We start from the raw sequence: 57671 nt of genomic DNA on the forward strand, positions 1-57671 counted from the left end.
GACAAGAACGCCGAAGTGCCGGACGCGCTGCTGGGGCTTGGCTTCGGCTTTGCCGAGGTCGGCACCGTCACGCCGCTGCCGCAACCCGGCAACCCGAAGCCGCGCATCTTCCGGCTGACGGCGGACGAGGCGGTGATCAACCAGCTGGGCTTCAACAATGAAGGCCACGCGGCGGCCGAAAAACGGCTTGCCGCGCGCAAGGGGCGACCGGGGATCGTCGGCGTCAACATCGGCGCCAACAAGGACAGCGCCGACCGCATCGCCGACTACGAGCGCGGCGTCGCCCGCTTCGCGCAACATGCCTCCTATCTGACGGTCAACATCTCCTCGCCCAACACGCCAAGCCTTCGCAACATGCAGGCGCGCGAGCAGCTCGGCGAATTGCTGTCGCGGGTGATGGCCGCGCGGGCGGCCGCGTCGGCGCAGCCGCCGGTTTTCCTCAAGATCGCGCCGGATCTCGTCGAGGCGGAACTCGAAGACATCGCCGCCGAGGTCGCCGAGAAGAAAATCGACGGCGTCATCGTCTCCAACACGACGCTGGCGCGGACCGGGTTGCGGAGCGCGACCGCGGCCGGTGAAGCCGGCGGCCTTTCGGGCAAGCCGCTGTTCGGGCGTTCCACCGCTGTGCTGGCCCGCATGCGCAAGCTGCTCGGACCCGACATGGCCATTATCGGTGTCGGCGGCGTCGATTCCACCGAGGCCGCTTTGGAAAAGATCCGCGCCGGCGCCGACCTCGTCCAGCTCTACACCGGCATGATCTATGCCGGCCCGGCGCTGCCGGGGCGCATCGTTGCCGGCATGGCGCGCTTTGCGGAGAGGGAACACCTCAAATCCATCGGCGAGCTGCGCGACACCGGCTGCGCAAGCTGGTCCGAACGACTTTGAGAGTTCCCACCAATCAGGAGGACAAACGATGGCCGAAATTCTGGACTCCGTCGTGGACTCGATCGGTGGAACGCCATTGGTCCGGCTCGACAGGCTGACGGCGCAGGCGGGCGTCGACGGCGCAATCCTCGCAAAGCTGGAATATCTCAATCCGGGCTTTTCCAAGAAGGACCGTGCGGCACTTGGAATAATCGAGGAGGCCGAGAGATCCGGCGCCATCAAGCCGGGTCAAACGGTGGTCGAGCTTACCTCCGGAAACATGGGCACGGGGCTCGCCATCATTTGCGCCGTCAGGGGTTACCCCTTCGTCGCGGTGATGTCGAAGGGCAACTCCGAAGAGCGTGCACGCATGATGACGGCGCTCGGCGCGGAAGTCATCCTCGTGGACCAGTTGCCGGGGTCGGTGCCGGGGCAGGTCTCGGGTGGCGATCTGGCGCTCGTCGAGCAGGCCGCCAAAGCGGTTGCGGCGGAACGTGGCGCGTACCGCGCCGACCAGTTCCATCGCGACGGGAACTGGCTTGCGCATTATCACGGAACCGGGCCGGAAATCTGGGACGCCAGCCATGGCGCCGTCGATGCATTCGTCGACTTCATCGGCTCGGGCGGCACATATGCCGGGGTGGCAAGGGCGCTGAAGGAACGCAACCCTCTGATCAAGTGCTTCATCGTCGAGCCCGAGGGGGCCGCGGCCGCCGCGGGCGAGACGGTCACCCAGCCCGAGCACCCCATTCAAGGCGGCGGCTACGCCATGCCGGACCTGGCATTCCTGAACAACGCGCCCGTCGATGGTTATCTTCAGATTTCCGGCGATGAAGCACGCGAGGCCACGCGCCTGCTCGCGCGCAGCGAAGGTATCTTTGGCGGCTTCTCCTCGGGAGCGAATGTGGCCGCCGCGCTGCGTCTCCTGCGCGGCGATCAATCAGGCAAGACGATCGCTGTCGTGATTTGCGATTCCGGCCTGAAGTACCTCTCGACCGATCTCTGGGGCTGAGAACGCCGGCGCCCAGCCGAAGCTGAACAATCGGCCCTAAAATGCCGTGCGCACCCTGAGCCTCAGCACCGCAAGCAAACTCGCTCCCCGCACCAGCAGGAAGACATGCAGCGACGCCCAGAGCCCGTTGTTGCCGAAGGCCGGCGCCAGGGTGATGAGCGCGGCGCTGAAGACGAGGAACGACAACAGCATCATGTTGCGCATGTCGCGCGACCAGGTAGCGCCGATGAAGACGCCGTCCATCTGGAAGGCCAGCACGCCACTCAGCGCCGTGAAGGCCGCCCAGGGCAGATAGGTGTCGGCGACCGCGCGGACTTCTGGAGACGTCGTCACCAGTGCAACCAGACTGGTGCCGGCGGTCAACAGGATGAGCGTGGCGATGCCGGCAAGACAAAAACCCCAGATCAGCGTCAGCCGGACGGCCTGCCGGAACGGGGCAGGCGCATGCGCGCCGATGGCGCGACCGGCCAGTTGCTCCGCGGCGGTGGCGAAACCATCGAGGAAATAGCCGGCGATGAGGAAGAAGTTCATCAGCACGGCGTTGGCGGCGAGCGTCACGGTGCCGAATTGCGCGCCCTGCCTGGTGAACAGCGCGAAGGCGGCAAGCAGCGAGAAGGAGCGGATCATGATGTCGCGGTTGAGCGACAGCATGCGCCGGTAGGCCGGGAGGTCGAGGATGCGGCGGCGTGACGGCCGCTCCAGCTTGCGGAAACGGTTGAGCACGATGGCAAGGCCAAGCAGCATGGCCAGGAATTCGCCGGTGACGGTCGCCCAGGCGACGCCGGCAACGCCCCAGCCAAGCTCGAGGCCGAGCAGGAAGCAGAGCGCGATGTTGATGCCGTTGAGCACGGCCTGCAGCATCAGCCCGAGCCCGCCCTCGCCGCGCCCCAGCACGTAGCCCAGTATGGCGTAGTTGATGAGCGAGAAAGGCGCTGCCAGCAGCCTGATGCGAATATAGACCGACATCGCCGCGCTGACGCGCGGCTCGGCGCCCATGAACCATTGGCCGGCGACCGCAAAGAGCGGCGCAAGGGCGGCAAGTATGACGCCCGCTACGACCGCGATCAGCACGGCGCGCCACAGCACCGCCTGTTCCTCCAGCGGATCGCCGCGCCCGAAGGCCTGGGCGACGAGGCCGGTGGTGCCGGAGCGCAGGAAGTTGAACGTGGTGAAGACGACGTCGAAGACCAGCGATCCCGCCGCCAGGCCGCCAAGCAAGGCCGCGTCGCCGAACTGGCCGACCACCGCCGTGTCGACGATGCCGAGCAGAGGCGTCGTCAGATAGGCAAGCGTCATCGGCACGGCGATCGCCAGCACCGAGCGGTTGGTGACGGCGAAGGATCTGGCGCTGGCTTGGGTTGCGTCCATTGCTGCCTGGCTGATTGCGGCTTGATCGAGAACCCGATGTGCCTCAGTTTGCCGGCGCCACGCAACCACCATCCGCCGAACTGCCAACCGAATTTTCTGCTGGTCTTACGCATTCCGGACGGAAAACGTTTCACACTTTTCCTGGAATGCTCAGAGCTGGCGCAGGCCTCCCGATCCATGCCGCTGCAGATCGTCCATCACCCTGACTATGACGCCGGCTTCGCCGTCAACCACCGCTTTCCGATGAGCAAATATCCGCTTTTGATGGAGGCCTTGCATATGCGCGGGCTGGCCGCACCGGGCGCGCTCTCGATGCCGGAACCGGCGCCGGCCGCACGGCTGAAGCTCGCGCACGCGGCCGAGTATGTCGACCAGGTAATCGCCTGCCAGGTGCCCGAGACAATAGAGCGCGAGATCGGCTTTCCGGTCGGTCCGCGCGTGTCGCTGAGGGCGCAGCTTGCCACCGCGGGCACGGTGCTGGCCGCCAGGCTGGCGCTGAGACACGGCATCGCCTGCAACGCGGCCGGCGGCAGCCATCATGCCAGGCGCGCGCAAGGCGCCGGCTTCTGCACCTTCAACGATGTCGCCGTCGCCTCGCTGGCGCTGCTGGCCGAAGGCGCCGTCGAAAATGTGCTGGTTGTCGACCTCGACGTGCATCAAGGCGACGGCACCGCCGACATCCTGAAGGACGAGCCTCGCGCCTTCACCTTTTCCATGCATGGCGAGCGCAATTACCCTGTGCGCAAGATCGCCTCAGACCTCGACGTCGCCTTGCCGGACGGCACCGGCGACGGCGCTTATCTCGAGCGGCTCGCCGCCATCCTGCCGGACCTATCCCGGCAAAGGCGCTGGGACCTCGTCTTCTACAATGCCGGCGTGGATGTCCATGCCGAGGACAGGCTGGGCCGGCTGGCACTAAGCGACGGTGGCCTCAGCGCTCGCGAAGACATGGTCATCGGCCATTTCCGTGAACAGGGCGTGCCGTTTTGCGGCGTCATCGGCGGCGGCTACTCGACCGACGTACCGGCGCTGGCCGCACGGCACGCCATCCTGTTCGAGGTCGCCTCCCGATATGCGTGATGCTACGCCCAGCTATTTCCTGTAGCTGGCGATCCTGAGCAGGATGAACACCGGCACCACGATCGCCGCGCCGAGCAGGATATAGCCCAGGAAGCGGTCGATGGCGTGGAAGCCGAGATTCCACAGATCGACGAAGAACTGGCGGATGCCATAGAAGACGTCCATCGGCGACCAGCCGAAGGCATGCATGACGAGGCCGACGAGGAACGAGACCACCAGCAGCTTCAGGAACACCCTGAGCGGCGTGTCGCCAAGAAAGCGCGTCAGTGCGGACAAGGCCATTCTCCGGTTCGAGCCGCCCGATTCGGCAGCGTGGCCCAGAAATACGCATTCGCTTGTCCGCCATCAAGCGGCGCTGCTGGAGGTCAAGGGGGTGCCTTCATTGGCAGCACTGCTTTGCCGATTGCTTGCAGCCCGGGCCTCATGTTAACGAGGTGGCCGACGCGGGTATGATGTAATGGTAGCTTGTCAGCTTCCCAAGCTGAACGCGCGGGTTCGATTCCCGCTACCCGCTCCACCTTGCGGCGCAAGGATTTGAGTCAGACCTCACCAAGGGACCAAATTGCGCGACCAATTCGGATCGCCTGCCGGGGATCGCGGGGCGCAATTGCATTGGGTCGACCCTCAGGCCGAGCAGTTTGCGCGAGGGTGAATTCGGCTGTTTGTAAGCGAACGTTTGGGCCTTGCACACCCATGCAAGACCCAGTCAACGATTCACCCGGTAGGCCCCGGGGCAGGTAGTTGCTATCGGCCTAGAGCCGGAAGCCGATCCAGACGCGGCGGCGCCAGCAGCGGACATGTCGCCGGCCATAGCGCCAGTAGCGGCGGCAGACCCTTCTCCAAACGCGGCGCCGGCGGCGGCGGTAGTACCGGTCACGGTAATACCGACGGCGGTAATACTGAGCTGGCTGCAGCAGATCGGCCTGGTCATCCTCCTCGTAGATGGCCGGATCCGGCTTGTCCAATTCATCGAGAATCCCGTTGCCTTTGGGGATGCCGGCAACCGCCTTGGCTGGTCCGGCCAGGCTTGCAAGCGCTGCCGCCCCCGCAACCCCAAGCATTCCAGTCAGAAACAACCGACGTTCCATCGAAACCTCCCGAGCTGTTGAGCATCGGCAGCCTTCCCTCACCCGCAACGGGCTCCAGCGAGCGGCCGATCGGTTTGAACGCACAAGTAGCATTCTCGTTCCATTACCCCACTTCGCGCAGGATGAAGTCGTGCAGCATTTTGGCGGCGGGCGAGAGCACGCGATTCTTGACCGTGATCAGGCTGTAGGGCCGGACCTCGATGTCGAACTCGGTCTGCACGACATCGATGGCGCCGGCCAGCCCGTCGCCGCCCTGGATGAACTTGGCGACCTGAATCGAGACCGGCGCGATGGCGTCGGACTGTGCCACCATCACCAAGGTGAGCAACAGCGAAGAGGTGTTGAGGATGCGGTCGGGCAGCGGAATGTCGCGGTTCAAGAAGTTGCTTTCCATGGCCTGGCGAAGCGGCGAGCCGCCGGACTGGAACACCCAGTCATAGCCCGCCGTCTCCTCCAGCCGCACCATCCGGCCGCTCGCCAAGGGGTGGCCGCGGCGCACGATGAGGCAGGCCTTCTCGACGCCGATGACGCGCGATTCGAAGAGCCGCGGATTGAGGTCGTCGGGAATGCGGGCGATTATGAAGTCGTGACGCGACGCGATCAGCTCGCGGGCAAGCACGTTCGAGGTCTCGACCTGCATGGTGATCTCGATGCGCGGATAGATGCGGCGGATCTCACGGATCGCCGGCACGGCCAATTCGATCGCCGGCGCCGTCACCGCGCCGAGGAAGACCGAGCCGCCCTTGCCGGCCTTGAGCTCGGAAATCTCTCGGTCGGCCTCCCGCATCTCGAGCAAAATGGAGCGGGCACGGCGGGCGAGCGCCTGGCCAAAAGGGGTCAGCGTCACGCCGCGCGGCAGCCGTTCGCACAACTTCACGTCGAGCACCGCCTCCATCTCGGCGATCATGCGCGAGGCGGCCGGCTGGGAGATGTTCATGACCTGGGCGGCGGCGCTCACCCGTCCGTGATCGTCCAGGGCGGTGATCATGCGCATATGGCGAAGACTGAGGCCGCTGCGCAGCAGCGTCTCGCCATCTCCCGGCAACTTCTCGTAACTCCCTGAAATCGCATCGGGATCGCGCAATGCCGCCATGATTTTCGGTCTCTTGTCCGGGTTCTATCAGCTCCTTAAGCTATATCAGTTTCGATATAGCAACCAGCAAAGATCGCATTTGACAGTTATGTCAAAGGGACCCACCCTTCGTGCGTTCCGAGGCGCAACGGTCGGCAACGAGCAAATTCGTATCGATTTAAACTGCGCCGCGGGGCCGATTGGGAGGATACCGGAGATCGATAAAGCCGACAGTGGCGCGCCAGCGCACCTGTTCGGTTGCGCGGCCCGCGAAGCCCCGAGGTGTCGCGTCCATCAACCAGGGAGAGTAATCGTGAAGATCATCAAGACGCTGGCCGCCGTCGCGGCCCTTGGCATCGCCGCCATGACCTATTCGGCGCATGCCGCCGACAAGGGTCTCGTGGGCGTGCTGATGCCGACCAAGACCTCGCAGCGCTGGATCAACGACGGCGACGCCGTCAAGTCCCAGCTCGAAGCGCTCGGCTACACCGTCGACCTGCAGTATGCGCAGGACGATATCCCGAACCAGCTCAGCCAGCTGGAAAACGAAATCACCAAGGGCCCGAAGGCGCTGATCATCGCTTCGATCGACGGCACCACCATGGCCGACGCGCTGCAGAAGGCCAATGACGCAGGCGTCGTCGTCGTCGCCTACGACCGCCTGATCAAGAAGACGGGCAATGTCGACTACTACACCACCTTCGACAATTTCGGCGTCGGCGTCATCCAGGCGAACTCGCTGGTCAAGGGCCTCAAGGAACGTTTCCCGAACACCAAGCCGTGGAACGTCGAGCTGTTCGGCGGCTCGCCGGACGACAACAACGCCTTCTTCTTCTACAACGGCGCCATGTCGGTCCTGCAGCCGCTGATCGATGACGGCTCGATCAAGATCAAGTCCGGCCAGACGGGCATGGACAAGGTCGGCACGCTGCGCTGGCTCGCCGCTACCGCCCAGGCGCGCATGGACAACCTGCTTTCGGCCAACTATTCGGACGGCAGCCGCGTCGATGGCGTTCTGTCGCCCTATGACGGCCTGTCGCGCGGCATCACCGCCTCGCTGCGCGCCGTCGGCTACGGCACGGAAGCGCAGCCCTGGCCGATCGTGACCGGCCAGGACGCCGAAACCGCCTCTGTCAAGCTGATCATCTCGGGCGAGCAGTATTCGACCGTGTTCAAGGACACCCGCGAACTGGCCAAGGCCACCGTGCAGCTGGTCGACAAGGTGCTCTCCGGCGGCAAGCCGGACGGCCTCGACGAAAAGACCTACAACAACGACGTCAAGGTCGTTCCGTCGATCCTGTTGACGCCGCATGAGGTCGACAAGTCGAACTATCAGGCGCAGGTCGTCGACTCCGGCTACATCAAGGCCGACGAGCTGAAGTAATCCAGCCTCGAAGGGAGGGGTCCTGCGCAACGCAGGGCCCCTTTTCGTTCAGAGCCGACCCCGGTATTGTTTTTGCAGGCTTCTGCAGCGTCACGCGCCGATCCGCAACGCGAAGCCGCCGCAGTATGTTGATTTTGCGCACAGGCCTTTCCACGATCGATGCCGATTGGGAGCCGTGCGCCAGGGAGCAGATCCTGATGGCCTCGACGATTTTGGAGATGCGCGACATCACCAAGACGTTTCCCGGCGTGAAGGCGTTGTCGAACGTCAATCTCAGCGTCGAGGAAGGTGAGATCCACGCCATCGTCGGCGAGAACGGCGCCGGCAAGTCGACGCTGATGAAGGTGCTGTCGGGCGTCTATCCGTCCGGCACCTATGACGGCCAGATCATCTTCCGCGGCCAGGAATGCAATTTCAAAGGCATTCACGACAGCGAGCATATCGGCATCGTCATCATCCACCAGGAGCTTGCCCTGGTGCCGATGCTGTCGATCGCGGAAAACATCTTCCTCGGCAACGAGCACGCCAGCTACGGCGTCATCGACTGGGACGCCAACGAGACGCGCACCAGCGCCCTGCTCAAGAAGGTCGGCCTCAAGGAAGACCCCAAGACGCTGATCACCAACATCGGCGTCGGCAAGCAGCAGCTGGTCGAGATCGCCAAGGCGCTGAGCAAGGAAGTGAAGCTTCTGATCCTCGACGAGCCGACGGCGTCGCTCAGCGAAAAGGACAGCCAGGCGCTGCTCGACCTCCTGCTCGAGTTCAAGCGCCAGGGCATGACCTCGATCCTGATCTCGCACAAGCTCAACGAGGTGAATCGCGTCGCCGACAAGGTGACGGTGATCCGCGACGGGCGCACCATCGAGACCCTGCCGAGGAAGGACATCTCGGAAGACCGCATCATCACCTCGATGGTCGGCCGCTCGCTCGACGACCGCTACCCGCCGCGCGAGCCGAAGATCGGCGAGGTCATCTTCGAGGTCAAGGACTGGTCGGTCTACCACCCGATCCATGCCGAGCGGCAGGTGATCAAGAACATCAATATCAATGTGCGCAAGGGCGAGGTTGTCGGCATCGCCGGGCTGATGGGCGCCGGCCGTACCGAATTCGCTATGAGCCTGTTCGGCCGCACCTACGGTCGGCGCATCAGCGGCGAGGTGCTGCTCAGGGGCAAGCCGCTCGATCTTTCGACAGTGAGCAAGGCGGTGGAGAACCGCATCGCCTATGTCACCGAGGACCGCAAGACCTACGGCCTCAACCTCATCGACCACATCAAGCACAATGTGACTTTGGCCAATCTGGGCGGCGTTTCGAGCCGCGGCGTCATCGACGACATGCGCGAGATGAGCGTCGCCAACGACTATCGCAAGAAGACCAATATCCGCGCCTCCAGCGTCTACCAGCTCACCGGCAACCTTTCGGGCGGCAACCAGCAGAAGGTGGTGCTGTCCAAATGGCTGTTCGCCGATCCGGAGGTTTTGATCATGGACGAGCCGACCCGCGGCATTGACGTCGGCGCGAAGTACGAAATCTATACGATCATCGCGCGCCTCGCCGCCGAGGGCAAAGCGATCATCGTCATCTCGTCGGAAATGCCTGAACTGCTCGGCATCTCCGACCGCATCTATGTCATGAATGAAGGGCGTATCGTCGGCGAAATGGCGGCAAGCGACGCAAGCCAGGAAAAAATCATGCGCGCCATCGTTCGCGGAGAAGGAAAAGCATCATGAGCACAGACAGCGCTCCCGCGCCGCAAAGCGGCGTCGCCGAGGACGTCAAGCAGGGACAGCGCATCGCCGTCTCGGCGCTGACGACGAATCTGCGCGAATACGGCCTGATCATCGCGCTGATCGTCATCATGCTGTTCTTCCAGTACACGACGTCGGGAACGCTGTTCAAACCGGTCAACCTCAGCAATCTGGTGCAGCAGAACTCGTTCATCATCGTGATGGCGCTCGGCATGCTCCTGGTCATCGTCGCCGGCTATATCGACCTCAGCGTGGGATCGGTCGCCGGTTTCATCGGCGCGCTCGCCGCGATGATGATGGTGATCTGGCCGCTCGGGATATTCTCGAATCCGCTGGTGGTTTCGATCATCTGCCTGATCGTCGGCGGCCTCATCGGCGCCGCGCAAGGCTACTGGATCGCCTATCACCGGATACCGAGCTTCATCGTGACATTGGCGGGCATGCTGATCTTCCGCGGCATCTGCCAAGCGCTGCTCGGCGGCGGCTCTTCGGTCGGCCCGCTTCCGCCCGACTTCAAGGCGCTGAGCTCCGGCTTCATCCCGGACGTCATCGGCCCGCTGATGCTGATCCCGCCGACGGTGAATGCCGCCGGCAAGACCATCGTCGGCAGCGGCTTGACGCTGCACATGACGACGATCGTGCTGGGTCTGGTCGCGGTGCTCGCCTACGCCTATTTCGGCTTCAGGACGCGGCGCAAGCGCGAGCGGCATGGCTATGAGGCGGAGCCTTTCCCGCTGTTCGTCGTCAAGACGCTGGTCGGCAGCGCGCTGGCGCTGTTCCTGGTCTTCCAGTTCGCGAGCTACAGGGGCCTGCCGGTCGTGCTCCTGGTGATGGGCGTGCTGATCTCGCTGTTCGTCTTCGTCACCAAGCGCATGACCATCGGCCGCCGCATCTACGCCATGGGCGGCAACGCCAAGGCCGCGCAGCTTTCGGGCATCAACACCGAGAGGCTGACGCTGCTGGTCTTCATCAACATGGGCGTGCTTTCGGCGCTGGGCGGCCTGATCATCGCGGCGCGCCTCGGCCAGGCCGTGCCGGCAGCGGGTCTCGGCAGCGAGCTCGACGTCATCGCGGCCGTCTTCATCGGCGGCGCCTCGGCGATGGGCGGCGTCGGACAGGTGATCGGCGCCGTGGTCGGCGGCTTCATCATGGGCGTGATGAACAACGGCATGTCGATCATGGGCGTCAATGTCGACTGGCAACAGGTGGTCAAGGGCCTGGTGCTGCTCGGCGCCGTGATCTTCGACGTCTACAACAAGAACAAGGCCTGAAGGCCGGAAGCGGATTTAAGGAGGCATACGGGTTTCAGATCGCGAAGCTGCCGGCAACCCGTCGGCGCCGAGAGTCCAGCAAGGACCCAGGCTCGCGAACGCAATCCGGACGAAGCGTTTCAACCGTGGCGGGGATTGCTCCGCGCCGCGCCAGTCAAGGCTTGCCCGCGGGCGGCCGGCAAAATGAGAGAGGATTTCAACATGCTGATCTCCCAGATCCTCGACGACGCCGAGACGATCCGCGTCGTCGCCCGCAACGGCGGCGGCAAGACAAGGATCATCAACGGCGCGCGCAGCGTCTATTCGCTGGCGATGGAGGCCGCGCGCACCGGCACCGGGCTCGAAGCGCTGATCGAGCGCAAGGGCTATGGCGAGACGGTCGATCTCGATGCCGCCTACAAGAGGGACAGGCTGGTGTCGCCGATCAACCACCCCGATCCCGCGCATCTGCATCTCACCGGCACCGGCCTGACGCATCTCGGCTCCGCGGCGACGCGCGATTCCATGCACAAGAAGCTCAGCGAGGGCGGCGAGGAGGAGCTCACCGATTCCATGAAGATGTTCCGCATGGGGCTGGAAGGCGGCAAGCCCGCCAAGGGACAGGTCGGCGTGCAGCCGGAATGGTTCTACAAAGGCAACGGCACGATGGCGGTGGCCCCCGGCGCGCCCCTGATGTCGCCGGCCTTTGCGCAGGACGGCGGCGAGGAGCCGGAGATCGCCGGCATCTATATCATCGGCGATGACGGCGCGCCGTTCCGCGTCGGCTTCACGCTGTCGAACGAATTCTCCGACCACGTGACGGAGCGGGTGAACTATCTATTCCTCGCCCACTCCAAGCTGCGCAACGCTTCGTTCGGTCCGGAGATCCTGATCGGCGACCTGCCGGCCGACATCCGCGGCGGATCGCGCATCTGGCGCGACGGCAAGCTTTTGTGGGAAAAGCCATTCCTGTCCGGCGAAGCGAACATGTCGCACACCATCGCCAATCTCGAGCACCATCATTTCAAATATTCGGCGTTCCGTCAGCCGGGCGACGTGCATGTGCATATGTTCGGCACGGCGACGCTCTCCTTCGCCGATGGCATCAGGACCGAGGCCGGCGATACGTTCGAGATCGAAGCGCAGGATTTCGGCCTGCCGCTGCGCAACCCGCTTGAGATCGAAAAGCCGGTCAAGGTGGCGGTGAAGGCGTTGTGAGAGCGTGATCTCCCCCAAGGGGGAGATCAGCAGTTCAGCGCGCGGCGCGAAAATGCTTTGACAGCTTCAAGCCCTGCGCCTGGTAGTTCGAGCCGAGATCGGTGCCGTAAAGTGCCTGCGGGCGCTGCAGCATGTGCTCGTAGACGAGACGGCCGACGATCTGGCCGTGGTCGAGGATGAACGGCACCTCGTGGCTGCGCACTTCGAGCACGGCGCGGCTGCCGCTGCCGCCGGCGGCGGAGTGGCCGAAGCCCGGGTCGAAGAAGCCGGCATAGTGGACGCGGAACTCGCCGACCAGCGGATCGAAAGGCGTCATCTCGGCGGCGTAGAGCGGCGGCACGTGCACCGCTTCGCGCGAGACCAGGATGTAGAATTCGTCGGGGTCGAGCACGAGTTCGCCGGCGCCGCTCTTGTAAATCGGCTCCCAGAAATCGACGACATCCTGCGCGGCGCGCTTGTCGACATCGACCAGGCCGGTGTGGTGCTTGCCGCGGTAGCCGACAAGGCCGTCCTTGTCGCCGTCGAGATCGATGGAGAGCGCGATGCCGCCGCCTGAAATATTGGGCGGCTCGGTAGCGACCAGCATCTCGGCGCGGTGAAGGTCGCGCAGCTCGCTCTCCGAAAGCACCGCGTTGCCGGTGCGGAAACGGATCTGCGACAGCCGCGAGCCGGCCCGCACGACGATCGGGAAGGTGCGCGGGCTGACTTCGAGATAGAGCGGCCCGTGATAGCCGGCGGCGATCTTGTCGAACTCGTGGCCGCGATCGGTCATCACCCGGGTGAAGATGTCGAGGCGCCCGGTCGAGCTCTTGGGATTGGCGGAAGCGGACACATTCGAGGGCAGCGCCAGGCTTTCGAGCAGCGGCACGATGTAGACGCAACCTGTCTCCAGCACCGCGCCCTCGGCGAGGCTGAATTCATGCAACTTCAGCCGCTCGAGCTTGTCGGCGACCCGATGATCGGGGCCGGGCAGGAAGGAGGCTCGCACGCGGAAGGCCGTGTCGCCGAGCCTCAGGTCAAGGCTGGCCGGCTGGATCTGGTTGGTGTCCAGCGCGCGCGGCGACTTCAGCGCACCGGACTGGAACAGCGCGGAAATATCCTGGTCGGGAAGAATGCCTGTCTGCCGCAAAGTCTTACTCCGCTCTGCTGGTACAAACCTCTTAATGAAGCCGGCAATTGACGCAAGCGCGGCGCGGGTTTAAAGCGTCGTTATCCCGTGGTGATTTGGCCGGTCGGCTTGCAGCCACGTTAAACAAGTCGCTAAAGGACCGTCGAGCCGCAAGGCTATATGGACCGGTTGCGACTTCGCGGCCGGTTTTTTTGTGTCTGGAAGCAGGGCTATGAGCACCAAGAAGCGCAACTGGAAACCTCAGACGGCACTCGTGCATGGCGGAACGCTGCGTTCCGGCTTCGGCGAGACATCCGAGGCGATGTACCTCACCCAGGGCTATGTCTACGAGACGGCGCAAGCCGCGGAAGCCCGCTTTAAGGGCGAGGAGCCCGGTTTCATCTATTCGCGCTACGCCAACCCGACGGTTGACATGTTCGAAAAGCGCATGTGCGCGCTCGAAGGCGCCGAGGATGCCCGCGCCACCGCTTCCGGCATGGCGGCCGTCTCAGCCGCGTTGCTGTGCAGCGCCAAGGCCGGCGACCATATCGTTGCGGCGCGCGCCCTGTTCGGCTCCTGTCGCTGGGTGGTCGAGACGCTGGCGCCGCGCTACGGCATCCAGGCGACGCTGGTCGACGGCACCGACATCGCCAATTGGGAAAAGGCGATAAGGCCGAACACCAAGCTGTTTTTCCTCGAAAGCCCGACCAATCCGACGCTGGAAGTGGTCGACATCGCCGCGGTTGCCAAGCTCGCCAATTCCATCGGCGCGCGCGTGATCGTCGACAATGTCTTCGCCACGCCGCTGCAGCAGAAGCCGCTGCAGCTCGGCGCCCATATCGTCGTCTATTCGGCGACCAAGCACATAGACGGCCAGGGCCGCTGCCTCGGCGGCGTCATCCTGTCCGACAAGAAATGGATCGACGAAAACCTGCACGACTACTTCCGCCACACCGGTCCCAGCCTGTCGCCGTTCAACGCCTGGACGCTGTTGAAAGGCCTGGAGACGCTGCCGCTGCGCGTGCGCCAGCAGACCGAGAGCGCCGGCAAGATCGCGGATTTCCTCGCCGGCCGATCGGAGATAGCCCGCGTCATCTATCCGGGCCGGGCCGATCATCCGCAGGCGGATGTCGTCAAGAAGCAGATGTCGGGTGGCTCGACGCTGATCTGCCTCGACGTCAAGGGCGGCAAGCAGGCGGCCTTCGCCTTTCAGAACGCGCTCGACATCGTGCTGATCTCGAACAATCTCGGCGACGCCAAGAGCCTGATCACCCATCCGGCGACGACCACGCACAAGAATCTGAGCGACGACGCGCGGGCCGAGCTCGGCATCGGGCCGGGCACGCTCAGGCTCTCCGTCGGCCTGGAGGACGCCGACGACCTGCTGGACGACATCGAGCAGGCGCTGAAGGCGGCCAAATAAGACCTGCAGCGGCGACCGTCACTACACAGGACCTTAAAGCGCGTCGCGCTGAAGCGGATTCAGGCGACGCGCTTTAAGGCTTTGTTTTCATGCATGTCGTTATCGCAAAACCGCTGCACACTTTTGCGCGACGTGCATTAGGCAAGCTCTTCCAGTTCGGTCATCGTCTTGGTGCGGATGGTCATGGCATTGCCGCGCCATTCGACGGCGCCGCCGAACCAGGCGCGCGCCCAGATGGCGGGCAGCAGGGCATCGCGCGTGAGCATCGCGGTGACGCTGCGCGGCGACAGGTACCAGCCCTTCGCAAAGGCCAGCAGGCATTCCGGCAGGTAGGCGATCGCCAGCACGCCCAAGGCCGTCGTGGGCAGGCTGACGCCGGCGCCTGCCGCCGCAATCAGCGCCAGCAGCAGCGGCACCGCGGCGCCGGTCAGGATCTCCGGCGCGAAGAACAGCGGGAAGGTGACGCGGCGCAGCCGCGCCCAGCGCGCCTGGCGCGACCATATCTCGGCGAGCCGGCGCTGGCCGAGCGGCTGCTCGAAGGGCGAAGCGACGAGATTGACGCGCAGGCCCAGGCTGTTGACCAGCTTGGTGGCGGCCGCGTCCTCGGCGATCTCGGCGGCCAAAGCCTGGATACCGCCATTGGCATCGAGCATCGGCTTGTTCCACAGCATGCTCTTGCCTTGGGCGAAGCCGAGCCCAAGCGCCTCGCCGGCATACTGCCAGCGCGCCTGCAGCGTGTTGAGGAAGGCGCATTCGACTTCGGCCCAAAACCCGTCCGGCCGCGAGCCGATCGGCGTCGAGCAGACGAGGCCGGTATCCGGGCGCCATGCCGCCATCAGGTGCTGGACATAGTCCCTCGGCATCAGAACGTTGGAATCGGCGAGGACCACCCAATCGTGCCGCACAGCCTGCCAGCCCTTGATGCAGTTGTTGAGCTTGGGATTGGCGCTGACGCGGTCGTCGCCGATCAGGAGTCGCGCCGGCACCTTCGGATAGCGCGCGATCGCCGCATCGATCAGCATGACCACCGGGTCTTCGGCATGCGCGACGCAGAAGATCAGCTCGTAGCGCGGCCAATCGAGCGAGAAGGCGCGCTGCAGGGTCTCCTGTGTGAACGGCTCGACGCCGCGCGACGGCACGATGATCGAGACCGGCTGTGCGCCGACGGGCGGCGCAATGACACGCCGCCGTTCGAGCCGCGACGCGGCGAGCAGGATGCTGGCGAGATTGGACAGAAGAAGGGCTGACGAAGCCAGGCCGGCTGCGATAGTCAGTTCCATCGAGATCTGGTCACTCTCTATCTCTTTGTTTTCACGCAATTCCGGACGGAAAACTGCTCACACTTTTCCTGGAATTGCTCTCGGCCGCATGCGCCCATTTCATCAGTTACAGAGCGCCCGAGTCGCCCGGCACGGTTTGTGCACACCAACATTGTCATGTGTCACTTAAATGACATTGTTTTTCGGCACGTGCGCTACAAGGCTGGCAGGATGGTCGGCGCTGCGCCCAACAGCGAAGCGCAACGAATGTTCCGCAGCGGCAACCGGAGTGGCCCATGTATCGCGCAGTGACGCGCAACATCGAAGTGCTGGTCAGGCCCTTCTATCTGGAGGACCGCTCCGATCCGTCCGAGAACCGCTATGTCTGGGGCTATCAGGTGACGATCGACAACCGCTCCGACGAGTTCGTGCAGCTTGTGTCGCGCTACTGGCACATCACCGATGGTCGGGGCCGGGTCGAGGAGGTGCGCGGCGCCGGCGTCGTCGGCGACCAGCCGGAACTTAATCCCGGCGACAGCTACCAGTACACCTCGGGCTGCCCGCTCTCGACGCCGTCGGGCATCATGGTCGGCCATTACACGATGCGCAACGGCCGCGGCGAGACGTTCGATATCGCCATTCCGGCTTTCTCGCTCGATATGCCGGGGACAAGGCGCACGGTGAATTAGGCGTCGGCGATTAGCGTCTTTCTCCCCGTTCAACGGGGAGAAATGCCCGGCAGGGCAATGAGGGGCAGCGCCGACTTCTCGATATCTTGAGGCAGACGACAGCGACACCACGGCGGAAGCCATCTTCACCAGCGACAGCGCCGCCCCTCATCCGTCACTTCGTGACACCTTCTCCCCGTGAAACGGGGAGAAGGAAGGAGCTTACTTCACGAATTCGGCCGGGTCGAAGTCGTATTGGGTCGAGCAGAACTCGCAGGCGACGTGGATGCCGCCGTCCTCGGTCGAGTCCTTGATCTCCCGGGCCGAAAAGCCTTCGAGAATGCCGCGGATCTTGTCGCGCGAGCAGGAGCACTGGTCGGCGACAGGCACGCCGCGGAAGACGCGCACGCCATGTTCGTGGAACAGCCGGTAAAGCAGCCGCTCGGCGCCCACCGTCGGGTCGATCAACTCGGTCGGCTCGATCGTGCCGAGCAGCGCCAGCAACTCCTGCCAGGAATTGTCGGCCGGGTGGTCCGCAACGTCACGCGGATCGCCGTCGCCACCGGAAATATCGGGAACGCGCATGCGCTCCGGCGATTGCGGCAGGAATTGCGCCAGGATGCCGCCGGCACGCCACTGCTCGCGCGCGCCGGCTGGGCCGGGCGTGACCAGCTTGGCGACCGACATCTTGATCTCGGTCGGGATCTGCTCCGACTGCCGGAAATAGGTGCGCGCGGCATCCTCCAGCGAGGTACCGTCGAGCTGGACGATGCCCTGGTAGCGCTGCGTATGCGCGCCCTGGTCGATGGTCAGAGCCAGGACGCCGTTGCCGAGCAGCGTCTGCTGCGAGGTCTCGCCGGCGGCGGTCAGCGCCTGCAGCCGGTCGGCATCGAAACGCGCATAGGCGCGCAGCGCATGCGGCGTGGTGAAATCGGCCACCAGCATGTCGACCGGACCGTCGGTGCGGGTCTGCAGGATGAACTTGCCTTCGAACTTCAGCGAGGTGCCGAGCAGCACGGTGAGCACGCAGGCTTCCGCCAGCAGGCGGGCGATCGGCTCTGGGTAATTGTGGCGGCTCAAAATAGCGTCGAGCATCGGCCCGAGCTGCACGGTACGGCCGCGCACATCGAGCGGCGCGACCTCGTAAGGCACGACGTGATCGTCGCCGGCGAAGCCGAATTCACCGAGTTGGGGTTTATGCTCAGCCAAGGTCTGGGTTTCCAACATGACAAAACTCCGGGGCGCAGCCATGCAACCCGATGAGCCGCATGCGTCGAAGCGCGTTCAATTTACGTGATGGCCCGCAAATAGGCATCACATATCCCCAGATCAAGTTGAGCCCGATCGGGCCGGAAGCGGTCAGGTCGGCCCTTCTCAAGCGCCCAGGCACCAAGCCAGTACCGCCTTCTGGGCGTGCAGCCGGTTCTCGGCCTCGTCGAAGACCACCGAATGCGGCCCGTCGATCACCTCGTCGGTGACCTCCTCGCCGCGATGCGCCGGCAGGCAGTGCATGAACAAAGCATCGGCCTTGGCCTTTGCCATCAGCGCCGCATTGACCTGATAGGGCAGGAAGACGTTGTGGCCGCGGGCGCGATGCTCTTGGCCCATCGAGACCCAGCTGTCGGTGACGACGCAGTCGGCCTTGTCGACGGCCTCCTCGGCGGACCTGGAAAACCGGACCTTGCCGCCATTGGCTTTCGACCAGTCGACATATTTCTCGAACGGCTCGCTGCCTTCCGGCACCGCGACATTGAGATTGAAGCGAAACCGCGCCGAGGCTTCCAGGAGCGAATGCAGCACATTGTTGCCGTCGCCGGTCCAGGCGAAGGTCTTACCGGCCACCGGTCCGCGATGTTCCTCAAAGGTCATGATGTCGGCCATGAGCTGGCAGGGGTGCGTGTCGTCGGTCAGCCCGTTGATCACCGGAACGGTGGCGTTCTCGGTGAGCTCCAGCAGCCGGTCATGCGAGGTGGTGCGGATCATGATGGCGTCGACGTAACGCGACAGCACCTTTGCCGTGTCGGCGATCGTCTCCGACCGGCCGAGCTGCATCTCGGTGCCGGTCAGCATGATGGTCTCGCCGCCGAGCTGGCGCATGCCGACATCGAAGGAAACGCGCGTGCGCGTCGACGGCTTGTCGAAGATCATGGCCAGCACCTTGCCATCGAGCGGTTTTGAACGCTCGCCCGCCTTGAGCCTGGTCTTTCGCGCCACCGCGTCGTCCAGCATGATGCGCAGGTCGCCTGCGGAAACGGCGGATAGATCGGTGAAGTGGCGAACACTCATCGGCAGGTTCCAGAAATTATTTGGCGGCTTCGGCCGCAATCGCGTCGGTCAGGCTCTTGGCGCCGCCGCGAATGCGCTCCAGCGCCTCGCCGATCTCCTCGTCGGTGACGGTGAGCGGCGGCAGGAGGCGGATGACGTTGTCGCCCGCCGGCACGGCAAGCAGGTGCTGATCGCGCAGCGCCATGTTCACCTTGGTGTTGGGCATGGCGCATTTCAGGCCGAGCATAAGGCCGGTTCCCCTGATGCCCTCGATGACGTCGGGGAATTCATCGGCCACCGCCGCAAGGCCCTGCTTCAGAAGCAGCGCCTTGCGCTGCACGTCCTCGAGGAAGCCGTCGGCCAGGACAATGTCGAGCACGGCGTTGCCGACGGCCATCGCCAACGGATTGCCGCCGAAGGTGGTGCCGTGCACGCCGGCCGTCATGCCGGTCGCCGCCTCGTCGGTGGCAAGGCAGGCGCCCATCGGAAAGCCGCCGCCGATGCCCTTGGCGATTGCCATCAGGTCGGGCGTGACGCCTGTCCATTCATGCGCGAACAGCTTGCCGGTGCGGCCGATGCCGCACTGGACCTCGTCGAAGATCAAAAGCAGGCCATGCTTGTCGCAGAGTTGCCGCAGCCGCTTCAAGGACTGCGTCGGCACCGGCCGTATGCCGCCCTCGCCTTGCACCGGCTCGATCAGGATCGCCGCGGTCTCCGGCGTTATCGCCTTTTCCGCGGCGTCGATGTCGTCGAAAGCCACCTGGTCGAACCCCTCGACCTTCGGGCCGAAGCCTTCGAGATATTTGTACTGGCCGCCGGCGGCGATCGTCGCCAGCGTGCGGCCGTGAAAGGCACCCTCGAACGTGATGATGCGGAAACGCTCGGGATGGCCGTTGACGAATTGATAGCGCCTGGCCGTCTTGATGGCGCATTCCAGCGCCTCGGCACCGGAATTGGTGAAGAACACCTTGTCTGCGAAGGTCGCTTCGGCCAGCCGCTCGCCCAGCCGGCGCTGTTCCGGGATCTCATAGAGGTTGGAGACGTGCCACAGCTTGGCGGCCTGCTCGGTGAGCGCCGCCACCAGATGCGGATGGCTGTGGCCCAGCGAATTCACCGCGATGCCGCCCGCGAAGTCGAGATATCGCTCGCCCTTGTCGGTGACCAGCCAGGTCCCCTCCCCGCGGTCGAAAGCCAGGGGGGCGCGAGCAAAGGTCTCGTAAAGCGCCGAACCGCTCATTATATGCGTCTCCGGAACCGGAAATCAAAAAAGCCGCCAATGCGGCGGCCTTTGCGGCTTATCATGTTTTTCGGCCATGAAGTCAACGAAAACGTCACGCAGAAGCGCGTGGCGAACCTCCGACGCCACGCCGGCTCATAAGTAGACCGGCAAGTTGGGGAAAACCGAAAAAACCGAATCGTGTTGCCCTGGGGACTCTTGTCACCGAGTCAGCGCATAAGGTATTTGTAGTCGAGAAATAACTAGATTTCGTGCGGCGGACCTAATCACCCGGTATATGTGGTGTCGTTTGCCCGGCGGGAGCCGGGTCGGGAACGGATTCTGACTACCGCACGCCTCAGCAGGAGCGCGGCCCCATGAACTGGACTGACGAGCGGGTAGAACTTCTCAGGAAACTGTGGTCGGAGGGCCTGAGCGCCAGCCAGATTGCCGCACAGCTTGGCGGAGTGAGCCGCAACGCTGTCATCGGCAAGGTGCACCGCCTGAAGCTTTCGGGCCGCGGTCGCGCGACGGCCGCCCCGGCGCGCCAGAAAAAGGCGACGCAAGGCGCCACGATGCAGAAATCGGTGACCCGCGCCGCAAGCGCTACGCGTCACGTGACGGCCACCATCGGCGCCACCGCGCTGCAGGTGCAGTTCGACGCAGAGCCGGTCGCGCGCCACTATATCCGACCGGTCGAGAACGTGGTCGTGCCGATCTCGCGGCATCTGCAGCTCGTCGAACTGACCGAACGCACCTGCAAATGGCCAAACGGCGATCCGCTGTCGGAAGACTTCAACTTCTGCGGCAACGACGCCGCCGAAACGGGACCCTATTGCAAGTATCATTCCCGGGTGGCGTTCCAGCCGGCGGGGGAGCGGCGCAGGGCAAGATAGGGGAATAGGGGAGTAAGGCAGTAGTGGAGTAGGGGAAAGAGCGCTTCATGCGCTACGTTTCGCAGTCAGTCGCTCCCTATTACCTACTCCCTTACTGCCCTACTCCCTTACTCCCATATTTCACAGCCACCCATTCTTCTTGAACCGCCAGTACAGGAACGAGCAGATCGCGGCCATCACCAGCAGGATGATTGGATAGCCGTATTCCATCTTCAGTTCCGGCATGTCGGAGAAGTTCATGCCGTAGATGCCTGCGAAGGCCGTGGGCACCGCCAGAATGGCGGCCCATGAGGCGAGCTTCTTGGATATTGCGGTTTCCTGGCTCTGCCCGACCAGCAGACTGGCTTCGAAGGCGAAGGCCAGAACCTCGCGCAGTGAGTCGATCTTTTCCTGCACGGTGCGGATGTGGTCGGTCACGTCGCGAAACAGCGGATGCATGGCGGCATGGATCTGCGGCAGCTCGGCACTGGTCAGCCGACGGCAGACCTCGACCAGCGGCAGCGCCGCATTGCGCAGGCGCAGCAGATCGCGGCGCAGCATGTAAAGCCGCTCGATATCGGAACCGGTCATCGGCTTCAAAAGCACCTTGTCCTCGATCGCCTCGACCTCGTCCTCGATCTGCTCCAGCACCGGCATGTAATTGTCGACGATGAAATCGAGGATGGCGTAGAGGACGAAGTCCTCGCCCTTGGCGAGCGAATGCGGGCAGCTCTCCCAGTGCTGGCGCACGGCGGCGTAGGAGGTCGACGGGCCGTGCCGGACGCTGACGATGTAGCCGGCGCCGACGAACAGATGAGTCTCGCCGAACGTGACGCGGCCGTCGATCAATTGCGCGGTGCGGGCGACGATGAAGAGGGCGTCGCCATATTGCTCGATCTTCGGGCGTGCATGCGGATGCTCGGCATCCTCGATCGCCAAATCATGCAGGTGGAATTGCGCCTGCACCCGGAGCAGAAGGTTGCGATCGGGCTCGAGCAGGCCGATCCAGACGACATGGCCAGGTTTTGCCGCCCATTCGCCGGCTTGTTCGACGGCGATGTCGGCGACGCGCTTGCCGCCCGAATAGACGCTGGATGCAATGATGCCCGACGTTGGGGCCGGGGTCAGGTTCCGAACTTGTTCCATCGCAAACCTCCCGAGACTGCGACTGACAAAATCGCTGTGTCTGGAGGAGCTTACCCTAAATCAGGAAGCCGTTCGAGAGGCGCCGGTTCACTTAGCCGGCACCGTGGCGGGAAGCACGACCTTGTCGGTCTTGTCCCCCTTCGGCCGATCGGCCGGCATCTGGTCGCCCGTGACGATGTAATAGATCGTCTCGGCGATGTTGGTCGCATGGTCGCCGATGCGCTCGATGTTCTTGGCGCAAAACAGAAGATGCGTGCAGGGCGTGATGTTGCGCGGATCTTCCATCATGTAGGTTAAAAGCTCGCGGAACAGCGAGGTGTACATGGCGTCGATCTGGTCGTCCCGGTCGCGCACGAGGCCGATCCTCTCTACCGAGCGCGAGGCATAGACGTCGAGCACTTCCTTGAGCTGCGTCAGCGCCAGATTGGCAAGGGCCTCCAGGCCGCGGAAAAGGCTATTCGGCTGGCGGCCGTCGACCGAGGCCACGCGCTTGGCGACGTTCTTGCCCAGGTCGCCGACGCGCTCGATATCGGCCGAGATGCGGATCGCGCCGACGATCTCGCGCAGGTCCGTCGCCATCGGCTGGCGCCTGGCGATGATGATGATAGCCTTGTCGTCGATCTCGCGCTGTCCTTCGTCGAGGACGAGATCGTCCTGGATGACCTTCTGCGCGAGGCCATGGTCGACGTTCACCAGGGCCGCGACCGCCTGTTCGACCATGCGCTCGGCATGGCCGCCCATCGCAGCGATGCGCTTCGACAGGAACTTCAGCTCTTCATCATAGGCACTGGCGATATGGACGGACTGCATGGATATGCCTTCCCGGTTTGTGCCGGCTGGTGCGTTCCCTCAATCCGTCGCTGATACGCGAACCGCATGACAGAAAGAAGAAAATCCCGGTTGGCAACCGATACACGATCAGCGAGCCGGCAAATGAACCGTGAACGCCGCGCCCTTGCCGACTTCCGACTTGATCGACAACCTTGCGTTATGACGGGTCAATATATGCTTGACGATCGAAAGGCCAAGCCCGGTGCCTTTCTGGGTGCGGCTGTTTTCGACATCGACGCGGTAGAAGCGCTCGGTGATGCGCGGGATGTGTTCTTCGGCAATGCCCGGACCATAGTCCCTTATCGTGACGTCGAAGCCCGGCTGTTGGCTATCCTCGCCGCCAGCGATCGATACGGTGACATGCCCACCTGACTGGCCGTATTTGCAGGCGTTCTCTAGGAGATTCTCGAAGACCTGGAACAGTTCGTCGCGATCGCCGGGAACGACGAGCGGCCCGTTGGCGAACTCGCGCTCGATGACGACGCCGTTCTCACCGGCCAGCGGCCCGAGCGAATCGATGACGCTATCGATCGTCTGGCGAAGATCGACCTCCGTGCCCGGCCTCAGATAGGGTTTCATCTCCAACCGCGACAGCGAGAGCAGATCGTCGATCAGGCGGGCCATGCGGCCGGTCTGGTTCTGCATGATCTGCAGGAACTGGTCGCGCGCCGCCGGATCGTTGCGGGCCGGCCCGCGCAACGTCTCGATGAAGCCGGCGATCGAGGCGAGCGGCGTGCGCAGCTCATGGCTGGCATTGGCGATGAAATCGGCTCGCATGCGATCGATGCGACGCGTCTCGCTCTGATCCTTGAACACCAGCACGTAAAGGCCGGTGGCATGGCCGACCGTGGACGCGCTGACCCGATATGTCCGCTCCACCGGCAGCTTCTCGGTGTAGTCGACCGCATCGGCGGCGACCTGACCCGACAGAATGCCGTCGAGCAGCGCCTGCATTTCCGGCGCGCGAAACTTCAATGCCAGCGACATCCCCGGAGCCAGCCCGCCGAAGGCGGCGAAGGCGGCGGCGTTGGCGTGAACCATGGCGGCGGAGCGATCGAATATGATGAGCGGATCGGCGACCGCGGCCGCCAGATACTCGCCGGAGAGCCGCTGCAGCCCGCTTGCCTCGATCGCTGCTCCCGTATCGGCTGGCTGGCGTTCGGCATTTGCCGGCAGCATCGCGGCGGCCGCCAGCGCGGCCAGGGCCAGCATCAGCACATAGACGGAGACGCCGGCGAAAAAATAAACGGCAAGGACCGCGAGAACACCCGCGCCAAGCAGCCAGCGGTTGCGTGACAGCCGCGCCGCCAAGGCTTGCCCCCTGTTGTTTTGTCCCGCGCCCGTCTCTGCCATAAGCCCGCGCCACCCCGCATCCCGTTCAACCGGCCAGCGGCTCGCTGGACCGGCCTGACGCATGGGACCCTGAAAATCAGGATCGATTTTCGCGAAGGTTCATGCGCAAAATCAAAATGCTACAGCGTTTTTGCGCCCGAAAGCGCGCTGCGCTGCACAGGCTCCATAGCATGAGTCCGCAAACTGGAAAGGTTCGTCTGGATGAAAAAGGCCAAGGAAACGGCTGAAGCGGTGCCGGCCACCGCACCGATCAAGATCAAGATCGGCGGCAAGGAGCGCGAGTTCGACATCGACAATCCGGTGCTCCCGGACTGGATCGAGGACAACAAGCTCACCGCCGGCGGCTATCCTTACGACAAGAAGATGAAAGGCGAGGAGTACGAAAAGGAACTCGAGACTCTGCAGATCGAACTGGTCAAGGCCCAGGCCTGGCTGCAGGCCACCGGCAAGCGGGTGATGGCGCTTTTCGAAGGGCGCGACGCGGCCGGCAAGGGCGGCACGATCTTCGTGCTGCGGCAATATTTGAACCCGCGCACGGCGCGCAACGTCGCCCTGACCAAGCCGACGCCGACCGAGGCGGGGCAATGGTATTACCAGCGCTATGTCGACCATTTCCCGACCTCGGGCGAGTTCGTCACCTTCGACCGCTCGTGGTACAACCGCGCCGGCGTCGAGCCGGTCATGGGGTTCTGCACGCCGGAGCAGCACGAGAAATTCCTCGACGAGACGCCGCATTTCGAGCGGATGATCTCCAACGAGGGCATCCATTTCTTCAAATTCTGGCTGAACATCGGCCGCGAGACCCAGCTCGAACGGTTCCATGACCGCCGCTGGTCGCCGCTGAAGAACTGGAAGTTCTCGCCGATCGACATCGCCGGCGTCGGCAAGTGGGACGACTACACCAGGGCGCGCGACCAGATGATCGAGCGCACGCACAAGGAATTCTCGTCGTGGATCGTCGTGCGCGCCAACGACAAGCGCCGCGCCCGGCTCGCGGTGATCCAGCGTATCCTGCTTTCCCTGCCCTATGACGGCCGCGACCTCGATGCCATCGGCAAGCCCGACAAGAAGATCATCGGCGAGGGACCGGAATTCCTGAAGGACTAGTGCTTTTCCCCGTTTCATGGAAACGGCGAAACGCCTATCTCTTTGTTTTTATGCAGTTCCGGACGAATTACAGCGCCGCGCGCCTTTCGGCTCGCGCGGCGCTGAGGTTTTTAAGCCAGGTGCTCAGGCAGCCAGGCGGGCGATCCGCTGCAACCGCTTCAGCGTGGTGTCATCCTGAAGCGCCTGCTGGAACAGCGTGATCTCGTGGTCGATGCGGTCGCACAAGACGTCCGTGTCGCCCTTGAGCAGGCTGCGCGTCTGCAGCAGTGCCGCCACAGGCTTCTTGGCCAGCTGTTTCGCCCTCGCCAGCGTCGCTTCCTCGGCGCTGCCTTGCGTCACGATCTCGCCGACCAGGCCGAGCGCCTTAGCGTCTTCGACGCCCAGCGTGTCGCCCAGGCAGAAGAAGCGGAAGGCGCCGGCATAGCCGAGCTTCTGGGGTGCCAGGATGCTGGTCGCCGCGTCCGGCACCAGGCCGAAATCGACGAATGGCACCCTGAAGGTGCTGCCCCGGGAAGCGATCACCATGTCGCAATGGAACAGGATGGTGCAGCCGACACCGACGGCGTCGCCGTCGACGCAGGCTAGGACCGGCTTGGGGAAGGTCGCCAACATGCGGAACATGTCGGTGACGGCGGCGATCAGCTCTTGGTGCTTGGTGGCGTCGAGGAACTCCGAGAAGTCGCCGCCAAGGCAGAAGCATCCGGCAAGGCCGCGCAGCATGACGACGCGGACCTCGTCATTGACGGCTGCCTCGTGCAAGGTCCTGGCAAGGCTCGCATAGGCATGCCTGTCGAGCACCGGCCGGCCATCATGCGACGACACGGTGACGACCAGCGTATGGCCGCGCAGTTCCGGTTCGGGATGGAAACTCATGACCGCCTCCATCACGAAGCCTGCTTGAGGCCGAGCAGACCGGGATAACCCCGGTTCAGCACCGGCAGGTGGTGGTTGCGGCGGGCCCGCACGACATCGAGCGTATGCTCGGTGAAGGTGAGCAGCGTCGCCACGACCTGCTGGTTGCCATAGGTGCGCTGGTAGCCGAGCGGCTTTGCCAGGAAGTGCAGTTGCAGCGCCCGCAGCACCCACATCGGCTCGAACTCGATGATGACCTGATTGACGGAGCGCTTGAGGCCCCATTCGACGAAGCCGGCGATCAGTTCGGTGCCGACCGTCGAGACGCCGCGTTTGCCGTCGCGAAAACCCGGAGCCACCGCGTAGCGGGTCAGTTCCCAGACATTCGGCCCCGAGGGAGACGGTCCCTCGCAGAGATCCGACAGCACGTCCGTGAGCAGATGCGGCCGTGTGGTCGGCAGCATCCGCTGGTAGCCAGCCAGTTCGCCATTGCGGATGACGAGGTGATGCTCGGCCTCGTCATGATCGAACTGGTCGATCTCGAGCTGGTCCGGACGATCAAGATCGGTCCATCCCATCTCCTCGACGAAGATCTTGTAGCGCAAGCGATGGACTGCCTCCCAGAGGTCGGGACGTTCCATCAATTCCTGAGTGGTAAGGGAAAAAAGCATTAGCCGTCTCCTAGGCTTAAGAGGAAGATACGGCCGTGATGTCCCTTAAAATATTGCGCGAATGCGCAGGCAAGAATTTCTAGGTCGGCACGGCCGACCTAGCTAATATAGCCACGTCTAATCGCCTCCGCGACTGCCTGCACCCGGTTGGCTGCGCCCAGTTTGCTCTTGGCGTTAAGAAGATGTTTCTCGGATGTGTGTTCCGAGATGCCTAAAATTTGAGATATCTCCCATTCAGACTTGCCGACTGCGGCCCATTGCAGGCATTCCCGCTCACGCGCCGTCAATTCTATGTGATCGATGACGCTCTCGGCCTTGGTGTGCAGTTGCATGGCGCGGCCGATCGCATAGGTCGATGCGAGCGACACCATTCCGAATTCCGCATCCGACAAGTCAACGGATTCGCCACCCAGCGAGACCATGACGATCTGGCCGTCGAGCGTGACCAGCGGAAATGCCAGGCCGTCGCGCAGCTTGAACTCGCGGGCGTCGCCCATGACTTCATCGCTGCTCTTGTCGATCAGGGCGTTTTTTGAAGCGTCCCGCCATTGGAACGGCGCCTGAAGCTGCTTCATGTGACTGACGACCGGATCGTAGTCGACATAGTTGCGCGCCACATAGCGCTCCAGCCAATCGCCGGGCCAATCGCAAAGCATCACATGCTGTTTCTGCCGGCCACGCGGCGTGCCCGGCTGCGGCACGGTTCCCGCCATCAATGCGGTCAGGCCGAAGTTCGAGGTGACGCCGAGCAGCCTCTCGCAGACCGCGGCCGCGGTGCCAGCATGCTGCAACTGGTCTATGTATTCCAGAGTTCTGTCAAACAGGCCCATCGCAACATCTACCCCATGTTGCTTCTATTTTTCTCATTGCCGACGGTAGATGCCCGAACACCCCTTCGCCATCAACCTCGGGTCGCAATTGCCTCAGCAAAGCCGGTAGCTTCCCCCTTCCGGCACGCAGGTCACTTGCAAACACGCCGAATCATACGCTTAATTCGGCCGCCTGAAATCAAAAACCGTTGTGCCTGCCCCATTTTCATACGAAAAGCCGAGGAACGGGGACAGGCGCGGAGCCATATCGTGATCTTGCGGTGGATATTTCTGGCCCTGATGTCGCTGGTGGGCGGCGCGTTGCCTCTCGCCGATGCGACTCAGGCGGCAGAGCCGCAGGTGCCGGTGCTGTGGGACGCCAAGGAGCGGCTGCCGAAGCCCGACCTCTCCGCGCTGCCGCGACTCAGATTCCTCACCACCACCGATTTTCCGCCCTTCAACTTCCTCGATGGCGCTGGCCGGCTGTCGGGTTTCCACATCGATCTGGCGCGGGCGATCTGCGCGGAACTGGACGTTGTCGAGAAATGCCAGGTCCAGGCCTTGCCGTGGAACGAACTGGAGGGCGCTCTCCAGAAAGGCGAAGGCGAGGCTATCATCGCCGGCATCGCCGCGACGCCGGAGAGCCGTGAGAAATACGCCTTCTCGCGCTCCTACATGCAATTTCCAGCCCGCTTCATCATGCCCAAGGCAAAGGCCTTCGCCGAGCCGATCCTCGACAAATTGCGCAGCAAGCGGGTCGGCGTAGTCGCCGGCTCGGCGCATGAGAAGATGCTGCGCGATTACTTCAACACCGTCCAGGTGGTGACCTTCGACACGCCGGAAGACCTCTATACCGACCTCAAGGCCGGCAAGATCGACGCCGCCTTCGGCGACGGCATGCGCTTCGCCTTCTGGCTGGGCGGTTCGGACGCCGCCGGCTGCTGCCGCTTCGCCGGCGGTCCGTATCTGGCGCCGGAATATCTGGGCTCGGGTATGGCGATCGCCACCCGCAAGAGCGACACCGCGCTTGCCGCCGCCTTCGACTATGCGTTGCAGGAGATCTCGATCAAGGGCAGCTTCGCTGAGTTCTACCTGCGTTATTTTCCTGTCAGCTTCTTTTAGGTCTGCAGCCTTCTTCAGGTGAGCGTGCGCAGGCGGGCTTTCGCCGCACGCGCGATCGCGGCGACGGTCAGCGTGTCGAGGTCGAGCTTGAGGCGGATGAGCTGCAGCACCCTGACTTCCTCCATACGCATTTCGAGATCGACGGCGGCTACTTCAAAGGCAGCGGCATAAGCAGTGTCGCGCAGCCGCTCGGGTAGCGCTTCGGAGACGCGCGCCAGCAGGCCTTCCAGCCCGTCCTTGTCGTGCAGCGCCTTCTGGCAGGCCTGCGCCACCGCAATTAGCCTGTCCTGGTTGAAATCGACGAAGACCGGCCAGGAGCGGACGACATCGCCGATCCGCGCCAGCTCGACATCCGTCATGTCGCGATCGGAAGCCGACGTGATGACCATCAGGTGGATCAGGGCTTCGTGCGGCGTCAGCAAAGGCATTCAAAACTCCTTGAAAGTGAGGCTCGAACGTAGGAGCGCGATTGTGGCGCCGCAAGGAAAACCGCCGCAAATCGTTGACGCTCCGATCTCGCGCGCCTAGAGACCGGTCGACAAACCTTATCCGCCGCACAGACGGCCATGACTGGAACTCCGACATGACGGGATCAAACATCATCGATCTCAATCCCGAGATGCTTGCCGCGGCGGCCGAGAGCAAGGCCTGGCCGTTCGAGGAAGCCAAGAAGATCATCGCCCGCTACAAGGGCAAGGATTTTCCCGAAACCGTGCTGTTCGAGACCGGCTACGGCCCGTCCGGCCTGCCGCATATCGGCACGTTCGGCGAGGTGGCGCGCACGACCATGGTGCGCCACGCCTTCCGCGTGCTGACGCAGGACAAGGTCAAGACCAAGCTTCTGTGCTTCTCCGACGACATGGACGGCATGCGCAAGATCCCGGAGAACGTGCCGGACCGCGCGGCGCTGGAACCCTACCTGCATATGCCGCTGACCTCGGTGCCCAATCCGTTCGGCGGCGACTATGCGAGCTTCGCCGACCACAACAACGCGATGCTGTGCCGTTTCCTCGATACGTTCGGCTTCTATTACGAATTCGCCAGCGCGACGCAGTATTACAAGGCCGGCCGCTTCGACGAGGTGCTGCTGCGCGCCGCGGAGCGCTATGACGAGATCATGGGCGTGATGCTGCCGACGCTCGGGCCGGAGCGCCAGGCGACCTACAGCCCGTTCCTGCCGATCTCGCCGAAGAGCGGCCGCGTGCTCTACGTGCCGATGATAAATGTCGACGCCAAGGCCGGCACCGTCACCTTCGACGACGAAGGCATGGAGACGACGCTGCCGGTCACCGGCGGCCATGTGAAGCTGCAGTGGAAGCCGGATTTCGGCATGCGCTGGGCGGCGCTCGGCGTCGACTTCGAGATGTTCGGCAAGGACCACCAGACCAATGCCGGGATCTACGACCGCATCTGCAACATCCTCGGGGGCCGCGCGCCGGAGCATTTCGTCTACGAGTTGTTCCTCGACGAGGAAGGCCAGAAGATCTCGAAGTCGAAGGGCAATGGCCTGACCATCGACGAATGGCTGACCTACGCGCCGACCGAGAGCCTCGGCCTCTATATGTACCAGCGGCCGCGGCAGGCGAAGAAGCTCTATTTCGACGTCATCCCGAAGGCGGTTGACGAGTATTACGCTTTCCTTGGCGCCTATCCGCGCCAGGACTGGAAGGAGCGGCTCGGCAATCCTGTATGGCACATGCATGACGGCAACCCGCCGGCTATCGACCTGCCGGTACCGTTCGCGCTGCTGCTCAACCTAGTGAGCGCCTCCAACGCGCATGACAAGGCCGTGCTGTGGGGCTTCATCTCGCGGCACGCGCCGGGCGTGACGCCGAAGACGCATCCGGAACTCGACCGGCTGACCGGCTACGCGATCCGCTATTTCGACGACTTCGTGAAGCCGACCAAGGTTTACCGTGCCGCCGACGAGATGGAGCGCGAGGCGCTGGCCAAGCTTTCCGACGCGCTCGGCGCGCTGCCGCAGGGCGCCGACGGCGAGGCGATCCAGAACGCGGCGCTCAACGTCGCGCGCAAGATCGACCGCTACCAGGACCATTCCAAGCAGAGCCCTGAGGGCGGACCAGGCGTGTCGGTCGCCTTCTTCCAGATGATCTACCAGGTGCTGATCGGCCAGGAGCGCGGGCCGCGCTTCGGTTCGTTCGCGGCGCTTTACGGCATCGCCGAGACACGCGCGCTCATTGAGCGGGCGCTGGCTGGTCAGTTGGCGGCGTAACGTCGCCGCCATCGGCCGGCAGGATCGAATCCGGCGCAACCGGCGCCGGATCTGACGCGGCCGGCAGCGCCGGCAGACCGTCAAGCTTAGGCGCCGAGCCGAAAATACCCTTCCTGGCCGTGCGGGCCTTGTTCTCGGCCTCGACATAGGGACCGCCTTGCGCGGCGCGTGCCCAGCCATTCTCGACCAGCCACTGGCCGACGTCCTGATTGCCGATATGGCATTCGGCGGAAATGGTGTCGCGGCCGCCCTCGGACGGCACGGTGCAGGCGACCGCCCGGCCACGCAGGAAAGCGCGGAAGGCTGTCCTGGCGCGCGCGCCGCAGGCCCAGTTCTTGCCCTCGTCGGCGCAGGTTTCGTCCGCCTTGACGACATCCACGCCGGACACGGCGACCGCATAGCCCTTCGACTCGATCAGCCCGGCGGCGATGGCGACCGGCTGGAACAATTTCGTGCCGTTCCAGTCGCCTGGCATCTTCGTTTTGGGCGGCTTGGGCGGCCCGGCCAGCGCCAGATCGCTGAGCGGCGCGCGCGGTTCCACCCGTTCGAGTTCGTTGTCCGAAAGAGCGGGCGGCGCCACCACTTCGGGATCGATGGCCCTCGAATGAACAGGTGGCTGCGGAGTGGCAGGCGCGGGAATGGCCGAGGTCGCCGGCTCTTCCGGCGGCGTCTCAGTGCCTGGATCTGCAAGCGCGTCCGGATCGATCTGATCCACTGCGATCGTGCTCTCATGGCCTTTGATTGCGCGCCCGCCGGTCACGACGAGCGCCGCCATGACCGGAAGCGCCAGAACCGCCAGGGCTGTTTGAAGAAGCCGCACCGGTCCGGGACCTACTGGCTCGCCCAAATGATGCGCGCCACCCATTCGATATCGCGCGTCGGGATGTCACGGTCCGGGTGGGCGGGGTTCAGCGAAACCAGCACGATCGATTTCACCGTTTGCCGATCGAGCACCTTGGCCATCACCTCGCCGGCGGTGGTCTTGACCACGACACGATCGCCCTTGCGCGTCGGCGCGCCCGGTTCGACGATCAGCACGTCGTCGTTGCGGTAGAGCGGCAGCATGGAATCGCCCTGTACCTGCAGCGCGTAGGATGTCTCGGTCGCCCGCGCCGGAAGCTCGACCAGATCCCAGCCCTGCCCCGCCGGATAGCCGGCATCGTCGAAGAAGCCCCCCGCGCCGGCCTGGGCGAAGCCGAGCAACGGAACCGCGCTGCGATGTTGGGCGACGGAGGCCCCGCCGCGTCCTTCGACCAGTCCGGTGAATTCCTCCAGCGAAGCGCCGGTGGCCTCGATGATCTTGGCCAGCGATTCGGTCGAGGGCCAGCGCGGCCGGCCGTCGGAAGACAGGCGCTTCGACTTGTTGAAGGCCGTCGAATCGAGGCCCGCACGCCGGGCAAGGCCGGAAGCCGACAGCGAATAGCGCTCGGCGAGAGCGTCGATTGCGGCCCATACGCGGTCGTGTGAGAGCACGCGCGCTCTCCTTCAGAACAGGAAAAAATGCCTCAAGCCTGTCTAGCGCGCGACCACACCATTGTCCATCGGCGTGGCCGATGGACATCGAGAAATCTGCGTGGCTTTCGCGTCCTTACGCGACCTATCCGATCCCGGCCAAAGCCTTGGGCAGGCCCTTCTTGAGTTCCTCCGCATTCATGACCGGCACGAAATCCACGGCGGCATTGAAAGCCAGGAAGAACCGCTCGCCGAAATGAGGCATGTCGGAACTGTCCTTTATATCGACGAACAGGTAAGCCGTTCGTTGACCTTTTTCGGCGGTGAAATAGGCGGCCTCCGGCTTAAGGTCCGACAGGGTATGTTCGATGAACTTCGCCATGCTGCCGTCCTTGAGTGCCTTGTTGCCTTCGACGGTCGGAACGGAAATTCTCAACATCATGCGCATGATGATCGCTCCCGTGGTCAACAGTTTTATTAGATGAAACTAATATATCATCCAAATCCTTCGCCAAAAAGCCGACGACGCCCGCGCCTCTAAAATGTGATCCAAGCCGTTGTTGACCCAGCAAGTCGGACTGACCACTTCAGCGCGATCAGGCGGCCTTGGCCTGTTCGCGCAAATTCCGGTGCGAAAGCATGAAGGCCCGCTCGGCTTCGGTCGGCGGGCGTGGACTGGCGGCGTGGCCGAGCGCCGCGACGACCTCGTCGATGTCGAGGACGCGGCGGCCGCCGCGGTCATAGACGCCGCCGGTGGTCAGGATCAGCGCCGCCGTCTCGCCGCCATCGAGGACGAAACGATGCCTGCCGATGACGGAGGTGCCTTCCCAGGTCTCGATCGATGAGACCACCTCGAAGCGGCGCCACAGCTTGATCTCGCGTACATAGGCCACCTGCAGCCCGCCGATCATCGGCGCCCAGCCATTCTTGCGTGCAAGCGCGATAAGGCCGACGCGCAGGAAGATATCGATGCGGCCGAGATCGGCCAGCATCATGTAGCGGGCATTGTTCAGATGCAGGTTGAAATCGATGTCGATCGGCAGGCAGCGGAAGGCCAGCCGGCTTTCGTCGCCGACCCTGTAGGGGCCGCGGCTCGACGCCGTGGCCATGGTGCGGGCCATTCGCGCCCAGACATACATCCCGGCTTCGTTCGTCAGGCCGCCTCTCTGACCTCACCCTTCTGGTAGGGGTGGAAGCGCTGGTAGAAGGTCTCGCCCTTCTCGGCCATGTCGAGCAGAAGCTTCGGCGCCTTGAACTCGGCGCCGTATCTCTTCTGTAGGCCCTTGGCGATCTTGACGAAACGCTTGGCGCCGATGCCGTCGATGTAGGACAGCGCGCCGCCGGTGAAGGGCGCAAAGCCGAAGGCGAGGATCGAGCCGACATCCGCCTCGCGTGGATCGGTGACGATGCCCTCTTCCATCACCCGCGCCGCTTCCAGCGCGATGGCGACCAGCAGGCGCTGCTTCAGCTCCTCATAGTCGACCTTGTCGGGGTTGAGCTGCGGATAGAGGTCCTTGAGGCCCGGCCACAGCTTCTTCTTCGCCGGCTTGGCCGGATAGTCGTAGAAACCCTTGCCGTTCTTGCGGCCGAAGCGGCCATGCGTGTCGACCATGGTGTTGACCAACGCCATCTGCCTGGGATCGACGGCCTTGTCGCCGAGATCCCGGATGGTCTGCTTCATGATCTTCTGGGCAAGGTCGACGGCCGTCTCGTCGGTCAGCGCCAGCGGGCCGACCGGCATGCCGGCAGCCTTAGCGGCGTTCTCGATCATCGGCGCGGGCACACCCTCGATCAGCATCTTGTAGGCTTCCGACATGTAGCGCAGCACGCAGCGGTTGACGTAGAAGCCACGCGTGTCGTTGACGACGATCGGCGTCTTCTTGATGGCGCGCACGAAGTCGAAGGCGACGGCCAAGGCCTTGTCGCCCGTCTTCTTGCCGAGGATGATCTCGACCAGCATCATCTTGTCGACCGGCGAGAAGAAGTGGATGCCGATGAAGTTCTTCGGCCGCGCCGAGTTCTTCGCCAGAGCGGAGATCGGGATCGTCGACGTGTTCGAAGCGAAGATCGCCGACGACTTCAACACCGCTTCCGCCTTCTCGGTGGCTTCTTTCTTGACGCTCGAATCCTCGAAGACCGCCTCGACGACGAGATCGCAGCCGGCAAGGTCGGCATAATCCGCCGTTGGCGTGATCAGCGACAGGAGCTTGTCCTTGTCTTCCGGCTTGGCGCGGCCCTTCTTGACCTGATCGGCCATCAGGCTGTCGGAATGCGCCTTGCCCTTCTCGGCCGACGGCAGGTCGCGGTCGAGCAGCACCACCGGAATACCGGCGCGCGCGGTGACATAGGCGATGCCGGCGCCCATGAAGCCGGCGCCGAGGATGCCGATCTTCTTGAACTTGGTCTCCGGCACGTCGGCCGGCCGGCGCGCGCCCTTGTTCAATTCCTGCAGCGACAGGAAGAGCGAGCGGATCATCGCCGCCGCTTCCTTCGACTGCATGATCTCGGTGAAATAGCGCTGCTCGATCCTGAGCGCCGTGTCGAATGGCACCAAAAGGCCTTCATAGACGCATTTCAGGATAGCGGCCGCAGCCGGATAATTGCCGTAGGTTTCGCGGCGCAGGATGGCAATCGCCGGCGGCCAGAGATTGGCGCCGGCGGCCGAATAGATCGGACCGCCGGGCAGCTTGAAACCCTTCTCGTCCCAGGGCGCCACCGGCTTCAGCCCGTTCTTGATCATCGCCTTGGCGGTCTCGACGAGTTTCGAAGGCTCGACGATCTCGTGGATCAGGCCCATCGCCTTCGCCTTCTGCGGCGTCAGGTTCTGGCCGGAGGTCAGCATCTGCAGCGCCTGCTGCTGGTCGGTCAGCCGCGGCACGCGCTGGGTGCCGCCTGCACCGGGGAAGATACCGATCTTCACTTCGGGAAGCGCCATCTTCACCTTGTCGGAATCGGCGGCGACGCGGCCGTGGCAGGCGAGCGACATCTCGAAGGCGCCACCCATGCAGGTGCCGTTGATCGCCGACACAAACGGCTTGCCGCAGGTCTCGAGCTTGCGGAACAAGCCGGTCATGTAGCCGGCATTCTCGAACAGCGCCCTGGTCGCCTTGTCGAGATCATTCGCCTTCGCGGCAGCGAAGGTCGCCAGCATCTTCTGCAGCATGGTGATATCTGCACCGCCGGAGAAGCTATCCTTGCCGGAGGTGATGACGGCGCCCTTGATGGCGGCATCGCCGGCCACCTTATCGACGATGTCGTTGAGCTCGCGCATCACCTCTTCGGTGAACACGTTCATCGAGCGGTCCGGCATGTTCCAGGTGATCAGCGCAATGCCGTCGGCGTCGGTGTCGAGGGTGAAATTGGTATAGGTCATCTTCTTCTCTCCCCGTCAGACGCGTTCGATGATGGTGGCGGTGCCCATGCCGGCGCCGATGCAGAGCGTGACCAGCGCGGTGTTGAGGTCGCGACGCTCCAGCTCGTCAAGCACCGTGCCCAGGATCATGGCGCCGGTGGCGCCGAGCGGATGGCCCATGGCGATCGCCCCGCCATTGACGTTGATCTGGTCATGCGGGATGTCGAAGGCCTGCATGTAGCGCAGCACCACGGAAGCGAAAGCCTCGTTGAGCTCGAACAGGTCGATGTCCGACTGCTTCATCTTGGCGCGCTTCAACAGCTTCTCGGTGACGTCGACCGGACCGGTCAGCATCAGCACCGGTTCCGAGCCTATGTTGGCGAAGGCGCGGATGCGGGCGCGGGGCTTCAGTCCCATCGCCTTGCCGGCCTTCTTGGAGCCGAGCAGCACGGCGGCGGCGCCGTCGACGATGCCGGAGGAATTGCCGGCGTGGTGGACGTGATTGACCTCCTCGACCTCAGGATGCTTCTGCACGGCGACCGCGTCGAAGCCGCCCATTTCGCCAGGCATGACGAAGGACGGGTTGAGCGAGGCCAGAGACTGCATGTCGGTCGAGGGCCGCATGTGCTCGTCATGGTCGAGAATGGTGAGGCCGTTCTGGTCCTTGATCGGGATCACCGAATTCTTGAAACGGCCGTCGGCCCAGGCTTTCGCGGCGCGCTTCTGGCTCTCGACGGCATAGGCGTCGACGTCGTCGCGGGAAAAACCGTATTTGGTGGCGATAAGGTCGGCCGAGATGCCCTGTGGCACGAACCAGCCGGGCAGGCCGACGGAAGGGTCCATGAACCAGGCGCCGCCGGACATGCCCATGCCGACGCGCGACATGGATTCGACGCCGCCGGCAATGACGATCTCGTCCGCGCCTTGCGCGATCTTGGCGGCGCCGAAATTGATGGCGTCGAGGCCGGAGGCGCAGAAGCGCGAGATCTGCATGCCGGGCGCCTTTGTGTCGTAGCCGGCCTCGAAGGCGGCGGCGCGCGGAATGACCGAGCCAGCCTCGCCGACCGGATCGACGCAGCCGAAGATGATGTCGTCGACATTGCCGGTGTCGAGCCCGTTGCGGTCGCGCAGCGCCTCGAGCGTCCTGGCGGCGAGCCTGACCGCCGGCACCTCGTGCAGCGAGCCATCCTTCTTGCCCTTGCCGCGCGGCGTGCGCACGGCGTCATAGACGTAAGCCTCAGTCATTTTCGTGCTCCTTGGCTTTGCCGGCCGCCGCGCTCAGAGAGAGCGCCCGATCAGCAATTTCATGATTTCGTTGGTGCCGCCGTAGATGCGCTGGACGCGGGCGTCGCGGTACATGCGGGCGATCGGATATTCATTCATGTAGCCATAGCCGCCATGCAGTTGAAGGCATTCGTCGACGACTTTGCCCTGCAGGTCGCTGAGCCAGTATTTGGCCATCGAGGCGGTCACCGGGTCGAGCCCGCCATCGATGTGGCGGGCGACGCAGTCATTGTAGAAGACGCGGCCGATGGTGGCCTCGGTCTTCAGTTCGGCCAGCTTGAACTGGGTGTTCTGGAAATCGATGACGGCCTTGCCGAAGGCCTTGCGTTCCTTGACGTAGTCGATGGTGAGCGCCAGCGCCCGCTCGATCATGGCGATCGCGCCGGTGCCGATCTGCAATCGCTCCTGCGGCAGCTGCTGCATCAGCTGGACGAAGCCCTTGCCCTCCTCGTGGCCAAGCAGGTTCGAGGTCGGCACGCGCACGTCGTTGAAGAACAGCTCGGAGGTGTCGTTCGACTTCAGCCCGATCTTGTCGAGATTGCGGCCGCGCTGAAAACCCTCGACCTCGTCGGTCTCGACGACGATCAGCGAGGTGCCCTTGGCACCCTTGTCCGGGTCGGTCTTGGTGACGACGATGACCAGGTTGGCGAGCTGGCCATTGGTGATGAAGGTCTTCGAGCCGCTGATCTTGTAGTGATTGCCGTCCTTCTCGGCGCGGGTCTTGACGCCTTGCAGGTCGGAGCCGGCGCCGGGTTCCGTCATGGCGATGGCGCCGATCAGCTCGCCGGTCGCGAGCTTGGGCAGCCATTTCTGTTTCTGCTCCTCGGAACCGTAATGCAGGATGTAGGGTGCTACGATCGAATTGTGCAGCCCGATGCCGAAGCCGTCGACGCCGACATGGCCGATCGCCTCGATGATGGCGCTCTCATGGGCGAAGGTGCCGCCCGAGCCACCGTATTTCTCCGGCATGGAAGCGCAGAGCAGGCCGGCGGCCCCGGCCTTCAGCCAGCTCTCGCGGTCGAACATCTCGTTCTTCTCGAACTCGTCATAGCGCGGCGCGATTTCTTCCGACATGAAGCGGGACGCCATGTCGTAGAGCATGCCGACTTCGTCCGCCGCCCAGGCGGGCTTCGGCAGGCCAAGAATTTCGGCTGGATTTGTCGCCACGATTTCCTCCGCGTTCCGACAATTGTAGGCCGGCGGTGCCGGTCCGCCGAACCTAGAACGCTTCCGCCGGCAGCGCCATTAGCGTGTCCGCGCCACTCGAGATGCGGGCAAGACGCGTCGCCGTTTCCGGCATGACGCGCTCCATGAAGAAGCGCGCGGTCACCAGCTTGGTGTCGTAGAACACCGAAGCGCCGTTGGCGCCTTCCGCGAGCTTCGCCTGCGCGGATTTCGCCATCTGCGCCCACATGTAGCCCAGCGCCACCAGGCCGAAGAGATGCATATAGTCGGTCGAGGCGGCACCGGTATTGTCGGGCTTGGCCATGGCGTTCTGCACCAGCCACATGGTGGCTGCCTGCAAGTCGTTGAGACCCTTCTTCAGCGCCTTGGTGAAGGACGCCATCTTCTCGTCGGCGCGGTCTTCCTCGCAGAATTCGCCGACTTCCTTGAAGAAGGCCTGCACCGCGCGGCCACCATTCTGCGCCAGCTTGCGGCCGACGAGGTCGAGCGCCTGGATGCCGTTGGCGCCTTCATAGATCATGGCGATGCGGGCGTCGCGCACGAACTGGCTCATGCCGTGCTCTTCGATGTAGCCGTGGCCGCCGAACACCTGCTGCGCCATCACCGCATGATCGAAACCCTTATCGGTGAGCACGCCCTTGACCACCGGCGTCATCAGGCCGGTGTAGTCGTCGGCCGCCTGGCGGTCCTTGTCGTCGCCCGAGCGATGTGCGACGTCGGACTTGATCGCCGTCCACAACGCCAGCGCGCGACCGGCCTCGTTGAAGGCCTTCATGGTCATCAGCGAACGGCGAATGTCGGGATGGACGATGATCGGATCGGCCTTCTTGTCCGGCGCCTTGGCGCCCGACAGCGAACGGCCCTGCAGGCGGTCCTTGGCGTAGGAAACGGCGTTCTGATAGGCGATCTCGGAGACCGAAAGCCCCTGCAGGCCGACGCCGAGGCGGGCCTCGTTCATCATCGTGAACATGGCCTTCAGGCCGCCGTTCAATTCGCCGAGCAGCGTGCCCTCCGCCTCGTCATAATTCATGACGCAGGTCGAGTTGCCGTGGATGCCCATCTTCTCCTCGATCGAGCCGCAGGAGAGCGTGTTGCGCTGGCCGGGATTGCCCGAGGCATCGAGCTTGAGCTTCGGCACGATGAAAAGCGAGATGCCCTTCACGCCTTCCGGCGCGCCCTCGGCGCGGGCAAGCACCAGGTGGACGATGTTGTCCGACATGTCGTGCTCGCCGGCGGAGATGAAGATCTTCTGGCCGGAAATCCTGTAGGTGCCATCGCCATTGGGAACGGCCTTGGTGCGCAGCAGGCCGAGGTCGGTGCCGCAATGCGGCTCGGTCAGGTTCATGGTGCCGGTCCAGGTGCCCTCGATCAGCCTGGGCAGCCATGTCGCCTTCTGCTCGTCCGTGCCGTGGGTGACGATGGCCGCGATCGCGCCTTGCGTCAGGCCGGGATACATCATCAGCGCCATGTTGGCGGAGATCATATATTCGGAGACGGCGGTGTGGACGGCGTAAGGGAGGCCCTGGCCGCCGAACTCGGCAGGCGCTGCAAGCCCCATCCAGCCGCCTTCGCGATACTGGTCGTAAGCATCCTTGAAACCCTTGGGCGTCGTCACCGAGCCGTCGTCATGGCGCACGCAGCCTTCCATGTCGCCCACGCGGTTCAACGGATGCATGACGTTTTCGGCAAGCTTGGCGCCCTCGGCGAGGATCGCCTCGAGCACGTCGGGCGTCGCATCCGAGAAGCCCGGAAGGTTGGAATAGCGCTGATAGCCCAGCACGTCGTTGAGAACGAACAGCGTGTCCTGGACCGGCGCCCTGTAGATCGTCATGCCTTCCTCCACCCTTATAGTGCCGGCCGGCCAGCAAGTTCCTTATCCACGTCCTGGACAGAAGGCCGGGCCAATGTCGATGCCCCGATAGCAAATATTGACGTTTTCGTAAACGTCAACTTCGTCGCAGCCAAAAATTTATGTGAGCGGTTCGGCATTGTGGCGACAAAAAAGCCGCGCGGCTACAGCCGCGCGGCTCTCCATTTTTGGGATCGTCCCTGTTGAGGGCCAGCGTTCAGCCGGCGGCGCTGGCCTGCGGCGCCGTCGTGCGCTCGACGAGCATCTGGCGCACCGCCGTCATCGACGTGCTCAACTCGTTGATGGCGTCGTCGATCAGCGCGCGCTGCTTCTGCAGACGGGCGAGCTGCTTCTCCGACTTGTCGAGGGCCAGCCGCAACTGCTTGGTGTTGGTGCCGGTCGGATCGTAGAGATCCATCATCTGCTTGACGTCGCGCAGCGAGAACCCGACCTTGCGGCCGAGCAGGATCAGCTTCAGGCGGGCCTTGTCGCGGCGCGTATAGAGACGGGTCGAGCCGTCGCGATGCGGATTGAGCAGGCCCTTGTCTTCATAGAAACGCAGCGTGCGCAGCGTCACACCGTATTTCTTGGCCATCTCGCCGATGCGGACGAATTCCTCGCCGGCTTCGAGCGGTATGTCATTGGTATTGGCCGCGGCTTCGCCGGGCGAAACAAGTTTCATGGTCACTGGCTTTCCCCTGGTGGCGTCGCGGTCTCGGACCAAGCGTCGCCTGAATGGAAGCGGGGGCGTGCTTCCAATCGTGGTTGCAACAAGTCAATCGCAAGAGGCACGACTTCGCACCTTTTACGTTTACGTCAATTCTATATCGACAGCCACGGGGTGACGCAAGGGCGTTGTCAAAACGGACCTTTATGCCGCACCACCCGAAAGGCGCCTCACGATTTATGCGCGGCTTCTTAAGCTTGGTTAACGCCTTGTTTACCACGTTGGGCGAAATGTGCGCATGTCGGTCACCCGTGGTTATCCTGTAGCGAATTTTTCACGGTTTTTCGAAGCGCGGGTGAAAACCCGGGAAGCCCGTCTTCCTCCGCGGCAAAACCGCCCGGCTCGCTTCGTTCCCGACAGGACTTTGGGAAACCGGCCTTTGGCCGGCCATTCTGAACACGGGCGCATCGATGAACAGCAAGCGGTCCTATCTCGATACACTCAACGCCGGCAGGCAACGCCGGCCGCAGCCCTCGCTCGAAGAACTGAACCGCTCGCTCGAAACGCTGGAGCAGCGGCTGGACCGGACGCGCGCCGACATGCCCGATCGCCCCGACCTGCGGCGGCCGGTCGAGCAGCCGCGTTATCCAAGCACGCAGCCTTACGGCCAGCCGCGCTGGTACGAGGATACCTATTCCGCGCAAAGGCCGCTGGACCGGCCGCAGCAGAATCCGGCACCGCAAAATCCCGGCCCGCAGAACCAATGGCCGCAAAATCGCGCCCCGCAAAATCCGACGCCCGCCGCGCCCGCCTTCGGCCAGAGCTACCAGGCGATCGCGCGTGACATCGACCGGGTGCGCGGCCAGGAAGACAGCGTCGCCATGGTCGGCAAGATCGCCGTCGAACTGCGCGGCCTGCGCGAGGAACTGCGCCACCAGATGACCGTCGGTCTGCAGCGCGAATTCGAAGCGTTCCGCCAGGACATCGATCGCGCCATACAGGCCAACAGCCAGGGCGGCGCTCCGTCGAGCGGCATGCCCGACAAGAGCAGCGCCGAGCTCGCCCTCGAATTCGAGCGGCTTTCGGGAGCCATCCAGACGCTCGCCGAAAAAAGCGACGACCGCAGCGTCAACTTGCTGCGGCTGGAACTGGAACAGGTGAAGGGCGCGTTGGATGCGCTGGCGCGCGAGGAAAGCCTGCAGAAGGTCGACCGCCGCTGGGACGACTTCGACCGCCGCTGGAGCGCCTTCGAGGACCGCGTCGACGCCGACCAGCGCAAGCGCGCCGAAGGTCCGAGCCTTTCGGTGCTGACCGATCGGCTCGAACAGATCAGCAGCGCCGTCAGCAACCTGCCGGAATCGCTTTCGCTGCGCTCGCTGGAGGAGAAGGTGCGCACGCTTGCCGGCGCGGTCGACCGTTTCGCCGGCCAGCAGACCGCGCGCGGCGGCGAGACGCTCGCCATGATCGACGAGCGGCTGGATGAGATTTCGCGCGCCATCGTCGCGTCGACGGTGGCCGCGCAGGCCAATGCCTTCGATCCCGAAAGCTTCGGCCGGATCGAGAAGCGCATGGCCTCCCTAGCGATTCAGATCGAAGAGGTCGCACAGTCGCGGCCTGGAGCGGAAGTTCTGGATCGCCTCAGTCTCCTGTCCAGCCGTGTGGATCAACTGGCCGGCAGGGCGGACCTGCCCGAGCAGGCCATGGAGCGGCTCGGCAAGCAGATCGCCTTGATCACCGACAAGATGGACCGCGCGCCGGCGATGCCAGATGCCGACCAGATCTTCCAGGGCCTTGAGCAGCGCTTCGATGCGCTGTCAATGCTGCTTGAGCGCCGCCAGGGCGATGCGATCGAACAGGGCAATATGCTGTTCCGCGATCTCGAGCGTCGGCTGGACGAAGTCGCGGACAGGCTTGACCAGCGCATGCGCCGGGATGAGAGCGCCGGCATCATGGAGGCGATCGACGCCCGCTTCACCGCTTTGGCCAAGCGCATCGAGACGCGCACGCCCGATCCCGCCAACGAGATGGCGATCCGGGGGCTGGAAAGCCGGCTCGAGGACATTTCCAGCCGGCTGGAATCGTCCGCGCAGCAGGTCGCGGGCATCGATCCGGCACTGATCCGCAGCCTGGAAGCGCAGGTCGCCGGCCTGTCGGCGCATCTTTCCAAGCCGGGCACGCCGCTGCCCGAGTTCGAAGACATAAGCCCGCGCCTCAACCAGATCGAGAAGTCGCTGGCCGGCACGCGCGATTCCATCCTGAGCGTGGCGCGCGAGGCGGCCGAGAGCGCCGTCAAATCGCTTTCCGACTCGACGTCCAGCACGGCCCAGACCAACGCGACCGCCGTTGCCGGCCTCGCCCAGGACCTGAAGACGCTCGAGGCGCTCACCCGGCGCTCCGACGAGCGCAACTCGCGGACATTCGAGGCGATCCACGACACGCTGCTGAAGATCGTCGACCGGCTGGGCTCGCTGGAAACGAGCGAGGCCAGCGAAGCGGTCAGCGAGTTGGTCGATCCGCAACCGGCCGGCAAGCGCGGCGGCCGCGGCGGCAAGATAGCGGTGCAGGACGCGCCTTCGATGGACATCGACCAGCCGCTGCCGCTCACGGGAGACATGGCCAGCCTGGAAGGCCGCGCGGCCGCGATCATGCGCGATGAGCCAGATGCGCCGCGCACGCCCGCGGAAGCCGCGGCCGCAGCGGCCATGGCAGCGCTCGGACCGGACGTGATCGGCGACAAGAGCGAGACGGCCGGCCGCAGGAAATCGATGTTCAGCGGCCTGGCGCGCGCCTTCAAGGGCAAGAAGGATGCGGATACGCAGCCGCTTGCCGCCTCGGCGCCGGTGGGCGACGTGCCAAGCGTCGACATCGACGAGCCGCTCGACCCCAAGGCCGCCAACCGGCCCTTGGAACCAGGTTCCGGCGCGCCGGACCTCAACGCCATCATGAAGCGTGTGCGCGACGAGCGTGGCGGCCAGCCGGCCCGGCGCGCCGAGGGCGACGCCGCCAAGTCCGATTTCATCGCCGCGGCCCGCCGCGCGGCTCAGGCCGCCGCAGCGGAAGCCGACACGCTGAAGCGGCAATCGACCATGACCGGCCCGGTGAAGGCGCTGAGGATAGGCGACCTGCTCAAGGCGCGGCGCAAGCCGATCCTGATGGCGGCGGCGGCGATCATGATGGCGCTGGCGGGCCTGCAGCTGGGCAAGGCCTTCTTGGCCGATCCCGTCGAAACGGCCAACAACCAGCCCGCCCCGATCGTCTCCACGCAGACGGTCGATACGGCTTCGCTCGATGCCACAGCCGCACCGAAGGCCGACACGGACACCGCGCAGGCCGAAAGCACCCCGGCCCGCCCCGTCAGGCAGGCAGAGTCCGTCAAGGACGCGGCGCCGGCCGCTTCCATCCCCGCAAGTGCTGAAGCTGCCGCCGCCATGCCGGCCGAACCGACGCCCGCGCCAGTGGCGCTTGCCGCGCCGGCGCCGGCCCCGATGGCGTCGGCGACGCCGTCCGAGCCTGCCGCAGCCGCCACCGCGACGGACACGGATGGCGACACGCAGCCGATGGCCAAGGCCCCAGAGACGGCCAGCCCCGCAGCCGGGAGTCCACCCGCCGGCGCGCCGACTGCCACCTCCGCCGACACGACGGGCGCCGTGCCGCCCGCGGCAAGCCAGACGGCCGCGGCCAAATTCGACATTCCTTCCGAAATCGGACCGGTGGCGCTGCGCGACGCGGCCGCCGGCGGCGACGCCAAGGCGCTGTTCGAGATCGGCTCGCGCTACGCGGAATCGCGCGGCGTGAAGGAAGACATGAAGGCAGCCGCCAAATGGTATGAGCAGTCGGCCGAGCTCGGCTTCGCGCCGGCCGAATACCGTATCGGCAATTTCTACGAAAAAGGCATCGGCGTCGCGCGCGACATCAAGAAGGCCAAGACCTACTATCAACTCGCCGCCGAACAGGGCAACGCCAGCGCAATGCACAATCTGGCGGTGCTGTTCGCCATGGCGGCGGACGGCGTGACCGACAATGAATCGGCGACGCACTGGTTCCAGGAAGCCGCTGACCTCGGCGTCAAGGACAGCCAGTTCAACCTCGGCATCCTAGCCGCCAAGGGTGTCGGCATGAAGCAGGACCTGGAAGAATCCTACAAATGGTTCGCCCTGGTCGCAAAGACCGGCGACAAGGACGCTGCCGCCAAGCGCGACGAGATCGCCAACGCTTTGCGGCCCGAGCAGCTCGAGCGGGCGCGCGCGGCCACGGAATTGTGGAAGGCCAAGCCGCTCAACGCGGCCGCCAACTCGGCCGACGTTCCGGAGTCCTGGCAGGACAGCGCGCCGCAGACCACCGCCAGCATCGACATGAAGAAGGCGGTGAAGAACATCCAGCTGATCCTCAACAAGAACGGCTACGACGCCGGCGGCGCCGACGGCGTGATGGGCGGCAAGACCAAGACCGCCATCATGGCCTTCCAGACCGACAACAAGATGAAGCCGACCGGCGAGATCGACGCGCCGCTCGTCAAGGCGCTCCTGGCGAAGAAATAACGGCAGCCGCGTCGCATACGCGACGCCTTGCCACACATTTGCCTGTTAACTGATTGAGATGGTTTTTGTTTCGGCGCGGCGGCGGGGGTTGAACCCGCCGCCGCGCCGTCGCAAGAAAAAATTGGCTTTTCGGTGCTTTATTGTCCGGGGACGGCACTATGGGCCGACAGACAAACTGATCGAGACAGACGGGTGGGCATCTATCTCCCGATCGCGGAAATTTCCGTCAACGTCTTCGTGCTGCTGGCGATGGGCGCGGCGGTGGGATTCCTGTCGGGCATGTTCGGGGTCGGCGGCGGCTTCCTGATCACCCCGCTCCTGATCTTCTACAACATCCCGCCGGCGATCGCCGTCGCCACCGGCGCCAACCAGGTCATCGCCTCCTCTTTCTCCGGCGCGCTTTCGCATTTCAAGCGCGGCACGCTCGATTTCAAGCTGGGGGGCGTGCTACTGGCCGGCGGCATCGTCGGCTCGACGGCCGGCATCTTCGTCTTTGCGCTGTTGCGCCGCCTCGGCCAGTTGGACCTGTTCATCTCGCTGCTCTACGTCGTGTTGCTCGGCACCGTCGGCGGACTGATGCTGGTCGAAAGCGTCAACGCGCTGCGCGCCAGCCGCAGCGGCGCGGCGCCGGTGCTCAAGAAATCCGGACAGCACAACTGGATCCACCGGCTGCCGTTCAAGGTGCGCTTCCGCGCCTCGAAGCTGTTCGTCAGCGTCATCCCGGTGCTCGGGCTCGGCGCCGGGATCGGCTTCCTGTCGTCGATCATGGGCGTCGGCGGCGGCTTCATCATGGTGCCGGCGCTGATCTACCTGCTCAAGGTGCCGACCAATGTCGTCATCGGCACCTCGCTGTTCCAGATCATCTTCACCTCGGCCTACACCACCCTGGTGCATGCCACGACCAACCAGACGGTCGACGTGATCCTGGCCTTCCTGCTGATGGCCGGCGGCGTCGCCGGCGCGCAATATGGCGCCAAGGCCGGCCAGAGACTGCGCGGCGAGCAGTTGCGGGCGCTGCTGGCGATGCTGGTGCTGGCCGTCGCCATCCGCCTTGCCGTCGATCTCTTCGTGACGCCGCCCAATCTTTATTCGCTTTCCGCCGCGGGCCTGAACTGATGGCGGCACGACGAGCATTTGCAGCCGCCGCCTCGTTGTCGATGCTCTTTGCCCTTTCCCCGGCAACCGCGCAAACGCCGCTTGCCGAAAGCATCCAGATCGGCCTGTCGACCGACGCCGTTTCGATCACGGCGGGTTTCTCCGGCGCCGACCTGACCATCTTCGGATCGCTGGAAAATCCCGATCCGCTGGTCGCGCGCCAGGGGCGCTATGACGTGATCGTCGTGCTCGAAGGCCCGCCACGCCCTGTTGTCGTCCGGCGCAAGGACCGGGTGCTCGGCGTCTGGGTCAACCTGGACTCGGAGACGTTCGAGAACGTGCCGGTCTCCTATTCCGTCGCGACGACGCGCCCGCTGCAGGACATCGCCGAGCCTGCCAAATACAAGCAGCTCTCGCTCGGCGCGCAGAACCTCTACATGAAGCCCGCCGACGAGACCGACAGCCCGGCAACCATCGAGGAATTCACGGCCGCGCTACGCGACCGCAAGGCGGCGACGGGCCTCTACAGCGAAAATGTCGGCGGCGTGCAGTTCCTGTCGCAGAACCTGTTTCGCGCCACCGTGCGGCTCGCGCCCAACGTGCCGGTCGGGACCCATAAAGCCCGCGCGTTCCTGTTCAAGAGCGGCATGTTCGTCAAGGAAAGCTCGGCCCAGCTCGAAATCCGCAAGTCCGGTTTCGAGCAATCGATCTTCCGCGTCGCGCACGACTATTCCTTCCTCTATGGCGTGTTCGCGATATCGCTCGCCATGCTGACCGGCTGGCTGGGCCGGCTCATCTTCCGCAAGGATTGATAGCCGCGGGAAAAATGGGAAGACCCATTTTCCCGTGAAAAGAGGGTTTCCCTTTTCCCGGTTTTGCGATACATCGCCGCCTCCCAGCCCTAGGGACAAGCACACACATTTCGATTTTCGGCAGAGCGTCCGGCTTTCCGGACGACGGCGCGCTTCGCGTCGTCGGCAACCCTGCCCCAGGCAACGACAGGAGGCTGCGATGCGATCGGCATTCGGCGGCATCGATTTCGGCACGTCCAATTCCACCGTTGGCGTGATCCGCGACGGCCGGGCGCGACTGGTGGCGCTGGAGGGCGAGCAACCGACCTTGCCAAGCGCCGTGTTCTTCAACTTCGAGGACGGCTACACCTATTTCGGCCGCCGTGCGATCAGCGACTACACCGACAGCATCGAAGGGCGTCTGATGCGCTCGCTGAAGAGCGTGCTCGGCAGTTCGCTCGCCAACGAAAAGACGCGCATCAAGGCGCGCCAGATCGGCTTCATCGACATCATCGGGCTGTTCATTGATCATCTCAAGAAGCGGCTGGAAGAGGACGCAGGCGGTCCGGTCGAAAGTGTCGTGCTTGGCAGGCCCGTGCAGTTCGTCGACGACGACACGGCCGCCGATGCGAAGGCGCAAGGCGAGCTTGAAAAGGCCGCGCGCGCGCAGGGCTTCAAGCACATCGCCTTCCAGTTCGAACCGATCGCGGCGGCGCTCGATTACGAGCAGAAGGTCGCTCGCGAGGAGCTGGCGTTGATCGTCGACATGGGCGGCGGCACATCCGACTTTTCGATCGTGCGGGTCTCGCCGGAGCGCGCTCGCTCGACCGACCGCAAGGCCGACATCCTGGCCAATCGCGGCGTCCATATCGGCGGCACCGATTTCGACCGGCTGCTCAGCATCGCCCATGTCATGCCCGAGCTCGGCTATCTGACACGGACCAAGGACCACAAGCGCAACCTGCCCGCTGCCTATTTCATCGACCTGGCGACCTGGCAGCGCATCAACCTCGTCTACACAACCAGGGCGATGAACGACCTGCGGCAGATCCGTTACGAGGCCGAGCGGGCCGACCTTGTCGACCGCTTCATCCACGTCGTCGAGCATCGCTACGGCCATGCGATGGCGGGCCTTGTCGAAAGGGCGAAGATCGCGCTGACCGACCAGTCTTCGGCCGAAGTGAAGGTGTCGCTGCCCGGCGCGCGTTTCGCGGCCGAGATCACGCGCGCCGGCCTCGAGGAGACCATTGCCGGCGACATCGAACGCGTGGCCGCGACGGTCCAACAGACGATCGCCGACGCCGGCGTTGCCGCCTCGGCCATCACCGCCGTGTTCCTCACCGGCGGTTCGACCGCCATCCCGCTGGCGAAGCGGCAAATCCTGTCGCTGGTGCCGCAGGCCTCCGTCATCGAGGGCGACATGTTCGGCTCGGTCGGCCTTGGGCTGGCGCTTGACGCGCAGCGCAAATACGCGTGAGGGCTGGAGTTGACTAAGACGCCAGTCACTTCGTCATCCACGGGCGGAGCAAGGAGCGAAGCGACGCGGCGCAGACCCGAGGATCCATTCTGTGACGTATAAGCGCCGCTGCGATGCAGAATTCTGGTCCGGTGCACTCCACGTCGAAGGTCACGGAATGGATCCTCGGGTCTACGCTCCGCTTCGCGTCGCTCCGCCCGTGGATGACGACGTTCGGAGGCTTCGGACAATCGCGAACGTTCGCGATGATCAGCATCCCAAGAACATAGTCCGGGTGCCGCCTGGGCTCAGCCGACCTTTCCGCCCAGATGCGCCTTCAGCGCCATCTGGGCGAGGCTCGCCTGGCGGTCGCGATGCGTGATCATGGCGAAGTCGCGCTTCGGCAATTCGACCGGCACGGCCCTGAGGCTGCCCTCCGCCAGGGAGCGCGCGACGACGAGTTCCGAGATGATCGTCGCCCCCGCGCCGGCCTCGACGGCCTGACGCACGGCCTCGTTGCTGGGCAGGACGAGGAAAATCTGCAATTCCGCCGGCGGAACCCCCTGACTGAGCGCGAAATCCTCCAGCGCCTCGCGCGTGCCCGACCCGCCTTCCCGGATGATCCAGCGCAGCGCCCTGATGTCGAGGTTTCCCGCCCGCGTCATCGGAATCTCGGGATGCGAGCGCGCCACAACCAGCATCGGGCGGTCCTCGTCGACCGTGACGCGGCGCAGGATGTCGGACTCGGTGCGGCCCTCGACCAGGCCGAAATCGGCGCGGCCGTCCAGCACATTGGTCTCAACCTGCCTGGTGTTGCCGATCGTCACGCTCAGCTTCACGGCCGGATAGGCTTCGTGGAAGGCAGCCAGGCGACGCGGCAGCCAGTAGCTGGCGATGGTCTGGCTCGCCGCGATCGACAGGCTGCCGGCGACGGTCTGCGAGACATCCTCCAGAACGCCGCGGGCAGCAGCGGCGCGATCCAGGACCGCCTTGGCCTCCGGCAGGAAGCGATGGCCGGTCTGCGCCAGTTCGATGTTGCGGCCAACCCTGTTGAACAGGCGCACGCCATGCTGGCTTTCGAGCGCGCGGATGGCGGCCGAGGCCGCCGACTGCGAGATGCCGAGCCGCTCGGCGGCCTTGGTCATATGGCCGTGCTCGGCGACGGCGACGAAGATGCGCAACTGGTCGAGAGTCATGGCGCAACTAAGAAGCAAAATCGATCGGAATTACAAGAGCCGCTTGTTAGACGCATCAATGGCTTTGTTCTAAGTTTTTGCCTGAAGTTGGAAAAAATTGGTCGCCAGAGACCAAGAGTGGGAAATGATAGGGCGCTTCAAATCCCTGTTCGCGCATTGGAACCGCCGTCTGAAGCGGCGGCTCGCCGGCGAGCGCTATCATCCTGAACTCCATTACATGCGCGGCCCGGGACCCAAGACGAAGGCCAAGATGGCGAACGGCAAGAGCGTTCGCGGATCATGAGCAAAGCCGCGCCGCGCGGCGCCAATTCCGCCTCCTCGCAGCGGCCGCTGGCCGACAGCCGAGCGCCGGACGAGGGCGACGGCGTCGAGACCTCGCCAAGCGTCTCCGACCGCACGGCCAAGACCACCTGCTACATGTGCGCCTGCCGCTGCGGCATCGACGTCCACATCAAGGACGGCAAGGTCCGCTACATCAACGGCAACAAGGACCATCCGGTGAACCGCGGCGTGATCTGCGGGAAGGGCAGCGCCGGCATCATGCAGCACTACAGCCCAGCGCGGCTGCAGAAACCACTGCTGAGGACCGGGCCGCGCGGCTCGGGCGAGTTCCGCGAGATCGAGTGGGACGAAGCGCTGACCATCGCCACCGAAAGGCTGTCGGCGATCCGGCGCACCGACCCGAAAAAACTCGCCTTCTTCACCGGACGCGACCAGTCGCAATCGCTGACCGGCTGGTGGGCCTCGAAATTCGGCACGCCCAATTTCGCCGCGCATGGCGGCTTCTGCTCCGTCAACATGGCGGCCGGCGGGCTCTACACGATCGGCGGCTCGTTCTGGGAATTCGGCGAGCCCGACTGGGACAACACGAAATACTTCATGCTGTTCGGCGTCGCCGAGGACCATGATTCCAATCCGATCAAGATCGGCCTCGGCAAGCTCAAGGCGCGCGGCGCCAAGGTGGTTTCGATCAACCCCTGCCGCACCGGCTACAACGCGATCGCCGACGACTGGATCGGCATCAGGCCGGGCACCGACGGGCTGTTCGTGCTGGCGCTGGTCCATGAACTGCTCAAGGCCGGCCGCGTCGATCTCGACTACCTGCTGCGCTACACCAACGCGTCTGCGCTGGTCGTGCAGGAGCCGGGGGCCGCCGATGACGGGCTGTTCGTTCGCGACGTGGACGGCAACCCGCTTGCCTGGGACAGGGCGGCCAAGCAACCGGTCAATGCGGCCGACCCCGAAGCAAAGCCAGCGCTGACCGGCTGCCATGAGGTCGGCGGGCAGCGCTGCGTGCCTGTCTTCCAGCTCATCGCCGAACGCTATCTCGACGAGACGTATTCGCCGGACGCCGTGGCGGAGCGCTGCGGCGTCAGCGCGGAAACGATCCGGCGCATCGCGGCGGAGCTGGCGCATGTCGCCTTCGAGCAGACGATCGAACTGCCGATAGCCTGGACCGACTGGGCGGGCCGGCGGCACGAGACGATCAAGGGACGGCCTGTCTCGATGCATGCCATGCGCGGCATCTCGGCCCATTCCAACGGTTTTCATACCTGCCGCGCCATCCATCTGCTGCAGGTGCTGCTCGGCACCGTCGATGTCCCCGGCGGCTTCCGCTTCAAGCCGCCTTATCCGCGCCCGGCGCCGCCGGGGCCGAAGCCATGCGGAAAAAGCGTTCGGCCGATGACGCCGCTCGACGGCATGCCGCTCGGCTTCGTCTGCGGACCGGACGATCTTCTCGTCGACGACGCCGGCCAGCCCACCCGCATCGACAAGGCCTATTCCTGGGAAGCTCCCCTGGCCGCGCATGGGCTGATGCACTCGGTCATCCGCAACGCCTGGGCCGGCGATCCTTATCCGATCGACACGCTGATGATTTACATGTCGAACATGGCGTGGAACTCGTCGATGAACACCGTCGAGACGATTGCCATGCTGACCGACAGGGACCAGGCCGGCGCCTACAAGATCCCCTTCATCATCTATTCCGACGCCTATTATTCCGAGACCGTGCCCTTCGCCGACCTGGTGCTGCCCGACACCACCTATCTCGAGCGGCACGACTGCATCAGCCTGCTCGACCGGCCGATCAGCCATGCCGACGGGGCCGCCGACGCCATCCGCCATCCAGTGGTGCAGCCGGACCGCGACGTGCGGCCGTTCCAGTCGGTGCTGATCGAGCTCGGCGCGCGGCTTGGCCTGCCAGGCTTCGTCGACGAGCACGGTTCGGCCAAATACAGCTGTTATGCCGACTACATCGTCAACCATCAGCGCACGCCCGGCATCGGCCCTTTAGCCGGCTGGCGCGGCAAGAATGGCGGCTCGATCGGCAGGGGCGACGCCAACCCCGACCAGCTGCAGCGCTACATCGACAATGGCGGGTTCTGGCATCACGATTTCTCCGACGACCAGCGCTATTACAAAATGGGCAACCGCGCCTATCTCGACTTCGCCGTTGAGATGGGTTTCATCCCCAAGGCCGAGCCTATTGTCTTCCAGCTCTACTCGGAGCCGATGCAGCGGTTCAGGCTTGCCGCGCGCGGCCATGGCAAGGTGCAGCCGCCCGACGCCGAGCGCGGCCGCATCGAAGCCTATATGGACCCGCTGCCCTTCTGGTACGCGCCCTTCGAGGACGGCGCCGTCGACCTCGAAAAATATAGGCTGCATGCGCTGACGCAGCGGCCGATGCATATGTACCATTCCTGGGGCTCGCAGAATGCGTGGTTGCGGCAGATCACCAGCCAGAACAGGCTGTTCGTCCATCACCAGACGGCCGCCGGTCTCGGCCTTGCCGACGATGACTGGGTATGGATCGAGAGCATCAACGGCCGGGTGAAAGGCCAGATCAAGCTGATCGACGGCGTGAACCCGGATACGGTGTGGACCTGGAACGCCATTGGCAAGCGGCGCGGCACATGGGGCCTGAAGGACGATGCGGCGGAAAGCAATCGCGGCTTCCTGCTCAACCACATTATCGGCGACCAGACATCGGCCGACGCCAACGGCAAGCGCTACTCCAATTCAGACCCGGTCACCGGACAGGCGGCATGGTTCGACGTGCGCGTGCGGATCGTCAAATGCGCGCCGCAGGAAGCCGGCTTCACCGAGCCGCAATTCGAGCGTTTCGCCCAGCCGCCGCATTTCGAACCTTCGCCCGAAGTGCTTCGCTTCGGCGCCGCGTTTCGCATGAACAGGGAAGCCGCCGAATGACCTGCCTTCCCGCCCGGACCGACAAGAAACTCGGCCTCGTCATCGACCTCGACACCTGTGTGGGCTGCCAGGCCTGCGTCACCGCCTGCAAGGAGTGGAACACTGGCGGCCACATGGCGCCGCTGACCGACATCGACCCCTATGGCGGACATGTCGACGGCGTCTGGTTCAACCGCGTGCACGCTTACGAGCACACGACCGAAATGGGCGGCCGCACGGTGAACTTCCCGCGTTCCTGCCTGCATTGCGAGCAGCCGGCCTGCGTCACCGTGTGCCCGACCGGCGCCTCCTACAAGCGCGCCTCGGACGGCATCGTGCTGGTCGACGAGGATAAATGCATCGGCTGCAAATTGTGCAGCTGGGCCTGCCCCTACGGCGCGCGCGAGTTCGATACCGATGTCGGCGTGATGAAGAAATGCACGCTGTGCGTCGACCGCATCTACAACGACAATCTGGCCGAGGAGGATCGCGTGCCCGCCTGCGTTGCCGCTTGCCCGACCAGCGCCCGGCATTTCGGCGATCTCGGCGATCCGGCCTCGGCGATCTCGCAGCTTGTCGAGGAACGTGGCGGCGTGGCGCTGATGCCGGAGCTTGGCTACAAGCCGACCAACAGATATCTGCCGCCGCGTGCCCGCAGCGAGCGGGCGGCGAAGGTGGACGCACCGGTACTGGAGCCGATCAAGGCCGAGGGCGGCTTTCTCGGCTGGATCGATCGCATGCTTTCGAACTGACCGATCATGCATCCCGCTTTCTCGGTCGTCTTCTTCACCACAGCCACAGGGGCCGGCTACGGCCTGCTGGCGCTGCTCGGCCTGCTTGGCGGGTTGGGGTACATCCCAGCCGATTTCTGGCTGGGCTTTGTCGGCATGGGGTTGGCGCTCGGCCTGATCGCGGCCGGATTGCTGTCATCGACCGGGCATCTCGGCCGGCCCGAGCGGGCCTGGCGTGCTTTTTCTCAGTGGCGCAGCTCGTGGCTGTCGCGCGAAGGCGTGGCGTCGGTCGCTACCTTCGTTCCGGCTTGTATGTTCGGCATCGGCTGGGTGTTTCTCGGCCGCAACGGCGGCTGGGTGGCGATCGCCGGCCTGCTGGCGGCGGCCGGCGCGGTGACGACAGTCTGCACGACGGGCATGATCTACGCCTCGCTGAAGCCGATCGCCCAATGGCACAGCCGCTATACTTTGCCGGCTTATCTCATCTTCGCGGCGATGACCGGAAGCGTTCTCGCCAACGCTTTGCTCCAGGGGTTCAAGCTGGGTTCAACGGCGGTGCTGATCTGCGCGTTGCTTGCCACGCTTATCGGTTGGGGCTGGAAGCTTGCGACCTGGCGCTACAATGACCGGTTGGAGATCCCGACCACGGCCAACACGGCGACTGGTTTGGCAGGCGGCTCGGTGCGGTCGATCGAATGGCCGCACACCGAAGAAAATTATCTGCTGAAGGAAATGGGCTTCCGCATCGCGCGCAAGCACAGCGCCAAGCTGAGGCGGATCGCCCAAGGCCTGGCTTTCATCGCGCCGGCTGTCCTGCTTGCCGTCGCGTTCGCCTTGCCGTGGCCCTTCGTGGCGATTGCGTCGGCGCTCGCGGCTATGTCCCAGCTCGCCGGCATGCTTGTCGAGCGCTGGCTGTTCTTCGCCGAGGCGAAGCACACCGTGACACTCTATTACGGCCGCGAGTAGTCTTTCAGCCCGGCCGCAGCATCGAGCCGGAAATGGCGAAGATGCGCTCGGCGCCGAGCATATAGGCCATCAATGTTTCCAGCCGGAACAGGCCGGAATAGGCGCGGTCGAGCACGTTGAGCGAGCCGGTATAGGCGCCGAAGGCCGGCATGATCATGCGGCCGCCGTCGCCGGCGAAGCAGCGCCGCCTGACGGAGCGGCCGCGCTGGACGATGCGAGCGCAAGGGTGGAGATGGCCGGCGATTTCGCCCTCAACCCACGTCTTCGACGGCTCGTGACGGAAGAGCAGCGAGCCGATGGCGAGTTCCTTGACGGTCTCGCCCGGCAGGTCGGCGGGCGCATCGGGATCGTGGTTGCCGGCGACCCAGAACCAGTCGCGGCCTGCCATCATCGCTTCCAGCCTTTCGCGAAAACTCAGATGCATGCGCTCGGCGCCGCCGCCGTCGTGGAAGGAGTCGCCCAGGCTGACGACGATCCGCGGCTGGTAGTCGGCGATGACCGCCTGAAGCCGCAGCAAGGTGGCGCCGGTGTCGTAAGGTGGGATCAGCGCGCCGCGCCGGGCGAAGGACGAGCCCTTTTCGAGATGCAGGTCGGAGACGGCAAGCAATCGCAGGTCGGGGAAATAGAGAACGCCGCGCCGGTCGCAGACCGCACGCTCGCCGGCGATGCCGACGAGATCGGCCTCGGCGATCAGCGTTGCGCGCGACAAAGAAAAATTCATCCCCTCCTAGGCCTTCTTTCAGTCCGCCATCTCCGGCCCCATGGCCTCTTCGACGAGGGTGGCGGCATCCATCAGCAGCGTTTCGTCCGCCTCGCCATTCACCGGCATCTTGCCGATTTCAAGCATGATCGGCACGGCAAGCGGCGATATCTGCTCAAGGTTCTTATGCATGATTCGACCGCGGATGCGCGAGAGCATGTCGGCAAGTCTGCTGACATCGAGCAACCCGGTCGCGGCATCCGTACGGGTGGCGTGCAGCAGAATATGGTCGGGTTCATGGCTGCGCAACACGTCATAGATGAGGTCGGTCGAAACGGTCACCTGGCGGCCGCTTTTTTCCTTGCCGGGGTGGCGCTTTTCGATCAGTCCGGAAATCAGCGCGCAGTTGCGGAAGGTGCGCTTCAGCAGCCAGCTGTCGGCGAACCAGGCTTCGAGATCATCGCCCAGCATGTCTTGATCGAACAGCGTGGCCAGCGACGGTTTTCTGTTCTTGAACATCCAGCCCATGTCGGCCAGCGACCAGATGGCCAGCGCGTAATCGGTGGCCACGAAACCGACCGGCTTGGCGCCCGCCCGATCCAGCCGTCGCGTGAGCAGCATGCCGAGCGTCTGATGCGCAAGCCTGCCTTCGAATGGATAGGCAACGAGGTAATACCGGTTGCCGCGTGGGAAAGTCTCGATCAACAGGTCGTCGCGTTTCGGCAGCACGGACTTGTCCGCCTGGAACCGCAACCAATCCGCCACCTGTTCGGGCAGTTTCTTCCAACGTTGCGGGTCATCGAGCATGGCCCGCACCTGCTCGGCGAGATAGGTCGAAAGCGGGAATTTGCCGCCGCCATAATAGGGCACCTTCGCGTCGCTGCCGGGTGCGTTCGAGACGAAGCACTCGTTCTCGCGAATGCCTTCGAAACGCAGGATCTTGCCGGCGAACATGAAGGTGTCGCCATGCGTCAAAGTCTCCAGAAACGCTTCCTCGATCTTTCCCAGCACCCTGCCGCCGCGCGAGGCCGCCCCTCTGCTGCCGGCCTGGACGTAACGCACATTGAGCGCCGGCACTTCGATGATGGTGCCGACATTCAGCCTGTATTGCTGGGCGACGGCCGGATTTGAAACCCGCCATAAGCCTTCCTTGGTCTGACGGATGCGGGCATAGCGCTCGTAATTTCTCAGCGCGTAGCCGCCGGTGGCGACGAAGTCGATAACCCGGTCGAATGTCGGCCTGTCCAGGCTGGCGTAAGGCGCAGCCGTCCGTATCTCCTCAAAGAGCATATCGGCATGAAACGGCGCCCCGCAGGCGCAGCCCAGCACGTGTTGAGCCAAGACGTCCAGCCCGCCATTGACAAGCGGCGGCGTGTCCTGCGCGCCGAGATAATTGGCATCGAGCGCCGCCCGGCATTCCAGCACTTCGAAGCGGTTGGCCGGGATGAGAATCGCCTTTGAGGGCTCGTCCATACGATGGTTGGCACGGCCGATGCGCTGCGCGAGTCGGCTGGCGCCTTTCGGCGCACCGACATGCACGACCAGATCCACATCGCCCCAGTCGATGCCGAGATCCAGCGTCGAGGTAGCGACGATGGCGCGCAAAGCGTTTTCGCCCATGGCCTTCTCGACGCGGCGGCGCTGGGCGACATCAAGCGATCCGTGATGAAGCGCGATCGGCAGCGTGTCTTCATTGACGCGCCATAGCTCCTGGAACAAAAGCTCGGCCTGGCTGCGCGTATTGACGAACAGCAGCGTGGTCTTGTGCCGCTTGATCTCGCGATAGATCTCGGGAGTGGCGTAGCGGGCCGAGTGCCCGGCCCAAGGCACCCGTTCTTCTGAATCGAGGATTGATATCTCGGGCTTGGCACCGCCCGTGACGACGATGAGCTCGGACATGGCGCCGGGAGAAGCCTGACTGACCAGCCAACGCCGCAATTCGTCCGGCTCGGCCACGGTGGCTGACAGGCCTATGGTTTGCAACCCGGGCACAAAGGCGCGCAACCGCGCCAGGCCAAGTGCCAGCAGATGGCCGCGCTTGGAGGTGACCAACGAATGCAGTTCATCGAGCACGACATAGCGCAAATCCTCGAAGAAGCGCCTGGCGTCGTTCGAGGCGATCAGCAGCGCGAGTTGCTCGGGCGTGGTGAGCAGGATGTCGGGCGGTACAAGCTTTTGCCGCTGGCGCTTGTGCGAAG

General features: G+C 64.3%; 49 protein-coding genes, 1 tRNA gene and 1 riboswitch (2 of these 51 cut by a window edge). Of the genes, 21 read left to right on the plus strand and 29 right to left on the minus strand.

The window, feature by feature from the left end; all coding sequences use genetic code 11:
- Positions 1–885 carry the 3' portion of a quinone-dependent dihydroorotate dehydrogenase gene (locus tag FJ417_RS01060; RefSeq protein ID WP_140782165.1) on the plus strand. It extends 189 nt beyond the left edge of the window, so the window shows 885 of its 1074 coding nt (coding positions 190–1074); the start codon falls outside the window, past its left edge; it ends in the stop codon at positions 883–885.
- A gap of 28 nt (positions 886–913) precedes the next feature.
- Positions 914–1876: a cysteine synthase family protein gene (locus FJ417_RS01065; protein WP_140782166.1), complete on the plus strand. Its 963-nt coding sequence runs from the start codon at positions 914–916 to the stop codon at positions 1874–1876.
- A 36-nt stretch (positions 1877–1912) separates the two neighbouring features.
- Here the strand turns inward: FJ417_RS01065 and FJ417_RS01070 are convergent, their stop codons facing one another.
- Complete coding sequence (locus tag FJ417_RS01070; protein ID WP_140782167.1) at positions 1913–3244, minus strand: MATE family efflux transporter; 1332 nt, start codon at positions 3242–3244, stop codon at positions 1913–1915.
- A 177-nt stretch (positions 3245–3421) separates the two neighbouring features.
- Here FJ417_RS01070 and FJ417_RS01075 point away from each other — a divergent pair, with 177 nt between their 5' ends.
- On the plus strand, positions 3422–4324 hold the full coding sequence (locus FJ417_RS01075; protein WP_140782168.1) for a histone deacetylase: 903 nt from the start codon (positions 3422–3424) through the stop codon (positions 4322–4324).
- Positions 4325–4336: 12 nt separating this feature from the next.
- Here the strand turns inward: FJ417_RS01075 and FJ417_RS01080 are convergent, their stop codons facing one another.
- Entirely contained in the window at positions 4337–4606 is a 270-nt protein-coding gene (locus FJ417_RS01080) for a DUF6460 domain-containing protein (protein WP_181166832.1), read from the minus strand.
- 161 nt (positions 4607–4767) lie between these two features.
- Here FJ417_RS01080 and FJ417_RS01085 point away from each other — a divergent pair.
- Positions 4768–4841 (plus strand) — tRNA-Gly (locus tag FJ417_RS01085).
- Between the two features lie 235 nt (positions 4842–5076).
- Here FJ417_RS01085 and FJ417_RS33000 read toward each other — a convergent pair.
- Positions 5077–5412 (minus strand): protamine-2 (modular protein), encoded by a 336-nt coding sequence (locus FJ417_RS33000; RefSeq protein ID WP_140647383.1) that lies wholly within the window; start codon positions 5410–5412, stop codon positions 5077–5079.
- A gap of 103 nt (positions 5413–5515) precedes the next feature.
- Positions 5516–6505 carry a LysR substrate-binding domain-containing protein gene (locus tag FJ417_RS01095; RefSeq protein ID WP_140659390.1) on the minus strand — a complete coding sequence of 330 codons (990 nt, stop codon included), beginning with the start codon at positions 6503–6505 and terminating at the stop codon, positions 5516–5518.
- Positions 6506–6797: 292 nt separating this feature from the next.
- Between FJ417_RS01095 and chvE the strand changes: the two genes are divergently transcribed.
- From chvE to araD1, 4 genes are all read left to right on the plus strand, one after another.
- Positions 6798–7868, plus strand: coding sequence for a multiple monosaccharide ABC transporter substrate-binding protein (chvE, locus tag FJ417_RS01100; protein ID WP_140647381.1), 1071 nt, complete (start codon positions 6798–6800; stop codon positions 7866–7868).
- A gap of 197 nt (positions 7869–8065) precedes the next feature.
- Positions 8066–9598 (plus strand): multiple monosaccharide ABC transporter ATP-binding protein, encoded by a 1533-nt coding sequence (gene mmsA / locus FJ417_RS01105; protein WP_140647380.1) that lies wholly within the window; start codon positions 8066–8068, stop codon positions 9596–9598.
- The gene (gene mmsB, locus FJ417_RS01110; RefSeq protein ID WP_140782169.1) at positions 9595–10887 is read left to right on the plus strand and encodes a multiple monosaccharide ABC transporter permease; all 1293 of its coding nucleotides are present in this window, start codon (positions 9595–9597) and stop codon (positions 10885–10887) included. The genes mmsA and mmsB overlap by 4 nt, the downstream gene beginning before the upstream one ends.
- A 201-nt stretch (positions 10888–11088) precedes the next feature.
- Positions 11089–12084: an AraD1 family protein gene (araD1, locus tag FJ417_RS01115; protein ID WP_140782170.1), complete on the plus strand. Its 996-nt coding sequence runs from the start codon at positions 11089–11091 to the stop codon at positions 12082–12084.
- Between the two features lie 34 nt (positions 12085–12118).
- Here the strand turns inward: araD1 and FJ417_RS01120 are convergent, their stop codons facing one another.
- Complete coding sequence (locus FJ417_RS01120; protein ID WP_140647377.1) at positions 12119–13213, minus strand: 2'-deoxycytidine 5'-triphosphate deaminase; 1095 nt, start codon at positions 13211–13213, stop codon at positions 12119–12121.
- Positions 13214–13290: 77 nt separating this feature from the next.
- Positions 13291–13368, plus strand: a riboswitch (SAM riboswitch).
- Between the two features lie 56 nt (positions 13369–13424).
- Between FJ417_RS01120 and FJ417_RS01125 the strand changes: the two genes are divergently transcribed.
- Positions 13425–14615: an O-succinylhomoserine sulfhydrylase gene (locus FJ417_RS01125; protein WP_140782171.1), complete on the plus strand. Its 1191-nt coding sequence runs from the start codon at positions 13425–13427 to the stop codon at positions 14613–14615.
- Positions 14616–14752: 137 nt separating this feature from the next.
- On the opposite strand, the gene FJ417_RS01130 is transcribed toward FJ417_RS01125, so the two are convergent.
- Positions 14753–15895 carry a ceramide glucosyltransferase gene (locus FJ417_RS01130; RefSeq protein WP_140782172.1) on the minus strand — a complete coding sequence of 381 codons (1143 nt, stop codon included), beginning with the start codon at positions 15893–15895 and terminating at the stop codon, positions 14753–14755.
- A gap of 275 nt (positions 15896–16170) precedes the next feature.
- Here FJ417_RS01130 and apaG point away from each other — a divergent pair, with 275 nt between their 5' ends.
- Positions 16171–16563, plus strand: a complete 393-nt coding sequence (apaG, locus tag FJ417_RS01135) for a Co2+/Mg2+ efflux protein ApaG (protein WP_140647374.1) — start codon at positions 16171–16173, stop codon at positions 16561–16563.
- A 201-nt stretch (positions 16564–16764) separates the two neighbouring features.
- Here the strand turns inward: apaG and FJ417_RS01140 are convergent, their stop codons facing one another.
- The 3 genes from FJ417_RS01140 to FJ417_RS01150 form a co-directional block, all read right to left on the minus strand.
- Positions 16765–17793: an Hsp33 family molecular chaperone gene (locus FJ417_RS01140; RefSeq protein ID WP_140782173.1), complete on the minus strand. Its 1029-nt coding sequence runs from the start codon at positions 17791–17793 to the stop codon at positions 16765–16767.
- Positions 17794–17916: 123 nt separating this feature from the next.
- On the minus strand, positions 17917–18828 hold the full coding sequence (gene argF, locus FJ417_RS01145) for an ornithine carbamoyltransferase (RefSeq protein WP_140782174.1): 912 nt from the start codon (positions 18826–18828) through the stop codon (positions 17917–17919).
- 16 nt (positions 18829–18844) lie between these two features.
- Positions 18845–20044 (minus strand): aspartate aminotransferase family protein, encoded by a 1200-nt coding sequence (locus FJ417_RS01150; protein ID WP_140782175.1) that lies wholly within the window; start codon positions 20042–20044, stop codon positions 18845–18847.
- 356 nt (positions 20045–20400) lie between these two features.
- Between FJ417_RS01150 and FJ417_RS01155 the strand changes: the two genes are divergently transcribed.
- A complete protein-coding gene (locus FJ417_RS01155) occupies positions 20401–20919 on the plus strand; it encodes a GcrA family cell cycle regulator (protein ID WP_140659402.1) in 519 nt (172 codons plus the stop codon).
- A gap of 120 nt (positions 20920–21039) precedes the next feature.
- Here the strand turns inward: FJ417_RS01155 and FJ417_RS01160 are convergent, their stop codons facing one another.
- The 3 genes from FJ417_RS01160 to FJ417_RS01170 form a co-directional block, all read right to left on the minus strand.
- Entirely contained in the window at positions 21040–22044 is a 1005-nt protein-coding gene (locus tag FJ417_RS01160; RefSeq protein ID WP_140647369.1) for a magnesium and cobalt transport protein CorA, read from the minus strand.
- A gap of 87 nt (positions 22045–22131) precedes the next feature.
- Entirely contained in the window at positions 22132–22854 is a 723-nt protein-coding gene (gene phoU, locus FJ417_RS01165; RefSeq protein WP_140647368.1) for a phosphate signaling complex protein PhoU, read from the minus strand.
- Between the two features lie 108 nt (positions 22855–22962).
- Entirely contained in the window at positions 22963–24228 is a 1266-nt protein-coding gene (locus FJ417_RS01170) for an ATP-binding protein (RefSeq protein ID WP_140647367.1), read from the minus strand.
- A 201-nt stretch (positions 24229–24429) separates the two neighbouring features.
- On the opposite strand from FJ417_RS01170, the gene ppk2 reads away from it, so the two are divergent.
- A complete protein-coding gene (gene ppk2, locus FJ417_RS01175; protein ID WP_140782176.1) occupies positions 24430–25335 on the plus strand; it encodes a polyphosphate kinase 2 in 906 nt (301 codons plus the stop codon).
- A gap of 123 nt (positions 25336–25458) precedes the next feature.
- Here ppk2 and FJ417_RS01180 read toward each other — a convergent pair whose 3' ends face one another.
- From FJ417_RS01180 to FJ417_RS01190, 3 genes are all read right to left on the minus strand, one after another.
- The gene (locus FJ417_RS01180; RefSeq protein WP_140782177.1) at positions 25459–26208 is read right to left on the minus strand and encodes an enoyl-CoA hydratase-related protein; all 750 of its coding nucleotides are present in this window, start codon (positions 26206–26208) and stop codon (positions 25459–25461) included.
- 11 nt (positions 26209–26219) lie between these two features.
- A complete protein-coding gene (locus FJ417_RS01185; protein WP_140782178.1) occupies positions 26220–26858 on the minus strand; it encodes an acyl-homoserine-lactone synthase in 639 nt (212 codons plus the stop codon).
- A gap of 98 nt (positions 26859–26956) precedes the next feature.
- On the minus strand, positions 26957–27688 hold the full coding sequence (locus FJ417_RS01190) for a LuxR family transcriptional regulator (protein WP_140645277.1): 732 nt from the start codon (positions 27686–27688) through the stop codon (positions 26957–26959).
- A 279-nt stretch (positions 27689–27967) separates the two neighbouring features.
- On the opposite strand from FJ417_RS01190, the gene FJ417_RS01195 reads away from it, so the two are divergent.
- On the plus strand, positions 27968–28789 hold the full coding sequence (locus tag FJ417_RS01195) for a transporter substrate-binding domain-containing protein (RefSeq protein WP_140645392.1): 822 nt from the start codon (positions 27968–27970) through the stop codon (positions 28787–28789).
- Positions 28790–28803: 14 nt separating this feature from the next.
- Here FJ417_RS01195 and FJ417_RS01200 read toward each other — a convergent pair whose 3' ends face one another.
- Positions 28804–29217, minus strand: coding sequence for a tellurite resistance TerB family protein (locus FJ417_RS01200; RefSeq protein WP_140782179.1), 414 nt, complete (start codon positions 29215–29217; stop codon positions 28804–28806).
- A gap of 155 nt (positions 29218–29372) precedes the next feature.
- On the opposite strand from FJ417_RS01200, the gene FJ417_RS01205 reads away from it, so the two are divergent.
- Complete coding sequence (locus FJ417_RS01205) at positions 29373–31022, plus strand: lysine--tRNA ligase (RefSeq protein WP_140782180.1); 1650 nt, start codon at positions 29373–29375, stop codon at positions 31020–31022.
- Here the strand turns inward: FJ417_RS01205 and FJ417_RS01210 are convergent.
- From FJ417_RS01210 to FJ417_RS01250, 9 genes are all read right to left on the minus strand, one after another.
- Entirely contained in the window at positions 30985–31842 is an 858-nt protein-coding gene (locus FJ417_RS01210; protein WP_348639915.1) for a thermonuclease family protein, read from the minus strand. The two genes, FJ417_RS01205 and FJ417_RS01210, sit on opposite strands and share 38 nt — an antisense overlap.
- An 11-nt stretch (positions 31843–31853) precedes the next feature.
- Positions 31854–32495 carry a helix-turn-helix transcriptional regulator gene (locus tag FJ417_RS01215; RefSeq protein ID WP_140782182.1) on the minus strand — a complete coding sequence of 214 codons (642 nt, stop codon included), beginning with the start codon at positions 32493–32495 and terminating at the stop codon, positions 31854–31856.
- A 124-nt stretch (positions 32496–32619) separates the two neighbouring features.
- Positions 32620–32922, minus strand: coding sequence for a hypothetical protein (locus tag FJ417_RS01220; RefSeq protein ID WP_140659413.1), 303 nt, complete (start codon positions 32920–32922; stop codon positions 32620–32622).
- Positions 32923–33070: 148 nt separating this feature from the next.
- The gene (locus FJ417_RS01225; protein WP_140782183.1) at positions 33071–33613 is read right to left on the minus strand and encodes a thioesterase family protein; all 543 of its coding nucleotides are present in this window, start codon (positions 33611–33613) and stop codon (positions 33071–33073) included.
- Between the two features lie 14 nt (positions 33614–33627).
- Positions 33628–35847, minus strand: coding sequence for a 3-hydroxyacyl-CoA dehydrogenase NAD-binding domain-containing protein (locus tag FJ417_RS01230; protein WP_140782184.1), 2220 nt, complete (start codon positions 35845–35847; stop codon positions 33628–33630).
- Between the two features lie 15 nt (positions 35848–35862).
- Positions 35863–37071: an acetyl-CoA C-acetyltransferase gene (locus tag FJ417_RS01235; RefSeq protein WP_140782185.1), complete on the minus strand. Its 1209-nt coding sequence runs from the start codon at positions 37069–37071 to the stop codon at positions 35863–35865.
- A 33-nt stretch (positions 37072–37104) separates the two neighbouring features.
- A complete protein-coding gene (locus tag FJ417_RS01240; protein WP_140782186.1) occupies positions 37105–38277 on the minus strand; it encodes an acyl-CoA dehydrogenase family protein in 1173 nt (390 codons plus the stop codon).
- A gap of 52 nt (positions 38278–38329) precedes the next feature.
- A complete protein-coding gene (locus FJ417_RS01245; RefSeq protein ID WP_140782187.1) occupies positions 38330–40126 on the minus strand; it encodes an acyl-CoA dehydrogenase in 1797 nt (598 codons plus the stop codon).
- Positions 40127–40361: 235 nt separating this feature from the next.
- Complete coding sequence (locus FJ417_RS01250) at positions 40362–40826, minus strand: MerR family DNA-binding transcriptional regulator (RefSeq protein ID WP_140782262.1); 465 nt, start codon at positions 40824–40826, stop codon at positions 40362–40364.
- A 455-nt stretch (positions 40827–41281) separates the two neighbouring features.
- On the opposite strand from FJ417_RS01250, the gene FJ417_RS01255 reads away from it, so the two are divergent.
- From FJ417_RS01255 to FJ417_RS01270, 4 genes are all read left to right on the plus strand, one after another.
- Positions 41282–45349 (plus strand): peptidoglycan-binding protein, encoded by a 4068-nt coding sequence (locus FJ417_RS01255; RefSeq protein ID WP_140782188.1) that lies wholly within the window; start codon positions 41282–41284, stop codon positions 45347–45349.
- 192 nt (positions 45350–45541) lie between these two features.
- Positions 45542–46465 (plus strand): sulfite exporter TauE/SafE family protein, encoded by a 924-nt coding sequence (locus FJ417_RS01260; RefSeq protein ID WP_140659420.1) that lies wholly within the window; start codon positions 45542–45544, stop codon positions 46463–46465.
- A complete protein-coding gene (locus tag FJ417_RS01265; RefSeq protein WP_140782189.1) occupies positions 46465–47256 on the plus strand; it encodes a TIGR02186 family protein in 792 nt (263 codons plus the stop codon). The genes FJ417_RS01260 and FJ417_RS01265 overlap by 1 nt, the downstream gene beginning before the upstream one ends.
- Before the next feature lie 199 nt (positions 47257–47455).
- Positions 47456–48712, plus strand: a complete 1257-nt coding sequence (locus FJ417_RS01270; protein WP_140782190.1) for an Hsp70 family protein — start codon at positions 47456–47458, stop codon at positions 48710–48712.
- Positions 48713–48999: 287 nt separating this feature from the next.
- Here the strand turns inward: FJ417_RS01270 and FJ417_RS01275 are convergent, their stop codons facing one another.
- Together FJ417_RS01275 and FJ417_RS33005 are read right to left on the minus strand one after the other, a co-directional pair.
- A complete protein-coding gene (locus FJ417_RS01275; protein WP_140656313.1) occupies positions 49000–49887 on the minus strand; it encodes a LysR family transcriptional regulator in 888 nt (295 codons plus the stop codon).
- A 55-nt stretch (positions 49888–49942) separates the two neighbouring features.
- On the minus strand, positions 49943–50089 hold the full coding sequence (locus FJ417_RS33005) for a hypothetical protein (protein WP_181182103.1): 147 nt from the start codon (positions 50087–50089) through the stop codon (positions 49943–49945).
- A 77-nt stretch (positions 50090–50166) separates the two neighbouring features.
- Between FJ417_RS33005 and FJ417_RS01280 the strand changes: the two genes are divergently transcribed.
- The 3 genes from FJ417_RS01280 to FJ417_RS01290 are packed head-to-tail and all read left to right on the plus strand — an operon-like array spanning position 50167 to position 54773.
- Complete coding sequence (locus FJ417_RS01280) at positions 50167–53097, plus strand: molybdopterin oxidoreductase family protein (protein WP_140782191.1); 2931 nt, start codon at positions 50167–50169, stop codon at positions 53095–53097.
- The gene (locus FJ417_RS01285; protein WP_140782192.1) at positions 53094–53828 is read left to right on the plus strand and encodes a 4Fe-4S dicluster domain-containing protein; all 735 of its coding nucleotides are present in this window, start codon (positions 53094–53096) and stop codon (positions 53826–53828) included. Before FJ417_RS01280 ends, FJ417_RS01285 begins: the two co-directional genes overlap by 4 nt.
- Positions 53829–53834: 6 nt before the next feature.
- Positions 53835–54773, plus strand: a complete 939-nt coding sequence (locus FJ417_RS01290) for a DmsC/YnfH family molybdoenzyme membrane anchor subunit (RefSeq protein ID WP_140782193.1) — start codon at positions 53835–53837, stop codon at positions 54771–54773.
- 4 nt (positions 54774–54777) lie between these two features.
- On the opposite strand, the gene pdeM is transcribed toward FJ417_RS01290, so the two are convergent.
- Positions 54778–55494: a ligase-associated DNA damage response endonuclease PdeM gene (pdeM, locus tag FJ417_RS01295; RefSeq protein ID WP_140782194.1), complete on the minus strand. Its 717-nt coding sequence runs from the start codon at positions 55492–55494 to the stop codon at positions 54778–54780.
- 18 nt (positions 55495–55512) lie between these two features.
- A protein-coding gene (locus tag FJ417_RS01300; RefSeq protein WP_140782263.1) for a ligase-associated DNA damage response DEXH box helicase crosses the window boundary here: on the minus strand, positions 55513–57671 show its 3' portion. Its footprint extends 373 nt past the window's final position; the window shows 2159 of its 2532 coding nt (coding positions 374–2532); the start codon falls outside the window, past its right edge; it ends in the stop codon at positions 55513–55515.

The organism is Mesorhizobium sp. B3-1-7, assembly GCF_006439385.1.
Lineage (GTDB): Bacteria > Pseudomonadota > Alphaproteobacteria > Rhizobiales > Rhizobiaceae > Mesorhizobium.

What these genes read in the sequence shown, in the direction of transcription:
- FJ417_RS01065 (WP_140782166.1), top strand. Translation starts at nt 914, where the DNA reads ATGGCCGAAATTCTGGACTCCGTCGTGGACTCGATCGGTGGAACGCCA.
- FJ417_RS01070 (WP_140782167.1), bottom strand. Translation starts at nt 3,244, where the DNA reads ATGGACGCAACCCAAGCCAGCGCCAGATCCTTCGCCGTCACCAACCGC.
- FJ417_RS01075 (WP_140782168.1), top strand. Translation starts at nt 3,422, where the DNA reads ATGCCGCTGCAGATCGTCCATCACCCTGACTATGACGCCGGCTTCGCC.
- FJ417_RS01080 (WP_181166832.1), bottom strand. Translation starts at nt 4,606, where the DNA reads ATGGCCTTGTCCGCACTGACGCGCTTTCTTGGCGACACGCCGCTCAGG.
- FJ417_RS33000 (WP_140647383.1), bottom strand. Translation starts at nt 5,412, where the DNA reads ATGGAACGTCGGTTGTTTCTGACTGGAATGCTTGGGGTTGCGGGGGCG.
- FJ417_RS01095 (WP_140659390.1), bottom strand. Translation starts at nt 6,505, where the DNA reads ATGGCGGCATTGCGCGATCCCGATGCGATTTCAGGGAGTTACGAGAAG.
- mmsA (WP_140647380.1), top strand. Translation starts at nt 8,066, where the DNA reads ATGGCCTCGACGATTTTGGAGATGCGCGACATCACCAAGACGTTTCCC.
- mmsB (WP_140782169.1), top strand. Translation starts at nt 9,595, where the DNA reads ATGAGCACAGACAGCGCTCCCGCGCCGCAAAGCGGCGTCGCCGAGGAC.
- araD1 (WP_140782170.1), top strand. Translation starts at nt 11,089, where the DNA reads ATGCTGATCTCCCAGATCCTCGACGACGCCGAGACGATCCGCGTCGTC.
- FJ417_RS01125 (WP_140782171.1), top strand. Translation starts at nt 13,425, where the DNA reads ATGAGCACCAAGAAGCGCAACTGGAAACCTCAGACGGCACTCGTGCAT.
- FJ417_RS01130 (WP_140782172.1), bottom strand. Translation starts at nt 15,895, where the DNA reads ATGGAACTGACTATCGCAGCCGGCCTGGCTTCGTCAGCCCTTCTTCTG.
- apaG (WP_140647374.1), top strand. Translation starts at nt 16,171, where the DNA reads ATGTATCGCGCAGTGACGCGCAACATCGAAGTGCTGGTCAGGCCCTTC.
- FJ417_RS01140 (WP_140782173.1), bottom strand. Translation starts at nt 17,793, where the DNA reads ATGGCTGCGCCCCGGAGTTTTGTCATGTTGGAAACCCAGACCTTGGCT.
- argF (WP_140782174.1), bottom strand. Translation starts at nt 18,828, where the DNA reads ATGAGTGTTCGCCACTTCACCGATCTATCCGCCGTTTCCGCAGGCGAC.
- FJ417_RS01150 (WP_140782175.1), bottom strand. Translation starts at nt 20,044, where the DNA reads ATGAGCGGTTCGGCGCTTTACGAGACCTTTGCTCGCGCCCCCCTGGCT.
- FJ417_RS01155 (WP_140659402.1), top strand. Translation starts at nt 20,401, where the DNA reads ATGAACTGGACTGACGAGCGGGTAGAACTTCTCAGGAAACTGTGGTCG.
- FJ417_RS01160 (WP_140647369.1), bottom strand. Translation starts at nt 22,044, where the DNA reads ATGGAACAAGTTCGGAACCTGACCCCGGCCCCAACGTCGGGCATCATT.
- phoU (WP_140647368.1), bottom strand. Translation starts at nt 22,854, where the DNA reads ATGCAGTCCGTCCATATCGCCAGTGCCTATGATGAAGAGCTGAAGTTC.
- FJ417_RS01170 (WP_140647367.1), bottom strand. Translation starts at nt 24,228, where the DNA reads ATGGCAGAGACGGGCGCGGGACAAAACAACAGGGGGCAAGCCTTGGCG.
- ppk2 (WP_140782176.1), top strand. Translation starts at nt 24,430, where the DNA reads ATGAAAAAGGCCAAGGAAACGGCTGAAGCGGTGCCGGCCACCGCACCG.
- FJ417_RS01180 (WP_140782177.1), bottom strand. Translation starts at nt 26,208, where the DNA reads ATGAGTTTCCATCCCGAACCGGAACTGCGCGGCCATACGCTGGTCGTC.
- FJ417_RS01185 (WP_140782178.1), bottom strand. Translation starts at nt 26,858, where the DNA reads ATGCTTTTTTCCCTTACCACTCAGGAATTGATGGAACGTCCCGACCTC.
- FJ417_RS01190 (WP_140645277.1), bottom strand. Translation starts at nt 27,688, where the DNA reads ATGGGCCTGTTTGACAGAACTCTGGAATACATAGACCAGTTGCAGCAT.
- FJ417_RS01195 (WP_140645392.1), top strand. Translation starts at nt 27,968, where the DNA reads ATGTCGCTGGTGGGCGGCGCGTTGCCTCTCGCCGATGCGACTCAGGCG.
- FJ417_RS01200 (WP_140782179.1), bottom strand. Translation starts at nt 29,217, where the DNA reads ATGCCTTTGCTGACGCCGCACGAAGCCCTGATCCACCTGATGGTCATC.
- FJ417_RS01205 (WP_140782180.1), top strand. Translation starts at nt 29,373, where the DNA reads ATGACGGGATCAAACATCATCGATCTCAATCCCGAGATGCTTGCCGCG.
- FJ417_RS01220 (WP_140659413.1), bottom strand. Translation starts at nt 32,922, where the DNA reads ATGCGCATGATGTTGAGAATTTCCGTTCCGACCGTCGAAGGCAACAAG.
- FJ417_RS01225 (WP_140782183.1), bottom strand. Translation starts at nt 33,613, where the DNA reads ATGTATGTCTGGGCGCGAATGGCCCGCACCATGGCCACGGCGTCGAGC.
- FJ417_RS01230 (WP_140782184.1), bottom strand. Translation starts at nt 35,847, where the DNA reads ATGACCTATACCAATTTCACCCTCGACACCGACGCCGACGGCATTGCG.
- FJ417_RS01235 (WP_140782185.1), bottom strand. Translation starts at nt 37,071, where the DNA reads ATGACTGAGGCTTACGTCTATGACGCCGTGCGCACGCCGCGCGGCAAG.
- FJ417_RS01245 (WP_140782187.1), bottom strand. Translation starts at nt 40,126, where the DNA reads ATGACGATCTACAGGGCGCCGGTCCAGGACACGCTGTTCGTTCTCAAC.
- FJ417_RS01250 (WP_140782262.1), bottom strand. Translation starts at nt 40,826, where the DNA reads ATGAAACTTGTTTCGCCCGGCGAAGCCGCGGCCAATACCAATGACATA.
- FJ417_RS01255 (WP_140782188.1), top strand. Translation starts at nt 41,282, where the DNA reads ATGAACAGCAAGCGGTCCTATCTCGATACACTCAACGCCGGCAGGCAA.
- FJ417_RS01265 (WP_140782189.1), top strand. Translation starts at nt 46,465, where the DNA reads ATGGCGGCACGACGAGCATTTGCAGCCGCCGCCTCGTTGTCGATGCTC.
- FJ417_RS01270 (WP_140782190.1), top strand. Translation starts at nt 47,456, where the DNA reads ATGCGATCGGCATTCGGCGGCATCGATTTCGGCACGTCCAATTCCACC.
- FJ417_RS01275 (WP_140656313.1), bottom strand. Translation starts at nt 49,887, where the DNA reads ATGACTCTCGACCAGTTGCGCATCTTCGTCGCCGTCGCCGAGCACGGC.
- FJ417_RS33005 (WP_181182103.1), bottom strand. Translation starts at nt 50,089, where the DNA reads ATGATAGCGCTCGCCGGCGAGCCGCCGCTTCAGACGGCGGTTCCAATG.
- FJ417_RS01280 (WP_140782191.1), top strand. Translation starts at nt 50,167, where the DNA reads ATGAGCAAAGCCGCGCCGCGCGGCGCCAATTCCGCCTCCTCGCAGCGG.
- FJ417_RS01285 (WP_140782192.1), top strand. Translation starts at nt 53,094, where the DNA reads ATGACCTGCCTTCCCGCCCGGACCGACAAGAAACTCGGCCTCGTCATC.
- FJ417_RS01290 (WP_140782193.1), top strand. Translation starts at nt 53,835, where the DNA reads ATGCATCCCGCTTTCTCGGTCGTCTTCTTCACCACAGCCACAGGGGCC.
- pdeM (WP_140782194.1), bottom strand. Translation starts at nt 55,494, where the DNA reads ATGAATTTTTCTTTGTCGCGCGCAACGCTGATCGCCGAGGCCGATCTC.